The organism is Streptomyces sp. NPDC050564, assembly GCF_044457265.1.
Taxonomy (GTDB): domain Bacteria; phylum Actinomycetota; class Actinomycetes; order Streptomycetales; family Streptomycetaceae; genus Streptomyces.
In genome coordinates this window covers 56,363-114,033 of the sequence record NZ_JBITGS010000004.1, presented here as the reverse complement: position 1 = coordinate 114,033, position 57,671 = coordinate 56,363, and the positions used below count along the sequence as shown (strand labels likewise).

Sequence of the window (57,671 nt, the reverse complement as noted above, 5' to 3'; positions counted from 1 at the left end):
GCGGGAGTGCCTGCGCGCGGTCTGGGAGCTGCCCGACAGCGAGGAGAACCCCTTCCTGCGCAAGCTCAAGGACGGGGGCGTACTGGTCGGGCTCGGCGGCGCCGCGCTCGTCACCGTCGCCGCCTCCACCGTGGCGTCCACGGCGGTGGGGTGGACGACCCGGCAGCTCGACATCGACGAGCACGGCTGGGGGAGCGTGCTGCTGCGGGCCGCCGCGTTCGCCGTCGCCGTACTCGCCGCCTTCCTGCTCCTGCTGTACCTCCTCACGCTGCTGCCCGGCGTCCAGCCGCCGCGGCGTCGGCTGATCGTCGCCGCGCTGATCGGAGCCGCCGGGTTCGAGCTGCTCAAGCTGCTGCTCAGCGGCTATATGCGGGGTGTCGCGTCGAAGAGCATGTACGGCGCGTTCGGGGTGCCGATCGCGCTGCTGCTGTGGATCAACTTCACCGCGAAACTGCTGCTGTTCTGCGCCTCCTGGACGGCGACGCAGAGCGATGAGTCCCCGCTGGACCCGGCGGATCGATCGGACCCGGCGGACCGGGCGGGTCGATCGGACCGGGCGGACCGGGCGGACCGGGCGGACCGGGCGGTCCCGCCGGTCCCGCCGGATCGATCGGTCCCGCCGGTCCCGCCGGTCCCGCCGGACCGCGCGGACCCGGCGGCCCCGGTGGTCAGCGGCGACGGCGCATCAGATCCGGCAGCGGCCAGCGGCGGTTGACGAGGAAGGCACCTGCCGCGAGCAGGACGAGGGAGCCGCCCGTGATGGCCAGCGCCATGCCGATGCCGCTCGAACCGCCCTTCGCGGCGGAGGCGGCCGCCACCGGCTTCGTGGACGCGTCGTCCGCGCCGGGGCTGGAGGCGTTCGCGCCCGGCGGCGCGGTGGTGTCGATGCTCCTCGGCGGCACCAGCTCACCCACCGGCTCGACGTTGCCCGTGGCCTGGAAGCCCCAGTCGAATAGCTTCGCGGTCTCCTTGTAGACCTCGTTGTGCTCGTTCTTCTCCGGGTTCATGACCGTGACGAGCAGCACCTTGCCGCCCCGCTCGGCGACACCGGTGAAGGTGGCGCCCGCGTTGGTGGTGTTGCCGTTCTTCACGCCCGCGATTCCCTGGTACGTGGAGATGTCGCTGTCGCCGGTCAGGAGGCGGTTGGTGTTCTGGATCTCGAAGGTTTCGCGGTCCGTTTTGCCCTTTTCGTTCTTTGTGGTCCCGCCCGGGAACTCGGCCCGCACCGTCGAGCAGTACTCCCGGAAGTCCTTCTTCTGCAGCCCGGAGCGGGCGAACAGCGTCAGGTCGTACGCCGACGACACCTGGCCCTTCGCGTCATAGCCGTCCGGGCTGACCACGTGCGTGTCGAGGGCCTGGAGCTCCTCGGCGTGAGCCTGCATGTCCTTGACCGTCTGGTCGATGCCCTCGTTCATCTGGGACAGCACGTGCACGGCGTCGTTGCCCGAGCGCAGGAAGACGCCGAGCCACAGGTCGTGGACGGTGTAGGTCTCGTTCTCCTTTATCCCCACCATGCTGGAGCCCGCGCCGATGCCCGCGAGGTCGGAGGAGACCACCTTGTGCTTCATCGTCCTGGGGAACTTCGGCAGCACCGTGTCGGCGAAGAGCATCTTCAGGGTGCTCGCCGGGGGCAGCCGCCAGTGCGCGTTGTGGGCGGCCAGGATGTCGCCGGACTCGGCGTCGGCGACGATCCAGGAGCGCGCGGTGAGGTCCTTGGGCAGGACGGGAGCGCCGGTGCCGAGATTCACCTGCGTGCCGGCCTGGCCCAGCCGCTCGCCGCCGACGGTCGACATGTTCGCCGGGGGAGTGGCCGACGGGGTCGTGGTCGGACTCGCTGTCGGACTCGCGTCAGCGAACGCGGGCGCGGCGAGCGAAAGGGACAACAGGGTGGCGGAAGTGACCAGCAAGGATCGCTTGGCGGTCTTTTTGGTGGCGGGCACGGTCGAGAAAGTACAGGGCGTGGGGCGTGAAGTCCTATCACCCTCTCCACCCCGGCGCCGGGCCCCGGCCGGCGGCGGTGATACTGGACCCATGAAGCTCAGCCGCCCCGTCTCCTGGTTCCTGCTCGCCTTCGGGGTGTGGAGCTGGGTCATCTGGATCACTTTCGTCAAGAACCTGTGGAAGGACGGCAGCGGGCTCGCGTTCAACGACGCGGGGGATCCGACGGCGTACTTCTGGGTGCACCTGACGCTCGCCGTCGTCTCCTTTGTCTTGGGGACGGTCGTCGGCGTGATCGGGTTGCGCGGGGTGCGCGCTTTGCGCCAGACGTCATAACGCGGATACGGCAACCGGGGGATACGGCGTCATGGTCATCGTCTTTGTGCTGGTGGGCCTGGTTGCGCTGGCCGTGCTCGGCGCGCTGCACTGGTACGCGTGGCGGCGCCTGGTGCGCGACACCACGTCAGGGCCCGGGGTGGCCCGTCGGGTGGGCGCGGCCGTCTTCGTCGCCGGGCCCCTGCTGATGTTCGGGGCCGTCGCGAGTGAGCGGGCCGGGGCGCCGTTCTGGCTTCAGCGGGTGCTGGCCTGGCCCGGGTTCCTGTGGATGGCGCTGGCGATCTACCTGGTGCTCGCGCTGGTGGTGGGGGAACTCGTACGGCCGGTGGTGCGGCGGGTGGTCGAGCGGCGGGCGGTCGTCTCGTCCGCGCGTGTCGACTCGGCTACGTCTGCCGTCTCGTCCGGCGGTGCCTCTGCGTCTGCCGTCTCGTCCGGCGCTGCGTCTGCGTCTGCCGTCTCGTCCGGCGGTGCCTCTGCGGCAGCCGTCTCGTCTGTCCCTGCCGTCGAGGGTGAGTCGGGGCCGCGCCGGAGCATCCGTCCTCGGCCCGGCGCGGAATCGGCCGGGTTCCAAGAGGCCGGTGTTGATGCGCCGGCCGCTGCGGGCGGACCTTCCGGCGCGTCGCCTTCGGCCGCATCGGCGGGTGCGGGCCGTCCCCCGTCGAGTACCGGTTCCCCCTCGCGTCGGCTCTTCGTCTCCCGGATGGTGGGTGGGGCGGCTGCGGCTGCCGCTGTGGGGACCGTGGGGTACGGGACCTATGGCGTTCTGCGCGGGCCCAGGGTGAAGCGGGTCACGGTGCCGTTGGCCAAGTTGCCGCGGTCGGCTCATGGGTTTCGCATCGCTGTCGTCAGTGACATTCATCTGGGGCCGGTGCTGGGGCGCGGCTTTGCCCAGAAGGTCGTCGACACCATCAACTCCACACAGCCCGATCTCATCGCGGTGGTCGGCGATCTCGTCGACGGCAGCGTGAAGGACCTCGGTCCGGCGGCTGCGCCGCTTGCACGGCTTCGGTCGCGTTTCGGGTCGTACTTCGTCACGGGTAATCATGAGTACTTCTCCGGGGCCGAGCAGTGGGTCCGGGAAGTACGGGGGCTGGGGATCCATCCTCTGGAGAACGCGCGTACCGAGTTGGCCGGATTCGATCTCGCGGGCGTGAATGATGTACAGGGGGAGAGCGAGGGGCAGGCGCCCGACTTCGGCAAGGCGCTCGGGGACCGGGACACATCGCGGGCGTGTGTGCTGCTCGCGCATCAGCCGGTGCAGATTCATGAGGCCGTGCGGCACGGAGTCGATCTTCAGCTGTCCGGGCACACGCACGGCGGGCAGTTGTGGCCGGGGAATTTCATCGCCGGCGCCGCCAATCCGACGCTTGCCGGGCTGGAGCGGTACGGGGACACGCAGTTGTACGTGTCCCGGGGTGCGGGGGCCTGGGGGCCGCCGACCCGGGTGGGTGCTCCCTCGGACATCACGGTCGTGGAGCTGGCCTCGCGGCAGGCCTGAGCCGAGGGCAGACCTCTGCCGGGCCTCTGGTCGGAACGGGGCGCGCGCGGTGTCACGAGCCCATGGGAAGCGGTGTCGGCAGGGCCGAGGTGCCGCGGTACGCGGCTGTGCTCGGCGGCGTCAAGGGGTGGCCAGTTCTCCGCCAGTCGCCTTCTGGCCGCGGCGAAGGTGTCCGTGCGCGGCGCGGAGTGGTGCAGATGGGCATCGTGCGGGGGCAGCCGACGCAACGGTAGCCGGCCGGGGCGCGTGAGCAACGGGATGCGGGGACCCGCCATGTGCGCGAGGCGCTGCTCCGCGATGGCCTGGGTGATGAGGCAGTGAGTCAACTGGCCGACGTACCTGTGAAGTTGACGAAATCGGTCGACGAGGCGAGCGTCGTGCGTGGTGAGTCGCCGAGTCACTGGAGCTCCCGGCGGGAGAGGCCCGGAACCACTTCTGCAGGCAGTGCGACAGGTGGAGACGCCCTGGCGCCGTCCGGAGGTGAAACAGGCCTGAAACGCGCCATCCGAAGACCTTGTTTCATTCTTCAAGTACCTCTTCCCCCGGCTGAAACTCCTGTGGTTAGGTGATCCGCGTCACTAGGGGAGTGACGTGCGGTGGGCCTGGGGAGGGGCACCGATGCGATCGGTTCGCATACGGATTCTCGCGACGCTACTGGTACTGGCGGGCGTGGGCGTGGGTGGCTGGCAGTTGCTGCCCAAGCAGGAGAACAGCAACAGGACGATCAGGGTGGGCACGACGGACGCCGTCACGTCGCTCGACCCGGCGGGCGCCTACGACGCGGGCTCCTGGGCGCTGTTCAGCAATGTGTTCCAGTCGCTGCTGACGTTCGAGCCGGGCGGCGCCGCCCCTGTGCCCGACGCGGCGAAGAGCTGCGACTTCGTGGGTACCGGGCTGCGTACGTACCGTTGTACGTTGCGCGACGACCTGACCTTTCCGAACGGGCGCGGGATGACCGCCGAGGACGTGAAGTTCTCCTTCGAGCGGGTGAAGCGCATCAACTCCCTGGTGGGGCCCGCGTCCCTCTTCTCCACCCTCGGCTCGGTCGACGCGGACGGTCTCACCGTCACCTTCCATCTGTCCTCGCCCGACGCCACGTTCCCGTTCAAGGTGGCCACCGGCGCCGGTTCGATCGTCGACCACACCCGCTACCCGAAGCGCACCCTGCGCACCGGCACCGGCGCCGACGGCACCGGGCTTTATCTGCTGAAGACGTATACGAAGAACAAGCGGGCCGCGCTCGCGGTCAACCCGAAGTACAAGGGTGCCGTCAAGGAGACCGGCCGGCCCATCGTGCTGCGCTACTACGCCGACTCGCAGGCCCTGGAGGCCGGCTGGAAGGCGAAGAAGTTCGACGTCGCCGCCCGCCAGCTGCCCCCCGAGCTGCTGGCCGACCTCTCGCCGAGCGACCCGAACCAGCGCGTCACGGAGGTCGACAGTGCCGAGACCCGCAACCTCGTCCTCAACGTCCGTGCGAACTCGCCGCTGCGCGACCGGCGGGTGCGGCAGGCCATCGCCGCCCTCATCAATCGCGAAGAGCTGGTCAGCCAGACGTACAAAGGCACCACCGATCCGTTGTACGGGCTGATTCCGGCGGGTATCACGGGGCACTCGACGTCGTTCTTCGACGACTATCCCAAGCCTGACCCGAAGAAGGCACGGGTGCTACTGACCGAGGCCGGGGTGCAGTTGCCGGTCCGCTTCACTTATGGGTACGGCCAGGGGCGGGGCGCCGCGGGGCAGGAGGCCGCCGAGCTCAAGCGGCAGCTGGAGGCGAGCGGTCTGTTCAAGGTGGAGACCAAGGGTTATGAGTGGACCGAATTCCAGAAGCGGTACGCCGAGGGGCAGTTGGACGCGTGGGCCGTCGGCTGGGTCGCCGACTACCCCGACCCGGACACCTTCGGCGCCCCGCTCGTCGGCACCGGCAACAGCATGAAGAACGGCTACAGCAGCAAGGCGGTCGACCGGCTGGTTCTGACCACTCAGCAGTACAAGGACCGCAGTCTCGCGAACGGCTCCTTCCGGCAGCTCCAGGAAGTCGTGGCTCAGGACGTTCCGCTGATTCCGCTGTGGCAGCGCAAGGAGTACGTACTCACCAGCGAGGACGTCGGGGGCGGTCAGTATCTGTCCGACGGGACCGGTGTGTTCCGCCTCTGGCGGCTGAGCTGGATATGACAACCGACGTGATCTCGCGGGGTGGAAACCCGCCCCTGTGACATCGCGCTCCTGACCCAACGCAGCACCATGTCGCAGGTGTGTGCGGGGTGAGGAGTGGATGTGGTGCGACGCAACTCCTTGCGGCCGCCCCGGCATCCGGCGTCCGTCGGTCTCGCCCGGCGCAGGGTGCGGGACCATCTCGCCGACTGGGGTCACCGTGGCGACGACCCGGCCCTTGAGGACATCGTGCTTCCCGTCTCCGAGTCGGCGACCAAGGCGGTGCGCCACGGACCGCTTCCTGAAAGGGAGTTCGAGGTCGCCGTGACGGCACTCGCCGACGGGCCCTGCTTCATCGAGGTCTCCGACGAGGGCCTTGCCGAACCCCGTCTGCGGCCGGTCGCCGACTGGGAGGAGACCGGCCGCGGGCTCCATCTCGTGGAGAACATCGCCGCGGCGTGGGGGGTGTGGAGCCGGCGACGCTACGGGAAGACGGTGTGGGCGCTGATGGCCGCGGCCACGTGACTCACGGCCTGGGTGTGGAGCCGTACACCGTCAGGAAGCGGTCGCGGAACGCGCTCATCTTCCAGACCGGCGCGTCGTGCTGGGGCTGCAGGCCGTCCGTCCAGCCCCAGTCGGCGATCTTGTCGAGCACCTTCGGGTCCTTGGCGACGATCGAGACCGGCACGTCACGGCTGGCGTTGTTGCCGCTGACCCGGGCGATGGGCTGGTGGTCGCCGAGGAAGACGAGCACGGTGTCCTTGTTGCCGTACTTCACCAGGTAGTCGATGAGGCTGGTCACCGAGTACTGGATGGACTTGCCGTACTCCTGCTTGGACTTGGTCGAGTCGGTGATGATGTCCGCGGGCTTCTTGCCGGCCTTCTGGATGGCGTCGTAGATCGAGCCGTCGCCGACCTGGTCCTGGGGGACCGTCTTGGGGATCGGCGCCCAGGGCTGGTGGCTGGAGGTCAGGATGATCGTCGACATCAGCGGCTTGTGGTGCTTCTTGCCGTGCACCAGTCGCTCGAACGCGGTCAGGGCGTACTGGTCGGGCATGGTCGACCAGCTGAACTTCGGTCCCTTGTAGCCGAGGTCGCGGGAGTCGTAGAGCTTGTCGATGCCGTAGAACTTCTGTTCCGGCCAGGCCTTCTGGACGCCCGGCATGACCCCGACCGTGTCCCAGTCGCCCGTCTTCTTGAAGGCGCCGGGGAGCGTCAGGTGGTCGCCCGCCGTGACGGTGCGGTAGCGCTGCTGGTTGTTGATCCACAGGCCGGACAGGAAAGTGGAGTGACCCAGCCAGCTGCTTCCGCCGTACGTCGCCGAGGTGAGCCAGCCGCTCTTCGCCGCGAAACCGGCCTTGGTCAGCTTCTCGTTCTCGGCGGTGAGCGTCGCGTCGACGCCCGGCGCCATGACCGGGTCCTCGATCGCGCTGCGGCCGTAGCTCTCGATGAACGTGATCATCATGTCCTTGCCGCGCAGCCCCGTCAGCAGCTGGTCCGGCGGCGTGTCGGCGAAGGCGTCCTTCTTGGCGATCTTCGCGAACGCCGCCTCGTCCCGGATCGTGTTCCGCACCCGCTCGGCACGGTCCTGGACGACCAGCGTGGTGTGTTCGGAGGCGATCGGCACACCGGTGAACTGCACGCCGAGCGCCGCGCAGGTGACCCAGACGATGGCCATCACCAGCGTCGTGCGCGTCGCCCTCTCGGTGTACCGGGCCAGCAGGTTGCCCAGCCGCACGACCGACAGCGTCATGAGGGCGAGCACGGCGAGCACGATCAGTACGACCACGACGACGATGCCGAGGGCGCCCTTCTTGCCCATCGTGTCCTGGAGGTACGCCTGCGCGTCGCCGAACAGCGTCCAGTCGAGGACGACGTTGAATCCTCGTCCGAGGTATTCGTTGAAGCCGATGTCGAGGAAGTTCAGGACGGTCAGCGCGCCGAGACTCAGCCCGGCGAGCGCCGCCACGGCGATCCGCGGCTTGCGCGGCAGGACGATCAGTACGGCCGCGCCGAAGATCGCCTCCACCGGGATGCGGGCGAACTCGGCGGGCCGGAAGTCGTCGATCTTGCTCGGCATGAGCAGCGCGAACAGCACGAGCGCGGCGGCCAGGCCGGTGGTCGTCCACGCCAGGGTGCGGGCCGCGACGGGGTACTTCTCGCGCCAGCCGCGCCAGCGCCGCCGGCCGCGGACGGGGGAGGCGGCGGGGCCAGGGGTGGCAGTGGGAGCGGCTTCGGCCGGGGCTTCAGGGCCGTCCGATGCGGGGGCCGGGGCTGCCCCGTCGCCGGGGGTGGTTTCGGTGTCGTTGGAGGTTGCTTCGGCTGGGGGTCCGGTGTCGCCGGCGGTTGCTTCGGCCGGAGCTTCGGCGTCGCCGGTGGTGGTTTCGGGCGTGGCTTCGGTGTCAGTGGAGGTTGCTTCGGTGGGGGTTTCCGGGAGGCCGGGCGTGGCTTCGACCGGCGCTTCGGGCTCACCGGACGTGGCCTCGGGCACGGCTTCACGCTCACGCGAGGTGGCTTCGGCCGTGGTCTCACCCTCACCCGGAGCGGGCTCCGCGGGCGGCTCCGGCACAGGCCTCGCCTCCGGAGGCATCTCGTCCGTGTTCGGCAGCTGTCGAGAGCTCGTGTTGAACGACAACCCGGCGGTCCTTCCGTGCGAAGCCCGGTGGTGGCGCGGCGGACCAGGCTGGGGACGTCGGGGCCGCCTTCATCTGTACCTGAATCTGTGTACGGTGCCGTGGCGGCCCGTGTTCAATCATCCAGGTCAGCTTCTTCCCAAGTCGGTTTCAGCAGGTCACCGCGCCGGGGGAGTCACCGTCACCACGCCTGAAGCGCGGCGGCACCGTGCCGAAAGCGTGGCAGCACCGCGCGGGGAGTGTCCCCGTCATCGCGCGGGGAGCGCGAGCGTCATCGCGCCGGCAGCGTGAGCCCCCGCGCCGAGGGGGCCAGCCGCACCGCGCCGAACAGCGCGAGCGTCACCGCGTCGGCAGCGTCACCGTCACCGCCAGCCCCTCGCCCGGTGCCGTTCGTACCGCCACCTCGCCCCCGTGTGCCGCCACCACGCCGTGCACGATCGCCATGCCGAGCCCGCTGCCCGCGCCGCCGCCTGCCCGGAAGAACCGGTCGAAGATGCGTGCCGCGTCCTCCTCCGGGAGCCCCGGACCCTCGTCCGTGACACACAGCCGTACGACACCGTCCGCGCGTTCCAGACCGAGCCGCACCGGCACTTCGGCGGGCGTGTGGGTGCGTACGTTGCCCACGAGATTTCCGAGCACCTGGCGCAGCCCCGACTCGTCGGCCTGCACCAGCAGCGTGCCGTCGGCGCCCACGCTCACCGGGCGCCCCGGCTGCTGGGCCCGCAGATCCTCGGCCGCGTCCCGCACCAGGCGGCTCAAGTCGACGTTCTTGAAGCGAAGTTCGGGACGCTGATCGAGGCGGGCCAGGGTGAGCAGCTCGTCCACGAGCCGGCCCATGCGGTCGGCCTCCCCGTTCATCCGGTCCCAGGCCCGCTTGCGCTCGGCCGGATCGGTCAGCATCCCCTTCTCGTAGAGCTGGAGATAGCCGCGTATGGCCGACAGCGGCGTGCGCAGCTCGTGCGAGGCGTCGCCGACGAACCGGCGCAGCTGGGCGGCGCTGCGCTCGCGCGTCCGGTACGCCGACTCGACCTGGTGGAGCATCGAGTTGAGGGCGAGCCGCAACTGCTCGACCTCCTGGGTCGGATGGTGGCTGGAGGGCACACGCCGGGTCAGATCCCCCTCGGCGATCGCCGAGGAGGTCTCCACCATGTCCTCGAGCGGCCGCATCCGACGTCGTACGCTGAACATCGTCAGGCAGGCGAGCAGCGCCAGCAGCAGTGTCCCGATGGTCACATCGAGCTTGAGCGCCTTCGCGATGCCCTTGTGCAGCGCGTCGGTCGAGGTGGCGAGCAGCACGTATGTGCCGTCGGCGAGCCGGGCCCCGGTCGCCCGGTAAGCGGCGCCGTGCACCGTGACGTCGTGCGGTTCGCTGTCGGCGGCGAGGGCGTGCGGGTCGTGCACGGCGGCCGCCAGGGCTCGCTGGGTACCGGTCGGCTTGAAGCCGGCTATGGCGACGGCCTTCCCGGTCCCGTCGACGGCCGTGAAGATCGAGTCCGGTTTCGGTGACTCGTCCGTGGGGGGCAGCATGCGGTCGCGTACGAATGCCAGCGCGCTCAGTGAGTCGATCTGTTGCATGGTGAGCTGCGAACTGCCGAGCGACTCCCGGGTCTTGGCGAGCTCGGTGTCGACCTGGTCGAGCAGATAGTGCCGCATGCCCATCAGGCTCACGGCGGTCGCCACCACTATGCCCAGGGCCAGCAGCCCCACGTTCGCGAGCGTCAGCTGGCCGCGGAGAGAATGGATACCGTGCCGGCAGAGCGGGCGCCGGAGCCTCACGCGCGCCGGGATTTTCAGACGCGCCGGCATCCTCACGTGGCCCGGGATCTTCAGACGAGGCAGGCTTGTCATGCGAGCCCGTATCCGACGCCCCGCCGCGTCTGGATCACCGGCGGCCCCAGCGGTTCGAGCTTGCGCCGCAGATAGCTGATGTACGTCTCCACGACGGTCGACTCGGCCGAGTGCTCGTACTGCCACACGTGGCGCAGGAGTTGCTCCTTGGGCACGATCCGCCCGCCGTTGCGGACCAGGAAGCGCAGCAGGGCGTACTCGGTCGGCGTGAGCTCCACCGTATGGCCCGCGCGATGGACGCTGTACGTCGTCTCGTCCAGCTCCAGGTCGCCGTATCGCAGGGGCGGGCGCTGCGGCAGGACGTCGTCCGCGCGGGTGCGGCGCAGTACGGCCGTGATCCGGGCGACGACCTCGTCGATGTTGAACGGCTTGGTGATGTAGTCGTCGCCGAAGCCGAGCGCTCCCACGATCTCGGCGGGCGCGTCCCGTGCGGTGAGGAAGACGATGGCCAGGTCGGGCTGGCGTACCCGCAGTTCACGGCCGAGCGCCCGGCCGTCGCCGTCCGGCAGCATCACGTCGAGCAGCGCGGCGTCGGGGCGGGTGCGCTCGGCGAGCGTGAGCGCCTGGCGGACGGTGCCCGCCGTCATCACCTCGAAACGGTGATAGCGCAGGGCGATGGCCAGGACGTCCGCGATGCTCGGCTCGTCCTCTACGACGAGCACGGTGGCTCCCTCGTGACCGGTCATGTCCCCAGTATCCGCACCGGCACTGACAGCGAGGGGCGTCCGCCCTTTGGAGTTCCTTGAGAGTCATGGCCACTGCGTGTCCACGCGCGCGTGCCCCCGGAAATCCTGTTGTCCAGGACCTGGGGGACCAACCGACCGACTAAGGAGCGTTGAGCGTGGCGACATTGGCACGGTGGTGCTATCGGCACCGGCTGGTGGTCCTGTTGCTGTGGGTGGCGGCATTGTTCGGACTGGGCTTCGCGGCGTCCACCGCGGGCACGGACTACGCGAATGTCTTCTCCCTTCCGAACACGGACTCCAAGCGCGCGTACGACCTGATGGAGAAGGCGTTCCCGAACAGTGCGGGCGACACCGACACGGTGGTGTGGAAGGTCGACGAGGGAACGGTCCGGGACCAGTCCGTAAGGTCCCGGATCCAGCCCGTACTCGACGAGATCGGGAAGATGAAGGGCGTCGGCGACGTGGCCGGCCCGTACTCGGGCGACCGGGGCGCGGCGCAGATCAGCCAGAACGGCAAGATCGCGTACGCCCAGGTCACCTTCGCGGAGCAGGCGAACGCCGTCCCCAAGGCACTGGTGCAGGACGTCGTCGACACCGCACAGAATGCCGAACGCGGCGGTCTGCAGGTCGAGCTGGGCGGTCAGGCGATCCAGCGGGTGCAGGAACCGCCCACCGGACTCGCCGAAATGGTCGGCATCCTGGCCGCGGCCGTCGTCCTGTTCCTGGCCTTCGGCTCACTGTTCGCGATGCTGCTGCCGATCGCCATCGCCCTGTTCGGCGTCGGCACCGGCCTGTTCTCCACCCAGCTGCTCAGCCACGCCACCGACATCCCCGACCTGGCCCCGCTGCTCGCCACCCTCATCGGGCTCGGTGTGGGCATCGACTACGCGCTCTTCATCGTGACCCGGCACCGACGAGGCATCCTGCGCGGCATGAAACCGGAGGAGTCGGCGGTCACCGCCCTCAACACCTCCGGCCGGGCGGTGCTGTTCGCGGGCGGCACGGTGTGCATCGCGCTCGCCGGGATGCTGGTGACGAACCTGCGGTTCCTGGACGGCGTGGTCATCGGCACCTCGCTCACCGTCGTCTTCAGCGTGCTCGCGGCGGTCACCCTGCTGCCGGCGCTGCTCGGTCTGCTCGGCACCCGGGTGCTCAGCCGCCGCCAGCGGCGCAAGCTGGAGGCTGGGGGCGCCCCCCGGTCGAGCGAAGCCGAGAGTGGGGGAGGGCCTGAGCCGGAGCGGGCGAGCGGTGCCGCGGCGCGCTGGTCGGCGAGCGTCCAGCGGCGCCCTCGTACGATCGCCACCCTGGCCGTGGTCGTCATGGCCGTCCTCGCGCTGCCCGTGCTGTCACTGCGGCTGGGCGCCACCGACCAGGGCAACGACGACGCCTCGACGACGACCAGGAAGGCGTACGACCTGCTCGCCGAGGGCTTCGGGCCCGGTTTCAACGGCCCCTTGCAGGTGGTCGTGTCCAGCGGCGACACGGACAGCCTGGTGAAGGGCATCGGCGACACCGCCGGAGTCGCCCGGGTCGCCGCGCTGCCGCCCGCGCAGGGCGTGACGGTGATCCAGGTGGTGCCGACGACCTCGCCGCAGTCGGAGGAGACCGACCAGCTCATCGACACGCTACGGGACCGAGTGATCCCCGACGCGGGGGCTCAAGCCCACGTCGGTGGCGTGACGGCCGTCTCCAAGGACTTCGCCTCCATCACCGGCGACCGGCTGCCCCTCTTCATCGCCACGATCATCGGTCTCGGCTTCCTGCTCCTGCTGGTCGCCTTCCGCTCCCTCGTGGTGCCGCTGACGGCCGCGCTGATGAACCTGATCGCCGCGGCGGCCTCCTTCGGCGTCCTCACCGCGATCTTCCAGTGGGGATGGGGCCTCGACCTGCTCGGCCTCGGCAAGGAGGGGCCGATCAACGCCTTCCTGCCCGTCATCATGCTGTCCCTCCTCTTCGGCCTCTCGATGGACTACCAGGTGTTCCTGGTGAGCCGGATGCACGAGGAGTGGGTGCACACGAAGGACAACGCGCGCGCGGTGCGGGTCGGGCTGACGGAGACGAGCCGCGTCATCAACAGCGCGGCGCTCATCATGGTCTGCGTCTTCCTTGCCTTCGTCCTGAGCGGCGACTCGGGGGCCGCGATGGCGGGCGTGGGCCTGGCGGCAGCCGTCGCCCTCGACGCCTTCATTCTCCGTACGGCCCTGGTGCCGGCGGCGATGCATCTGCTCGGCAAGTCCAACTGGTGGCTGCCGGCCGGCCTCGAGAAGCGGCTGCCGCATCTGGCGGTGGAGCCGAAGGAGGAGACCCTGGAGGAGCTTCCCGCGGAGGGCGGCGCCTCGGTGGTGCACGGCCTCATCCGCACCGCCGACGGCGATCCGGTCGAGGGGGCGGTGGTGACCCTCCTGTCCAAGGGCGGGCGCCAACTGGACCGCGTCAGCTCGCTGGCGGACGGCTCGTACATCGTGTCGGTGCCCGCGCCGGGTACGTACCTCCTGGCGGCCACGGCGGCGTCGTACGGGGCCCGCGCACGGCACGTGGTCGTGGAGGACGGGCCGCTGGTGTACGACGTGGAGTTGGCGGAGGGGGAAGTCGACGCGGTGAACTGAGTCTCTTGCCCAGGCTCGTCGGCTCCTGGGCCTCATCGCCTACCGAGACTCGTCGGTTCCTGAGGCTCGGCGCTTGCTGAGTCTCCCAGGGGGCCCGTTTTCCGAACGGGCCCCCTGGGACGAGCTCTTCTTGGCCGGATCGGGCAGGGCCTTGGTCATCCCCGGCAAGAAGTCCGTGAACAGCTCGTGCACCTCGTGGACGAGGGGCCGCAGAACGCGGAAGCGGGCCAGCACGACGCCCCGCGCGGTCAGCCGGGCCCCGCGCTCGGCGAGCCGGTAGCTGCGCTCGCGTCCCTCGGTCCGGTCGAAGACCCAGTACAGGACGAGCCCCATCTGGGAGAGCCACATCAATTCGGGCAGCGCGTCCCGCAGTTCCTCCGGCACCTTGGTCTTCGCCCCGGCCAGTACCTCCCGGTGGACGCTGATGGCCTCCACGCGCGCGTGCTCCGACTCGGGGGAGAAGGGACTGAGCGGGCTGTCCGGGTCGGCGGCGTTCTTGAAGAACTGCACCGCGAACTCGTGGTACGGGGTGGCGATGTCCAGCCACGCCTTCAGCACCCCGCCGAGCCGGGCCTCCAGATCCGTCTCGCGATCCAGCACCTCGCGCACCGCCACCTGGTGCTCGGCGGCGATCCGGTCGTAGAAGCCCTGGATCAGGTGCTCCTTGCCGGCGAAGTAGTAGTACGCGTTGCCGACGGAGACCCCGGCCTCCTGGGCGATGGCCCGCATGGTGGTCTTGTCGTACCCCCGCTCCTGGAACAGCCGCATCGCCGTCTCCAGGATCAGGGCACGGGTCTGCTCGCTCTTGGCGGGCGGCTTGTCCGGGCCTTTTTCGGGGGTCACGTCGGAGCCGGAGCTGTCCTGACCGGGGCTGTCTGTTGGTGCTGGCACGGGACGAGCCTAACGAGTGGAACCGGTGGAGCAGTTGCCGCTGTCGCAGGCGGGAGCCTCGTACGTCCATCCCGCGCTCGGGTCGTAACGCCACCCGTCTCCCCACCCATAGGCGTTGCCACTCCACCGGTCGGCGGTGTGGGCCTCCCGCCACTTGGCGGCGGCGAGCGTCGCGCCCTTCGCGAGACGGGCGCCGGCCGGGGTGCTCAGCCGATGGGCGAGAGGCCGGTGCTCGCGCAACGCCCACAGGGTGACGACCCAGGCGGCGGACCCCTGGTAGACCTGCCCGCCGTCCCCCACGACGGTGATCTCGCCGAGGGTGGCCCGGTGATCGAGCCCGGGGAAGCGGCGCCGGGCCTCGTCGGACCCGGCCGGCACGAGCCGGAGCGGCACCAACTGCCGCTGCCTGCCGAGCCAGTCCCTCAAGAAGGTGCACAGCGAGCATTGCGCGTCGTACAGCACGGTGAGCCCGAGAACCGGGACGCGCTCGACGTCCCGGTCCCGTGTGGCCGCGAAGCCGGTCATCGAGGTCACGCTCCGGCCGTCGGCGCGATCCAGTCCGTCGGCGCGACGGGCGGCATCTGCTCCCGCTCCATCACTCCCCGCCGCCGGATCTTGTTGAGTACGTACACGTTCCCCAGGTGCATGACCCCGAGCACGAGCAGCACCACACCGAGCTTGGTCGACAGGGCCTCGAAGATCCCGCGGGCGTTGTCGATCTCGGTGTCCTGGTTCAGATAGAGCGCGACGAAGCCCAGGTTGACCAGGTAGAAGCCCACCACCAGCAGGTGGTTGACGGCCTCGGCGAGCTTCTCGTTGCCGTGCAGCACATCGGCCAGGAAGATCCGCCCGTTGTGGCTCAGCGTGCGCGCCACCCAGATGGTCAGCGCGATGCTGACCAGCAGATAGATGACATACGCGACGACTGTGAGGTCCATGCCCCCACCCCTTCTTGAACGCGTTCAAAACGCTGTCGAGAAAGAATGTAGCCATGCTTTTGAACATGTTCAAGTCGAGTGGGTGGTCACCCCCGACGGCCGAGCTCGGGCCGCTTGCCGTAGTCCGTGAGGCCGATGACGTTGCCCCAGGGGTCGGCGATCTCGACGGTCCATCCGGTGGCCACAGGGAACGGGGCGTCCAGCGGCTGAATACCGGCCGACGTGAGGGCGACCGCCGCGGCCCGGGCGTCCCGCACCTCCAGCCATACTCGCGGCGAGGCCCACGGCGGCGGCCGATGACTCAGCTCCTCGTCCAGCTGCAACAGCACGCCCGGCGTCTCCTTGCCCACCTTCAGCAGCGCGATCCCGGCCTCGTCGAGCCGAAACGCGACCGGGAACCCGGCCCGCTCGTAGAACGCCACGGCCTCGCCGAGGTCCCCGACGGGCAGTACAACGTTGTCGAATCCGAGCAGCTCGTATGACACGTCATCTGACATGCCATCAGATTAGGAGCTGCCGGGGAGAGGGCGAAGCGGGACTGACCGCAGGCCGAACATGTGATCACCCGTTGAGGTGAAGCGCCTGTCATTCCCGCTGGGTACGCTGAAAAAAGAACACGGCGAAGCTGCTCGACAGCGCGCTGGAGACGCGGGCCACCGCGCTAGGACTGAGCCGCGAGGAGATCGAGGAGCTGGCCGTCCCCACGTACGGACTCACCGAGGTCGGCCGGGCCGAACACCGATTCGGGGAGATCACCGCCCTGATCGACGTCCAGGGCCCCCGAGCGGTTCTCAGCTGGCGCACCGCAGCCGGCAAGGCCGTCAAGAGCGTGCCCGCCGCCGTGAAGCGGGACCACGCCGACGAGCTCAAGGAGCTGAAGGCGGCGGTCAAGGACATCGACAAGATGCTGTCGGCGCAGGCGGAGCGGCTCGACCGGCAGTTCCTCGCCAGGCGCACTTGGGCGTACGACGCCTGGCGCGAGCGCTATCTCGACCACCCCCTGGTGGGCACCCTCGCCCGCCGCCTCCTCTGGACCGTCGACGGCAGACCCGCCGGGTACGCGGACGGCGAGCTGCGCACCCTCACCGACGAGCCCGTGACCGGAGGCTCCGAAGTCGGACTCTGGCACCCGGTCGGCCGCGAGCCCGCCGAGGCCGTCGCCTGGCGTCGCTGGCTGGAGCGGCACGCGATCACCCAGCCCTTCAAGCAGGCCCACCGCGAGGTGTACCTGCTCACGGACGCCGAGCGCACCACGGGCACGTACTCGAACCGCTTCGCGGCACACATCCTGCGCCAGCACCAGTTCAACTCGCCGGCAGCGATCAGGGGTTGGCGCAACAAGCTCCGCCTCTGCGTCGATGACGAGGCCCCGCCGGCCACCCGTGAGCTGCCCCAGTGGGGCCTGCGCGCCGAGTACTGGATCGAGGGCGACGGCGAGGAGTACGGCGAGGACACCACCGAGTCCGGCAGCTACCTGCGGCTGCGCACCGACCAGGTCCGCTTCTACCCGATCGACGCACCCGAGAACTCGGCGCACTGCTGCGGCGGCGAGTACCGTATGTGGCTGCGCGACGGAGTGGACCCGGTCGAGCCTCTGCCCCTCACCGACATCCCGCACCTCGTCCTCTCCGAAGTCCTGCGCGACGTCGACCTCTTCGTGGGCGTAGCGAGCGTCGGCAACGACCCCACCTGGCAGGACGGCGGCCCGGGCGGCCGCTTCCAGGAGTACTGGAGGTCGTACGGCTTCGGCGAACTGAACCAGAGTGCGGAGACCCGCCGGGTTCTGCTGGAGCGTTTGATCCCGCGCCTGGCGATAGCCGACCGCTGCACCCTCGAAGGCCGCTTCCTCCAGGTCAAGGGCGACCGCCACACGTACAAGATCCACCTGGGCTCGGGCAACATCCTGATGAGCCCGAACGACCAGTACCTGTGCATCGTCCCCAAGGCGAGCGGCACGGCCTCCGGCACCGGCTATCTGCCCTTCGAGGGCGACCGGACGCTGGCGGTCATTCTCAGCAAGGCGATGATGCTGGCCAAGGACTTGGAGATCACGGATCCGACGATCCTCAACCAACTGGGGACGGGCTGAATTCAGGCCGGAGCCCGAGGCGGCGACCCATACTTGTAGCTCTTCGAGATGCCTTGGGAAGGGCGGGCTTGGTGCGACGGCTGTTGACGGTCAACTTCGTGCCCAGCGCGCTCTTCGTTGCTTGCCTGTGGACGCTGATACGAGCCCGGAGCTACGGCGGCCGGAGCGACTGGAGCGAGGCTCTTCCCCACTCTCTCCTCGACTGGGCCTCGGCCCTTCTCGGGCTAGTGGTGTGTGCCTGCATACTCGCCCTGCTGCTGCACCCGTTCCAAATACGGGCGGTGCGGGTGCTGGAGGGGTACTGGGACAGGTGGTCGGCGACTGCTCGCCTTGCCGGCGTGTTGACGGAGATCCAGCGGCGGAGACGGGCAGCGCTGAGCACACGATCACGACGGGTGTCGTCGGACACGGTTGTCACACGGGTCAACGCGGATGCCCACCGTCGGCTCGCCGCCCGGCCTCCCGCGGATGTTCTTCTGCCCACAGCGCTTGGCAACGCCCTTCGCATGGGTGAGATCACGGCGGGAGAGCGCTACGGCCTCACCACCCTCACGTCGTGGCCTCGCATCTACATGCAGCTGCCCCCGCGCATGACACAGAGCCTGCGGTCAACCCGCGATGCCCTGGACGCCGCGGTCAACCTCTGTTGGAGCTTCCTCGCGATGGGGCTGGCGTCAGCGGTCGCCTTGTACGACGAGCCTGGGTCACGCTGGCTCCCGGCTGGAATGCTGATCACTGCGGCCCTGGCCTACAAGGGGGCGGTGATTGCCGCGCAGGCCTACTCCGGTCTGATGCATGTCGTGTACGACCTTCACCGCTTCGATCTGCTGGAGGCACTCCATCACGGGCTGCCCACCAAGGAGTTGGAACGGGAGATGTTCGAGCAGGTCTCGGACACGCTGGCGGGCGAGTGGGTGGCGGACTTGCCGTACGAGCACCGCAGAGGGCGTGGGTCACACGTGCGCGATACTGACGGCGGCGCAGATGCCCAGTAGATGGAAGGCCACTTCGTCTTGAGCCCCGGATTTCGGACCAAGGCCGGAGCCGTAGCGTGGTGACGTATCCAGGTCTCCGGTGAGTCCCCTGTCCTGTCGACCGGTCTCGCTGACCCGGGTAAGCAGTGCGCCGGAGGCATGAACCTTCACTTGCCATGAGCGTGGCACGATCAGATGTACGTGCCCTGCGACAGCGGTGACATGAACTGTTGTGAGGCCGCTGGCATGAGTGGCTCTCAGGTCGGCGCGGAGTTCGCCGCACACCGCGCGGAAGACAAGCAACTCACCGCCTTCCGCAGGCACATGGACCCGTCTGGTGGATAGGAGGCCGGTCCACCTGGTACGCCCATCGCTCGACCCGGAAGTCATCAGCAACACGGCGCCGGAACCGGCCAATGCCAGCGGGACTGCCAGATTTTGAACGGCCCTCACATCGAGGCCACGTGACACGATCAGGCCGCACACAGCAACAACAGCCAGAACAGCCGGACCAATCAGCGAATCCACTGGGACTACGGCACGCAGCAGATTGAGCAGGGCCAGAGCCAGCAACGTCCACGGCCACCATTCGGCTGCGGCGTCCAGAGCGGCCCTGGCCCGATGAAGCGTGTCGCCTACCAGGAAGCAGCCGACGGCCAGTGCGATCAACCCTGCCCAGATCCGGGAGCGTGTCGTCGTACGTCCTCTGCCCCCGCCGTCCATCATTGCGACCTGTCCCCGGCGTAGCCCTCCTGTCAGGTCGCCATGCTACTCAGGTAACTTCCGGCCCCGCAGCGCCGGTACTGTTGAAGAACCGCCAGAAGACCTCCGCTGCCAGTACTTCGGCCCTGCCCCTGTCGTTCTCTTTCGCCAGCACGCATCCGGGCAGGTACCGGCCCGGACAGTCCTGGGGTTCGTGGGTGATTCCGTCAGCCCCCTGGAGGAGCTCGGTGACGGCATCGGTGCCCTTCTGCTGAGCCTCCGCCCAACGCTTCTTGGCGGACCCGCCGTAGCGCCCCGTGAACACCACTCCGCAGATGGCACATTGATGCAATGTGCCTTCGCCGGGCAGAACCACGTCATGCATCATGCCGACCACTCCTCTCCGCCGTGATCTTGGAGCCTGAGTCGCCCCCAGGGTCATCGGTGAGTTCTTGCAGTGGAAGTGAGTCGCTGCGGGGAGGTGCGGGCCTCGGCGCCCGAACCATGGTCAGCTTCCAGCCCCACACGACTTCGACCAAGGTGGCTACGAGAGCGAGTGCGGCGGCTGCCCACCGATAGTTGGGCTGTTCCGATACGGACGTCGGCATCAGGGCAGAGGAGAGGCCCAGGCCGAGCAGCACAGTCCCGAGATTGTAGGCGTGGACCGCCGGCTGTATTTTTTCGCGCCAGGTGTTGCGGGCCGTTCCGATCGCCCAGTCGCGGTTGGAGTCATCACGGTAGTAGGCGGCCGTTCTTGTGTCGGCGAACCAGATGCCGAGTTCGTCCGATGTGAAGTGGTATCGCCGAGCACGGAAGCCGAGTTGAATGCTCGCTATCAGGCTGACTATGGCCAGCATCAGACAGAGGACGGCGGCACCGGGCCAGCGGAACTTTTCTTCGTCGGCCACTATTACACCCGTGATCGCCACGGCACCACCGGCCAGTAGCGGGGCCGCGACATTGACCGCCGCGTGCACGGAATTCGGATAGCCCGCCTCGGGCAGTGTGGGCCGTTCCTTGGGCGGACTCACGTTGAGTCCGACACCATCCGGGGACTTGCGCTCTCCCATGCATCCGCCTTCCGTATCCCACGTTGTCGGATGTGCCTGGAACGCACTGGTTCGCAGTGTGGCAGGCGGAACGTGACATTCGGTAGACGGCAGGCACGAAGAGACTCGCTGGGGTCCGCTACATGCACGTCGGCCCCGCCTCCGGTGTGCGAAACCGGAAACGGGGCCCACAGGGACGTGCGCGAAAGGTGTCAGAACCGCCGAGTGATCAGCGCCCTCTTCACTTCCTGGATGGCCTTCGTGACCTCGATGCCGCGCGGGCAGGCGTCCGTGCAGTTGAAGGTCGTGCGGCAGCGCCACACGCCGTCCTTGTCGTTGAGGATCTCGAGGCGCTGCTCGCCCGCTTCGTCACGCGAGTCGAAGATGAAGCGGTGGGCGTTCACGATGGCGGCCGGGCCGAAGTACTGGCCGTCGTTCCAGAAGACCGGGCACGAGGACGTGCAGGCCGCGCAGAGGATGCACTTCGTCGTGTCGTCGAAGCGTTCGCGGTCCTCGGCCGACTGAAGGCGTTCCCGCGTGGGCTCGTTCGTGTCCTTCGTGATGAGGAAGGGCATCACATCGCGGTACGCCTGGAAGAACGGCTCCATGTCGACCACGAGGTCCTTCAGGACCGTCAGGCCCTTTATGGGCTCGACCGTGATCGGCTTCTCGGGGCTGAGGTCCTTGATCAGCGTCTTGCACGCCAGACGGTTCTTGCCGTTGATCCGCATGGCGTCCGAGCCGCAGATGCCGTGCGCGCAGGAGCGGCGGAAGGTCAGGGTGCCGTCCTGGTCCCACTTGATCTTGTGGAGGGCGTCGAGGACACGCTCCTTGGGGTCGATCTCCAGCTGGAAGTCTTCCCAGGCCGCCTCCGCCGAGACTTCGGAGTTGAAGCGGCGGATGCGGAAGGTGACCGTGATGTAGGGGGAGTCGGCGAAACCGGGCTCGGGCTGGCCGGCCGCCTCCGCCTTGTCCATAACAGGGGTAGCCATCAGTACTTACGCTCCATCGGCTGGTAGCGGGTCTGGACGACCGGCTTGTAGTCGAGACGGATGGACTCGGTGCCGTCGTCGCCGACCTCGCGGTACGCCATGGTGTGGCGCATGAAGTTGACGTCGTCGCGGTTCGGGTAGTCCTCGCGGTAGTGACCGCCGCGGGACTCCTTGCGGGCGAGCGCCGAGACCGCCATGACCTCGGCCAGGTCGAGCAGGTTGCCCAGCTCGATGGCCTCGAGGAGGTCGGTGTTGAACCGCTTGCCCTTGTCCTGGATCGAGACGTTCCGGTAGCGCTCGCGGAGTTCCGCGATCTTCTCCACGGCCGTCTTGATCGTCTGCTCCGTGCGGAACACCATCACGTTGGCGTCCATGCACTCCTGCAGTTCCCGACGGATGTCGGCGACCCGCTCGGTGCCCGTGGAGCTGCGCAGGCGCTCGACCTGCGACACGACCTGGGAGGCCGGGTCCTCGGGCAGCTCGACGTAGTCGGCCTTCGCCGAGTACTCGGCGGCCGCGATGCCCGCACGACGTCCGAAGACGTTGATGTCCAGGAGGGAGTTCGTGCCCAGGCGGTTGGCGCCGTGCACCGACACGCACGCGACCTCACCGGCGGCGTACAGGCCCGGGACGACGGTGGTGTTGTCCGACAGGACCTCACCCTCGACGTTCGTCGGGATGCCGCCCATCGCGTAGTGCGCGGTGGGCTGGATCGGGATCGGGTCCGTGTAGGGCTCGATGCCGAGGTACGTACGGGCGAACTCCGTGATGTCGGGCAGCTTGGCGTCCAGCTGCTCCGGCGGGAGGTGGGTGAGGTCCAGGTAGACGTGGTCGCCCTCGGGACCGCAGCCGCGGCCCTCGCGGATCTCGGTGTAGATGGAGCGCGAGACGACGTCACGGGACGCGAGGTCCTTCATGACCGGCGCGTACTTCTCCATGAAGCGCTCGCCGTCCTTGTTGCGGAGGATGCCGCCCTCACCACGGGCGCCCTCCGTCAGCAGGATGCCCATGCGCCAGATGCCGGTCGGGTGGAACTGGAAGAACTCCATGTCCTCCAGCGGCAGCCCGCGACGGTAGACCGCCGCCTGGCCGTCACCCGTCAGCGTGTGCGCGTTGGAGGTCACCTTGAAGAACTTGCCGGTGCCGCCGGACGCGTAGATCACGGCCTTCGCCTGGAAGACGTGGATCTCGCCGGTCGCGAGCTCGTAGGCGACGACGCCCGCCGAGCGCTTGACGCCGTCGACCTCGGTGATCAGCTGGTCGAGGACGTAGAACTCGTTGAAGAACTCCACACCCTCCTTGACGCAGTTCTGGTACAGCGTCTGGAGGATCATGTGGCCGGTGCGGTCCGCGGCGTAGCAGGACCGGCGGACCGGGGCCTCACCGTGGTTGCGGGAGTGACCGCCGAAGCGGCGCTGGTCGATCGTCCCGTCGGGCGTCCGGTTGAAGGGCAGGCCCATCTTCTCCAGGTCGAGGACCGAGTCGATGGCCTCCTTCGCGAGGATCTCGGCGGCGTCCTGGTCGACCAGGTAGTCACCGCCCTTGACGGTGTCGAAGGTGTGCCACTCCCAGTTGTCCTCTTCCACGTTGGCCAGCGCGGCGGCCATGCCGCCCTGCGCGGCGCCCGTGTGGGAGCGGGTGGGGTAGAGCTTCGTCAGCACGGCGGTGCGGCTGCGCTTCGTCGCCTCGATGGCGGCGCGCATGCCGGCGCCGCCGGCGCCGACGATGACGGTGTCGTACTTGTGGATCTTCATGGTGGTTGCCTCAGCCCCGTGCCTAGCGGATGTTCGGGTCGAAGGTGAAGATCACCAGCGTGCCCAGCAGAATCGTGAACACCGTGGCGGTGTACAGCAGGCCCTTCAGCCACAGGCGCGTGTTCGCACGCTCCGCGTAGTCGTTGATGACGGTACGCAGGCCGTTGGCGCCATGCAGCATGGCGAGCCACAGCATGGCCAGGTCCCAGACCTGCCACCAGGGGTTCGCCCAGCGGCCGGCCACGAAGGCGAAGCCGATCTTGGAGACGCCGCCGTCGAGGACGAGCTGGATGAGCAGGTGGCCGATGACCAGGACGACCAGGACGATGCCGGACAGGCGCATGAACAGCCAGCCGTACATCTCGAAGTTGCCGCGGGTCGACTTCGGGGTCTTCTTGGTGCGCTTGCGCGGGGCCTCGATGAGCGGCGCCGGGTTGTCGACGCTGTACGCCGAGAACGCGTCCGCGCCCTCGACGGGGCCGATGCCGGATGCGGCGGTTTCAGTGGTGGACATCTGCGTCAGCTCCCGAAGACTTCGCGGAATGCGTGACCGAGGACGGGGTACAGGGCCCCGGCCATCAGCACGACCCAGATACCGACGACGGACCAGAGCATCTGCTTCTGGTAGCGCGGGCCCTTCGACCAGAAGTCGACGGCGATGACTCGCAGGCCGTTGAGCGCGTGGAAGAGGATGGCGGCCACGAGGCCGTACTCCAGCAGCGCGACGATCGGCGTCTTGTACGTGGACACGACCTTGTCGTAGTCCTCGGGGGAGACACGGACGAGAGCGGTGTCCAGCACGTGTACGAACAGGAAGAAGAAGATGAGGACGCCGGTGACTCGGTGAGCCACCCAGGACCACATTCCTTCCCGGCCGCGGTACAGCGTTCCAGCCGGCACGGAAGAACCCTCCGGGAGCGGGGATTGGGGCCTGCCGGCTTCTGTGTCGGTCGGCCCGGCCGGGTACGGTCCACCGGCCCTGGCCATCGTAGCGACGTGTTGTCGGAACGCTTACAGCGGCCCTATCTATGTGATCAAACTGGCAATCAAACAGGCACGTTCGGGCTATTAACGGGTGAGGTGGGGGAGCTTCGGGCTGTCTGCCCGGTGCGTGTTGTGCGTGGTCGCTCCCGGCCAGCCGCACGTGTCACAGCCCCCTAGCCCTAAAGGGGGCGCTCCGGCACGGATGACCCGAAAGAGTGGCGCACCAGGCGGCTCAGACGGCCCTTCGCCAGGCGGCGCAGCTCGTCCGCCGTGGTGACCCGTTCCTCCTCCGGATCGCTGGTCAACCGTGATCGGATGGCGACGAGTACCTGGTCGAGGGCCTCCTCGGGGGTCGCGTCATCCAGACAGATCACGAACACATGCCCGAAGCGGCTCTCGTACGCGGCGTGCGCGGCGCTGAGTGCAGTGTGGGCGGCGGAGTACATGGCGTCCGGGAGCAGCGTGAGCGACTCGCCGGCCAGCGCCTCGGCGAGGTCGGCGGGCGTCAGGTCGTACGCCGCCTCGTCGGCCGCGGCGAGCAGGGCGTCCAGGTCCGGGTAGGGCCGGTGGTCGGCCAGGCGATGGGCCCAGCGCAGGCTGCGGCAACAGGTCAGGAGGGCGCGCACGACCGCGTCGGCGGGTGCGGAGTTGAACCCCTCCAGGCCGGCCGGGGACGGCGCCGCGTTCTTCTGCTCGGGGAGGGCGACCTGGCCGGGGAGGCGTGGGAGACGGTGCGAAGGCAGCGTGGGTCCTCGGCGGTGGGAGGGAGGCGGGGTGACGCTGGATCCGGAGATCCGGATCCTGTGACGCCCGTGGACGTGTGGACGTCACGTGTGTGTCGGCAGGGGAAGAAGTGAGAGTTGTGCTGCTCACGCTATCGAGAAGTGTCAGCAGCTGTCCGATCGATGCCCGAAATTTCACCCGTACGGGAGAGTTTCGAAACGTGCGGTGGACTGCGGCTGCGAGGGCGAGGGTGGGGGCTTAGGTTCATTTACGAGGTGTACGACGTCTACGACGGGATGTGGACCTTGACGGCCGAGGCGAAGGGCGTGATGCGGTGAGCACGGGCAGGCGGCGGGCGCCGGCGCGGAGCAGAAAGCGGCCGACGCTGATCGCGACGGGCGTGGTGGCGGCCGGTGCCGTCGCCGCGAGCGTCGCGCTGTGGCCCTCCGGCGGCGACGGTGAGCCCACCGGAGCGAGCGTGCCGTCGGCCGCCAGGTCCGCCGCTTCGCCCACGACGCCGGCCAGGGCCACGCCCTCTCCCTCGCCGACCCGGACGTACCCGCTGTCCCAGACCCCGCGCACCATCCCGGCCGTACGCGAGCACACGCCGGCCCGCGGCCCCGGCTGGCGCCCCGCCACCGGGGCCCGCGTCGTGGTGGACGACGCCGGCCTCTCCGACGAGGGGCGGCTGCTCGCGGGGGAGCTCAAGCTGACGTACGCGGGGGAGACGAAGGCCAGGGACGGCGATGTCGAGCTGGGCCTGGACAAAGGATCAGCGGGCCCGGAGTCGTACACCCTGACCGTCAAGGACCGGCGGGTCACGATCACCGCCCCCACCGACACCGGCGTCTTCTACGGCACGCGCACCCTCAAGCAGGAGGTGCACGGCGGCGGTACGGCGTCCGAGGGCGTCGTGCGCGACCGGCCCGCGAAGCCGCAGCGCGGTTTCATGCTCGACATCGCGCGCAAGCACTTCACGGCGGCCTGGATCGAGGACCGGGTCCGGGAGCTGGGCGACCTGAAGTTCAACCAGCTCGGGCTGCACTTCTCCGACGACCAGGGCTTCCGCGTCCAGTCGGACACGCATCCCGAGATCGTGTCGAAGGAACACCTCAGCAAGGCGGAGGTGCGCAGCATCATCGACCTGGCGGCGAGCCGGCACATCACCGTCGTCCCCGAGATCGACTCACCCGGCCATCTGGGTGCCGTCCTCGCCGCGCATCCCGACCTCCAACTGCGCAACGTCAACGGGGTCCCCACACGGGGTGCCGTCGACATCTCCAAGCCCGCCGCGGCGACCCTCGTCGACCAACTGCTGAACGAGTACGCGGGTCTCTTCCCCGGCGCGTACTGGCATATCGGCGGCGACGAGTACCAGGCGCTGACGGTGGCGAACCCGGCGGCGTCGTATCCGCAGCTGGCCGCCGCGGCCACGAAGACGTACGGCTCCGGGGCGAGCGTCGCCGACCTGGCGACCGGCTGGCTGAACGACCGTGCCGCGGTGGTGCGCGGGCACGACCGGACCCCGCGGGCCTGGAACGACGGGTTCTTCCGCGGGGGCACGGTCCAGGTGGACGATGACGTGCAGGTGGCGTACTGGACGGGCAAGGAGATCGGGGCCCGGCCGCCGGTCGAATACCTGAGCGCGGGGCGCAAGCTCATCAACTACAACGACGAGTTCCTCTACTACGTGCTCGGGCAGCCGCAGACCTTCGTCTACCCGACCGGGCAGCGCATCTACGAGCAGTGGACCCCGCTCGTGGTGCGGGGCACGACGGCGGTCCCCGCCAAGTACGACGCACAGATCCTCGGCGGTGTCTTCGCGGTGTGGTGCGATCGCTCGGCCGCGCAGACCCAGGACCAGGTGGCGGCGGGGATCAGGATGCCGCTGCGCGCGATGATCCAGAAACTGTGGGATCCGCGCACACCGACGCTGCCCTGGGCCGATTTCAAGACGCTGGCGGACCGGCTGGGCTGACTGCGGGGCGTCGGCGGGACCGCCTGGGCCGACTGCAGGAGGCCGACGGATCGACTGGACGGCTTCGACAGGCCGGCGGACCGGCTGCGCCGACTCGGGAAGCCGGCGAACCGTCCGGGCTCGGGCGGCTACGTCGCGGCCGTGATCTTCGCGATCCTCGTGGTGCTGCTGACCCGCATGCAGAACGAGAAGGCACCAGGGGCCGCTTCCCGGCGGAGTCCGAGGCGCTCAGGGCGCGGCCCGGACCCGACCGGCACGGACGTGGGACCCCGGCGTGGCTCCGACGTGCATCCGACGGGGCCGACGGGGACCCGACCGAATCGTCCGTTTCGCTGGCCAACTCCCGTGACCTGTGGTGTATTCGGCCCGAGCTGAACTGCCAGCCGAACCGTGAGCCGACGAGACACCGGGGGGAACCGGCATGGGCTACTGGGGCTACTACGTCGTGGGCAGAAGCGAGCGCCCGCTCGCGGAGCTGGAGGCGCTCTCCGGGGCGCGGGGCATGGTGCTGCGGACCGCGGCGCCCGATGGCTGGCAGGTGTGGGAGTACCCGAGCGGTGACGGTGACATCGGGAACATGAACACGCTCGCCCGGGAGACCGGCGCGCCCGCGCTCTTCGGATACGTCATGGACAGCGACTGCGTGGCCGTCGAGGCGGCCGCGCCGGACACTGGCGTGTGGACGGCCTGTCTGGCACGGCAGGCGATGGCCGGCTACGTCGGCGGCGAGGGCGAACTCGGCGTCGACGACTACTTCCTGGAGCCGGCCGACGCCGCCGCCCGAGCCGTCTCCTGGGCCGCCGAGGCCGGGCACGCCATCGCCGCCGAGCCCCTCCTCGAGGTGCTGACCGCCGACCCCGACCCGTTGGCCGAAAACCTCTTCTTCCAGTTCCTCGACCGGCTCGGTGTGGTGCCCCTGTGACACTCCTGGACCGTCGCACGCAGTAAGGGGAGGTGCGGGCTCCGTTAGAAACAGGCGCCCTGTCGAGGGATTTCGAGGGAGGCGTGATGAGCCTGGTGGAACTGATCGCTCAGGCTGACGAGCGAGGCCTGGCGGCGAGCGGTCTGGCTTGTTTGGATCGGTGCGTACCTCTGCTGGGCGGCGATGACGACATCCTGCGGCCCCTGTGGGCGAGCCTGGCGGAGCCGGACGCGTGGGGCGCGTGGGGTGAACGCCTGGAGCAGGTGCGCGCCAAGCTCGACGCGGACGCCCCCGAGCCGGCCGTCACCGACGAGGACGAGGCCGCCGTACTCGCCCGCCGCATGCTCGGCGCCGTTCCCGCGGAGCCGTCGGCGACCGCACTGCGCTCCTGGGCCGACGCCTGTTCCGTGGCGGCCCTGCAGATCCACCGGCTCCTCGACGCCGCCGACGACGGCGAGTCCTGTGTGACGGCCCGCCGCGAGGGGCGTACGGACGGCATGTCGCCCCTCGTCGCTGCCGAACTGCGCCGCCAGGTCGCCATCCTGGAACTGCTCGCAGGCCGCGGCACGGGCGGACTCCGGCCGGCGCTGGACGTGTCGACGGAGGGGCGGCGGGTGCTGCGGGCGGTGGTGTCGCGCCGGGCGCGGGGAAGGACATGACGCGGCTCGCCGCGTGCAGGCGTAAACCTGTTTCCCTGCGAGATTCCTGTGACCGTCCTGCGGTGGAGATGGCGGTCCTGAGCCGGTGTCGCGAACACCGCCGGGACGGGTGACGAATTCCGTCCCGAGGGCGCTCTTCCCGATGTGAACGCAACTCAGGAAACCAGGCCCTCAGCTGCGGCGAAGCCGATGCGCTGGGCGGCGGACGCGGTCGCGACGATGCGCGAGGGTGCCCGGCTGCGCCTCGACTATTCGGCGCAGAGCCTGTGGCGCGTCGACCGGCTGATCGAGGAGATACGCCGGGACGGGGCGCCGTATGCCGCCGTGGAGACCGTGTTGCGCGGTTTCGGCGCGTACGCCGGCGAGGTCATCGCCCGGTACACGGGCGCGGAGTGGTGGGAGACGGGCGGCGACCACTGGCTGCGTACCCCGGACGGGCGGCTGTGGGACCCGATCGAGGAGGCCCGGCGCTGCTACGCGGGCGACGGTTCGCTGCGGCTGCTGTGCCGGGAGGCCACGCGGTAAGCGAGCGCCCGGGCCGGGCCCGCCGAGATTGCCTGCTCTTAAGGTACGCGACCGTTCCCAAACGGTTGGCTCCGGAGTGAACATGGGGGCAATCGCCGGACTCGGGAGGCCTCATGGCCGACAACCGCCGTTGGTGGGCGCTGGTCGTCATCGCACTCGCGCAGTTGATGGTCATCCTCGACATGACCATCGTGAACATCGCTCTGCCGTCCGCCCAGATCGATCTGCACATGTCGGACGGGAACCGGCAGTGGGTGATCACCGCGTACACGCTCGCCTTCGGCGGGCTGCTGCTGCTCGGCGGCCGGGTCGCCGATCTCGCCGGGCGCAAACTCGCCTTCATGACCGGCCTGTTGGGCTTCGCGGCGGCGTCCGCGCTGGGCGGTGCGGCGACGGGTTCCGGGATGCTCTTCGGGGCGCGCGCCCTGCAGGGCGTGTTCGCCGCGCTGCTCGCCCCTTCCGCGCTGTCGCTGCTCACCACGACGTTCACCGACCCCAAGGAACGCGGCAAGGCCTTCGGCGTGTTCGGCGCGATCGTCGGCGCGGGTGCGGCGATCGGGCTGCTGGCCGGCGGCCTGCTCACCCAGTACCTGGACTGGCGCTGGTGCCTGTACGTCAATGTCCCCATCGCGTTCGTAGCGTTCGCCGGCGCGTGGGTGCTGCTCGACAGCGGCGGCCGGCACGAGGACGCCCACCTCGACGTGCCGGGCGCGCTGCTCGGCTCCGCCGGAATGCTCTCGGTGGTGTATGGCTTCTCCGAGGCGGAGTCGCGGAGTTGGGGTGACGGGCTGGTGCTCGGGCTGCTCGCCGCCGGGGTCGTGCTCCTCGGCCTGTTCGCCCTCTGGCAGACCCGTGCCCGCGTGCCGCTGCTGCCGGTGTCGGTGGTGAGGGACCGACAGCGCGTCGGGGCGTTCCTGACCATCCTCTTCGTCACCATCGGGATGTTCGGGGTCTTCCTCTTCCTCACGTACTACTTCCAGCGCGTCCTCGGGTACTCACCGCTGAAGACCGGGCTCGCCTATCTCCCCATCACCGTCGGCATGATCACCGGCTCCACGCAGGTCGCGGCCCGGCTGCTGAACAGGGTCCCGCCGCGCGCCCTGATCGTCCCCGGGCTGCTGCTCGCCGCGGGCGCTCTGGCGCTCATCGCGCAGGTCGGCGTGGAACCGGCATACGCCTCCCACGTCCTGCCCGGCATGCTGATGCTCGGCCTCGGCATGGGTACGGCCATGATGACCTGCGTCTCGCTGGCCACGGCAGGCGTCGCCCCGCGCGACTCGGGCGCGGCCTCCGCCACCTTCAACACCGCCCAGCAGGTGGGCGGTTCGATCGGCACGGCGCTGCTCAACACGATCGCCGCGAGCGTGACGACGCGGTACGCGACCGCGCACGCCGGGCCCGGGGTGGATCGCCGAGCCCTCGCCTCCCACGCCGCTGTGCACGGCTTCAACGTCGCCACGTGGTGGGCCATGGCGTCTCTGCTGCTGGCGGCGCTGATCGCCGGGATCGTGGTTGACGCGCACCGGGTGCCGACGCCCGAGGGGCGCCCGGCACCCGTGCCGGAGCCGGTGGACAGCAAGCGCTGACCACCGGCCCCGTGCGGGTCAGGGGGTGAGTGTCTGCCCCAGGTGCGCACCGGTCGGCGTACCGAGCTGGCTCTTGCTGTAGATCACGGCCTGCGTCAGGCCGAGACCCGTGCTGTTGCTGGGCACGTACAGCAGGATGCCGTCGCCTCCGTCCTCGCCCTCGGTGCCGAGGGTCAGGTCGGTGCGCCCGTACCCGGACAGGTCGGTGAGCGAAACGGCCGAGCCCAACTTGTCGTCGGTCTCGGTGGAGCCGGGGACGCCGGAGGTGTCCTGGGAGATGGCGACCGCACCGGAGCCGGTGAGGCCCGTCGACGTGCCCTTCAGGAGGATCGCGGTGCCCGCGTTGGAGCGGTTGACCGAGTCCCGGGTGATGTCCTCGTTCGGGGCGCCGGCGAGGACGTCCGCGTAGCCGTCGAGGTTGTAGTCGCCGACGGACACCGAGGTGCCGAGCGCGTCGCCCGACTCGTTGGCTCCCGGGACGCCCGTGGTGTCCTGCTGGATCGTCGTCATGCCGGTGGTGGTGAAGCCGGTGCTGGTACCGGGGACCATGGTGACCTGGCCGCCGGAGACCGCGCCGGACTCGGAGGTGTACGGCTGACCGATGACGATGTCGTCGTAGCCGTTGCCGTTCACGTCGCCCGCCGCGATGGAGCGGCCGCCCTTGACGCTGAGCGTGGACACCTTCGTCAGGCCCGACGCGCCGCCCTTGAACCAGGTGACCCGGCCGATGCCGCCCGCGTCCCGGTAGTTGAGGGCCACGTCCGCGTAGCCGTCCCGGTTGAAGTCGCCGGTCGTCGCATCGGGGTACGCGATCGCGCCGGTCGACGTGGTGAGAGTGCCGGTCTGGGTGGCGCCGCCGGTCAGGCGGGCGTTCCAGTTGCCGCCCTTGCCGGTGCCCGCGGCGAACACGTCCGCCTTGCCGTCCGCGTTGAAGTCCCCGACGGTGACGGCGGAGCCGAGCTTCGCGCCGGCCGAGGTGACGCCCGAAGTGGCGTACGAGAGACCGGTGTTGAGGGCGGGGCCGTACAGCACGGTGACCGAGCCGCGGTCGGCGTTGCCGCTCGTGTCGTCCTCGCCGGGCGCGCCGACCGCGAGGTCCGCGTAGCCGTCGCCGTTGATGTCGCCCCACGCGGTGGCGGCGCCCCAGTTGTCGCCCGCCTCGGAGGAGCCGGGGACGCCCGGGCTGCTCTGGGTGAGGGTCACCTTCGACGCGGGGACCGGGCCATTGAGGCCGCCCGGCACGAGGGTGACGCTGCCGACGCCGCCCGAGACCTTGGGCGTACCGGCGGCGAGGTCGCTGATGCCGTCGCGGTTGTAGTCGGCGGTCGGGATGGCGGAGTTCTTGCCGGCGCTCGCCGCGTACCGACGGATCTCGGCGAGCTTCGGGTAGAGGTTGGCGCCGGGGCAGGCCGTCGCGTTGGTGTCGCGGTGGCCGAAGACCGTCGGCAGCGTGATCGACGTGCCCTGGTCGACGAGGTTGCCGTCCTGTCCCTTGGGGCTGCCGGACACCAGCGTCACCTTGCCGTTCGGGTCGACGCCGTACATGCCGAACTTCCAGGCGACGATCCGGGCGATGGCCTCCAGGCCCGCGCGGCTCGGCTTGGCCGTCTCGTAGTTGCCTATGTACGAGATGCCGACCGTGTTGGTGTTGAAGCCGACGTCGTGTGCCCCGACCACCGGCAGGTCCATGCCGCCGCTGCGGCCTTCGAAGATCTGGCCGCACTTGTCGACGACGAAGTTGTAGCCGATGTCGAAGTAGCCGCGGGAGAAGTGCTCCTGCTGGATGGTGCGCAGCCGCGCCCGGGACTCGCCGCAGGAGAGCTTGTTGTCACTGTCGACGCCCGTGTGGTGGACCACCGCGGCCTTGATCTCGGTGCCGTACGCGGGGGTGCCGTCGTAGTCGGTGGAGGCGCCCCATTCCGCCTGCGTGATGACCGGTGGCTTGACGACCGTGGAGGGGCGCGGCGCGGGGACGGTGTCGGAGGGGGAGGGGGTCGGGCTCGGCGGCTCCGTGGTGGGTGCCGGGTCGGTCGGCGACCCGGTGTCCGTCGGCGACGCGGTGTCGGTCGGGGCCAGCGGGTCGGTCGGGCTCGCCGAGTCGGTGGGGGTCGCGGAGTCGGTGGGTACCGACGGGTCCGTCGGCGCGGGCGTGGTCTCCTCCGCCGGGTAGGCGTACGCGGCGGGTTCCGCGCCGCCCTTGGCGGCCGGATCGGTGCCCGGGTCGAGCAGCCTGACGTCCATCCCGGACGGCTGGCCCTTGGCCGCGGTGCCGTCCGCGCCGACCACGCGCACCTCGACGCCGTCCGCGTCGCCGGTCCACAGGGACGCGGTGCCGCCGCGGGTTCCGGCCCGCTTCGCCTCCGTACCGTCGGCGGAGAACGGGTCGTCGGGCAGCTTCTGCCAGCCCGACCACTTGCCCGTCTCCAGCTCCCGGTAGCGGACCTCCGGCGTGCCCTTCGGCTTCGCGTCCGGGTCGCTCCAGGTCAGCAGGACGGCGCTGAACCGGTCGGTGCCCTGCTTGTCCAGGCCCTTGCGACCCGCGCCCTTGTCCTTGAGCTTGACGGTGTGCACGGCGGCCTTGCGGCCCTTGGCGCCCTGGTCCGGCTGATCGGTCGGATTCGCGACGGCGTAGGTGACCGCTCCCGCCCCGCCCAACACGACCGCACCGATGGTCAGCCACGCTCTCCGCTTCAGACTCAGCGGCTTGTACGCATGGGTCGTCCTGCGACTCAAATGTCCCACCCCTAGAGAACCTTCACAACTGACCCACCCGCATCAGGGGTGGCTTCTTATGCAGCGCACAGGAAACGCCAAACATCACGGCATTAGATGTGCCGTACATCACTTCGGAACCGCCGCGGCGCCGGTGCTCGCTTCGCCCGTGCGCCGCCCGGCCGACCCCATCAGCTGTCCTCCTGGCCGGTCGCGCCGGCGTCCGACGGCTCCGGCGAGGGCAGCTCGCCCTGGCAGGTGGCCCGCCCGAACTTCCCGAAGGCGGTGGCGGTCTGGACGTGCTTGCCGCGAATGGCGAGTTGGCAGCTGGCCCGCCCGCCCTTCTCGCCGAGGGTGATGGTCACCACGGGCGCCTTGCCGAGCGGCACGCTCACGGTCTTCTTCCAGGGCAGCGTGACTCCGTGGGCCACCACGGCCTCCCCGGACTCGCTGCGCGCCTGGTACGTGATGTCGGCCGTGCCCTCGCCCTCGATCTCGTACGTCACCGAGGCGGTCGGCACGTGGTGCTGCTTCGGCTTCTCGGCGGTGTTGAGCACGCCGTAGACGACGAGTCCGGCGCAGGCGGCGAGGAGGGCGCCGCCCACCACGATTCCGCGGTGGTCCGCGCCCTTCGAGGACTTCTCCCGTGATGTTTCCGGCGAATTGTCCTCGGCGCCTTCGGCTGTTTCGGCGTCGTCCGGCTTCGATGTCGATGGCATGGCGCTCCCGCTTTCGGATCGGCGCGCATTCCGGGAACGAATGCGGGCGGCTGAAGAACCGGGCGGTTATACCTCACGGGGAGCGGCCTGATCCAACGGCAGGAAATATCCGGCCAATCGACCACGCAATTCGCCGCAGTCCAGGGAGAGTTACGTCCTGCTGTGGCTCAACTGCCCCGATTGTGAACTTGGTTGACATGTCCTCATCCACCTGATTAGAACTCGGGCTTCCGCAAAGGGGGGTTCACAGGAAGGGCCGTTCCATCATGACCAGTCGGGAATCCCCGGCTGGTGGTTCGGCGTGCCCGCATTCGGCACGCGCGTCACGCGCGCGATAGGGCTGGAAAGCGGGGGCGCCGTATGAGAAAGGGCATTGGACGTGAAAGTCCGATACGGGAGAGTGATCTCCTGCCTTGTGGTGTCCGCGGTCGTGAGTGCCGCGCTGCCACAATTCGCCTATGCCGCCTCGACTGCGAAGGACGACGGCGACAAGGGCGTTGTCGACACGGTCAAGGGATGGTTTTCGGACGACGGCAAGAAGCTCGACAAGCCGCCGTCCCACGATGAGCTGGGGATTGCCGACCGGCAGAAGCTGCCGAGGGGCAAGAACACGCCAAGAGCGAGACGCGTCAAGGAGCTGACGGCCAAGCGCACACCGAACGCCCGTTTCTGGCGCATGTCGGACGGCCGGATCCAGGCGGAAGTGTCCGCCGTCCCGACGTCGTACAAGGACGCGAAGGCGAAGTCCTGGAAGGTCATCGACACCCAGGTCCGCGGGACCGACGCCAAGGGCTTCGACTACGCCAACACCACCAACTCCGGCAGCAGTTACTTCGGATCCGACCCCGACCGGCTGGTGTCCTTCCGGACGGCGGGCGGCGGCCAGTCGGTCACCTTCGGCCTGGAGGACGCGGGCAGCAGCGGCCTGAAACCCTCGGCCGACGGCAACACCGTCACGTACAGGGACGCCGTCTCCGGCGCCGATCTGTCGTACGAGGTCGGTCCGGGCCGGGTGAAGGAGAACATCGTCCTGGCCGAGCGGCCCACCGGGCCGCTGACGTTCACGTTCGCGCTCGATGCCAAGGGGCTGACTCCGAAGGCGGGCAAGGACGGTTCGATCGGCTTCTACGGCGAGACCGGGCACCCCGTGCTGGTGATCCCGCCGGCGTTCATGACGGACGCGAAGAAGCTCACGGGCGCGAAGAAGTCCACGGCCTCCCCGTACGGCGTCGCGCACAGCTCCGCCGTACGGCAGAAGCTGACCCGGGACGGCAGGGGCTGGCGACTCACGGTCACGCCCGACGCCAAGTGGCTGGCGGCGAAGGACCGGCAGTATCCGGTCACCGTCGATCCGACGCTGACCCTCGCGCCGACCCCGTCCCAGTCGCAGGACACGATGGTGCTGTCCTCGTCCGCCGCTTCCAACTTCGACGGCAACTGGCGGCTGTCGGCGGGCCTGGACTCCACGGGCGCCGCGGCCCGCGCGTTGCTGAAGTTCGGACTGTCGAGCGTGCCCGCCGGGACCCAGCTCGACGATGCGAAGCTCCAGCTCTACTACGACCAGACGCACACCGGCGTGACCAACGGCTCCCCGGTGACGCTCGGCGCCTACCGGGCCACCGGAGACTGGACGGCGTCCCAGGCGACCTGGAACAACACCAACTCGCTGGTGGGCGAGCTGTCCGGCTCGACCACTCAGGTGGACGACGGCGACGCCGGCAAGACGGCCGCGGTGGGCACCTGGCCCGCCTCGTCCAACACGGCGTTCACGCAGTACGCGGTCAACCAGGACTACCTCTACAACAAGGACACGGTCGCCGGTGACACGTACACCTGGCAGCCGAAGATCCCGGAGGACGGCACCTATCAGGTCGACACGCATGTGATCCCGGCCTCCGACCGGTCCACCGCGGCGCCCTACACCGTGACCTACGACGGCGGAACGCGGTCGTACACGGTGGACCAGCAGTCCGGCACCGGCGGGATCTGGAAGCCGCTGGGCGCGCTGCCGTTCAAGGCGGGCACCGCGGGCAAGGTCGTGCTCGGTGACGGACCCGCCTCGGCGTCGACCTCGGTGATCGCGGACGCCGTACGGTTCTCCAAGGCGGGCACCGCCCAGCTGCCGTACGCCACGTACAACAAGTGGCACTCCTTCTCGGTGAAGGACACGGTGCAGTCCTGGCTGGACGGCACGAACGCCAACAACGGCTTCGTCATCAAGGCGACCGACGAGAGCGCCGGTGCCCCGCGTGGCGGCCCCCGCTACGAGGCCTCCGAGTTCGGCTATGGCGGCGAGAGCACCAACTACCCGCGTCTCGTGCTCACTTACGGGCGCCCGGGCGTCGACCTCGACGTGCCGACGACGATCCACGACACGGGCGCGGAGCTGCACTGGTCGGCGTACACCGATCCGTCCACGGCGAGCGGCGACGACATCGTCGAGTACCAGGTGCACCGCAGCGTCTTCCAGACGTTCACGCCGTCGGCCTCCACGCTGGTGGCGCCGGTGGCGTCGGGCACCACCGCGTACACGGACACGTCCGCGGCGCCGACCCCGGCCGACAGCGCGGACCCGTTCGGCCGCGCCTACTACTACATGGTCGCCGTCAAGACCCGGGACGGAAAGGTGACCCCGGCCCCGACCCAGCTGGTACGACTGCCGAAGGCGGGCCGCACCACCAAGGTCTTCGAGGCGTCCCAGGACACCACCCTCTCCTCCACGGAGTCGACGACCGCCCACGACACCGTCACCGACGGCCTGCCGCAGAACTGGCTGACCGTCGGCAACAACTCGCCGTCGTACGGCAAGACCAGGGCCCTGCTGAAGTTCCCCACCCTGGACATCCCCACCACGGCACGCGTCCTCGACGCCAACGTGCGGCTGTGGGGCACCCAGACCACCACGGGCAACACGGGAGCGGTCTACGAACTCCGCCCACTGACCCGGGACTTCGACGAGTCGACGGCCACCTGGACCAAGGCGAACTCCACCACCAACTGGACCACGGCGGGCGGTGACTACGGCGCCACCGTCGCGGACACCGTCCCGGCGATGAGCAACGACCCGTCCCGGCACGACTGGAACGCGACCTCACTCGCGCAGAGCTGGGTGAGCACCCCCGGCAGCACCCAGTCCGTGCTGATCAAGATGCAGGACGAGACGGCCCAGCAGGAGCGCACCGTCTTCCTGTCCTCGGAGGCGGCCGAGCAGCGGCTGCACCCGCGGATGACCGTCACTTACATCGACTCCACCACGGACTCGACGTACTACGCGCCGAAGACTCCTGCGCGGATGACGCCGAACTCCACGTACACGGTCGAGTTCACGCTCACCAACACCACCAACAGCACCTGGACCAAGGCCGACCAGGTCCTGTCGTACAAGTGGGCGCTGCCCGACGGCACCGACAAGACCACCGGCGGCAACCAGGTCCAGACGGCGCTGCCCAAGGACGTCGTTCCGGGCGACACCGTCACGCTCCAGGCTCAGGTCAACACGCCCATCAACTCCGATGAGGGCAACAAGCGCACGGACTACGCGCTGAGCTGGGACCTCTACAACAAGACGGCCGGCACCTGGCTGTCCGCCGGTACCGGCGGCATCCCGGCCCTGAAGCAGAACGTGGCGGTGGAGGACCCGAGCTCCGACTCCCTCGGCCTGGAGAAGTTCTACTCGTACACCGGGAAGAACACGGGCGCGGGCTCGACGGTCATGAACAACCTGGCCTCGGGGAACTCGGTCTGGTCGTACAACGCCTTCACGAACCCGGGCCGGGGCCTGAACACGTTCGCGCGCTTCGCGTACAACTCGCTGGACACGTCCGACACCGTGCTCGGCGCGGGCTGGTCCGGCCAGGCAGCCGGTCCGATCCGTCTCGGCGCGCCGCTGGACTTCCACCCCAACCCGAACCCGACGGAGATCCGCCTCCCCGACGGTGACGGCACGACCCACGTCTTCACCAAGCAGGCGGACGGGTCGTGGAACGCCCCGGCAGGCGTCCACTACAAGGTCTCGATGAAGACGGGCCTGGACTGCACGCCGGACAAGGACCCGGTCCCGGACGCCTGGACCCTCCTGCGCCCGGACGGCACCCGCTTCCTCTTCGGCTGCGACGGCTACATGACGTCCACGGTCGACAAGAACGGCAACACGCAGACGTTCACGTACGAGGAGCGCAAGTCCAACAACAAGCCGACCAAGTTCCTCACGTACATCACCGACCCGGCGGGCCGTCAGTCCCTGAGGGTCGACTACTACAAGAAGGGCGACGCGTCGTACGACTACATCGACGACACGGGCGCCAAGGTCACCGGGTCGAATCTGACCAACTCCAAGATTTACGACCACGTCAAGTCGATCACGGACATCTCGGGGTCCGTCACGGGTCTCCCAACCCGCAAGATCTCCTTCAACTACACGACGAAGGGCCTGCTCGGGCAGTTCGTGGACGGTGACGGCTCGTCGCAGCCGAAGACCTTCAAGTTCACGTACGACGCCACCCAAGGCAACAAGAACGTCAAGCTGGTCAAGGCGACCGATCCGCGCGGGCACGGGACTTCGCTGGCGTACTACGCCCCGCAGACCGGTGACGACCCGAAGTACCACTGGTGGACGAAGACGATCACGGACCGTCTCGGCTACGACGCGGGCTTCGCGTATGCGGCGGACACCGCGAACACGAAGTTCACCGACACGACGGTGACGGATCCCGAGTCGCACGCCACGAAGTACGTGACGGACGACTTCGGCCGCCCGGTCCAGACGACCAACGCCAAGTCGCAGACCACGAAGATGAGCTGGGACGCGGACAACAACGTCACGTACCTGGAGGAGGACAACGGCGCGAAGACCGCGTACTGCTACGACCAGAAGACGGGCTACCCGCTCTGGCAGCGCGACGCGGAGAACAACAAGTCGGGCGTGCCGGACCAGACGGCCACCTGTGTGTCGGACACGTCCAAGTGGCCGGCCAACGCGGCGAAGTACGAGTACCAGACGCGCGCGGACGGCTTCTCGGCCGACCTGTTCCGCAAGACCTCTCCGGAGGGGCGGGCTTCGAAGTTCGGCTACGACTGCTTCGGCAACCTGAAGACGGTCACCGACCCCAAGGGCACCGCGACCTGGACCACAGGGGTCTGCGAGCCGACCACCAGCGGCTACACCACGAAGTACGAGTACGACTCCTACGGTGAGCTGACCAAGGTGACGGACGCCAACGGCAACCCGACGTCGTACAGCGGCTTCGGGCCCACCGGTTACCCGGCGACGATCACGGACGCGAACTCCAACTCGTCGACGTACGACTACGACGAGCGGGGTCAGGTCACCAAGGTCACCGACGCCAACCTCAAGGTGACCACGCAGACCTACGACGTCTACGGGCGCCCGCTGGTCAGCACCGTGCCCAAGGACCAGAACGCAGGGGTCCTGATCACGACTCCCGCCCCGGTGTACGACGAGAACGACAACGTCACCAAGACGACGGCGCCCAACGGTGCGGTGTCGACGGCGGTGTACGACAGCGGTGACCAGGTCACGTCGGCCACGGCGCCGGCGAACAACCAGACCAGCCCGCGTACCACGACGTACACCTACGACAAGGCCGGTGACCTCAAGACGACGACGGAGCCCAAGGGCACGGCGACGACCACGGACACCACCGACTTCGTCACGACGAACAACTACGACGAGATCTACCAGCTCACCTCCGTGGTCAACACGAAGGGCGACAAGGTCTCGTACGAGTACGACAACGTCGGCAACGCCACCAAGGTCATCGACCCCAAGAAGAACGCGACGACCGACACGACCGACTACACGACCAAGACCGACTACGACCTGGACCACCGGGTCACGGTCGTCACGGACGCGGCCGGCAAGACCAGCAAGAAGTCCTACGACAAGGACTCCCTGGTCGTCTCCGCGACGGACGCGGAGAACAACACCACGCTCATCACCTATGACGAGCGCGGCAAGCAGACCGAGGTCAAGGCCCCGCACGACGGCACGTCGACCATCACGTACCGCACGACCAAGTATGAGTACGACCAGGTCGGCAACCCCACCAAGGCGATCAGCCCGCGTGCTGTCGCGGCCGGTACGACCACCGCCTTCACCAGCCGTACCGAGTACGACGCGCTGAACCGGCCGGTCAAGCAGTACCAGCCGTACGACCCGGCGGACAGCCGCTACAACAACCCGAACGTCTACACGGAGACCACCTTCGACAAGGTGGGCCGGGTGGCGAAGACCTCGCTGCCACCGTCGGACGGCGAGACGGTCCGCAACGACACCGACTACGCCTACTTCGACAACGGCTGGGTCAAGTCGTCCACGGACCAGTGGGACATCGCCACGACCTACGACTACAACGAGATGGGCCAGCAGACCAAGCGGACCCTGACCTCGGCGGGCGGCTCCTCGGACCGCACGATGTCCTGGTCGTTCTACCCCGACGGCTCACAGAAGTCGCGGTCGGATGACGGCGTGCCGGTGGGCAAGTCGGTCGTCCTGGTGGACAACTCCGACACCCAGAACACCTCGAAGACCGGTACCTGGACGAAGGGAGACATCGCCGGTCAGCAGGGCTACAACCACGAGACCCACGCGGCGGGCACGGGCACGGACGCCTTCAGCTGGACGCTCAACATCCCCAAGGACGGCACGTACACGGCGTATGTGAAGTTCCCGAAGGTGACGGGCGCCGCGACGACGGCGAAGTACACGCTCACCCATGCGACCGGGACGGTCGACAAGACGATCGACCAGAACGCGACCGCGAACCAGGGCACCTGGGTCTCGCTGGGTTCGTACTCCTTGGCGCAGGGCAACGCCGCCAAGCTGCAGCTGTTCCAGAACAGCGGCGGCGTGGTCGTCGCGGACGGCGTGAAGCTCGTCCGTGACACCAGCGGCGACCCGGCCGACACGGAGAAGAGCAACTTCACCTACTCCTACGACCTCAACGGCAACCTGACTCAGATCGACGACACGTCGTCGACCGCGAAGGTCGACGCGTACGCGATTGCCTACACGGACCTCAACCAGGTCCAGAAGGCGACCGAGTCGCTGTCCGGTACGGAGAAGAAGTCCACGTCGTACACGTATGACGCGGATGGCAAGCCGGACACGATCACACATCCGGATCAGTTCTCCAAGTACACGTACGACCTGCGTGAGTTGGCGAAGACGGTCTCGGTCGGCAAGTCCGCCACGGACGCCTCACCGAAGGTGACGTCGTACACGTACACCGACCGCGGTCTCCAGCTCCAGGAGACCAAGGCCAACGGCAACACCGTCGACTACACGTACTACTTGGACGCCGCGCTGAAGTCGACGAGCGAGAAGAAGCCGAACGGCACCCTCGTCTCCTCGCACGACTACACCTACGACGCCAACGGCAACAAGTCGCAGGACGTGGCGAAGAAGATGAACGCCGACAGTCACTCGGCCTACCTGTCCTCGACGACCGACTACACCTACGACCCGGCCAACCGCCTGGCGCAGTCGGTGAAGACGGGCAACGGCGCGGCGACGGAGAAGTACGTCCACGACGACAACTCCAACGTCATCAGCCAGACGGTCAACAACGTCACCACCAACTACAACTACGACCGCAACCGCCTGTTGACCGCTACCACCGGCAGCTCCACGGGCAACTACAACTACGACCCGTTCGGCCGCCAGGAGTCGGTCACTTCGAACGGCAAGGTCGTCGAGCGGAGCGTGTACGACGGCTTCGACCACGTCGTGGAGTCCCAGAAGGCGGACGACACGGGTGCGATGAAGTCGACCACCTACACCTTCGACCCGCTGGACCGCACCGCGTCCAAGACGGCGGACGGCAAGACGACGGACTTCGAGTACCTGGGCCTCTCCTCCGAGGTCCTGGACGAGAAGGTCGCCGGCGCGCTGACCAAGTCGTACCAGTACAGCCCGTGGGGCGAGCGCCTGTCGCAGGTCACGCACAACAGCGACGGCACGACCGAGGACGGCTACTACGGCTACAACGGCCACACCGACGTCGAGACCCTCACGGACAAGAACGGCGACACGAAGGCGACGTACGGCTACACCGCCTACGGCAAGGACGACGAGTCCGAGTTCACGGGCATCGACAAGCCGAACGCGGCCGATCCGACGAAGGAGGCGTACAACCCGTACCGCTACAACGCCAAGCGCTGGGACGCCCAGTCCGGCACGTACGACATGGGCTTCCGCAACTACAACCCGGGTCTGAACCGCTTCACCACCCGGGACATGTACAACGGCGCCCTGTCCGACATGGGCCTCGGAGCCGACCCCTTCACCGGCAACCGGTACGCGTTCGGCAGCGGCAACCCCATCAGCAACGTCGAAATCGACGGTCACTTCGACGTCGGCGGATTCATCGACTCAGCCGTCGACACCCTTGAGGGTGCTGTCGAAGGGGCAGCAGAAGGGATCGCCGAGGGAGCCGAGACCGTTGCCGGCGGTGGTTCCAGCCTGCTCAGCAAGGCGGGTGGATACGGGCTGGCGGCCTGGGTGTTCCTGGAGGAACTGGGCTGGGACACTCCGACCGCGGCCAACGGATACGAGTCGGACCCCGGTGAGAAGCCGGACTACAGCAAGGGGCTCCTCCTCAAGCCGGACTCCGTCAAGGAGTGGCAACCCGGCGACGCCCGGGTGCCGTTCACCCGGGAGGACTGCGCGAAGAGCCGGTCGAGCATGATCTATTACATGCCGCTCGACTCCCAGGGGCGTGCTCAGGGCGCGATTGCGTGCCTCAACAAGGCGGACATCAACTACACCGATAAAGATGGAAACCTCAAAGACCCGAACAATTCGACCAAGATGGTGGGAAGCACAACCATCTGGCCGATGAGCACTCCGGGGGCTTGGGCTGCGTCTCCTAAGGGGTGGCGTCCGGGTATGGGCCTCGATCGATCGCACCTGGTGGCCCGTCGATTCGGCGGAAGCGGCACTGACCGGAGAAATCTGGTGCCCTTGCCGAGCGATGTGAACCAGGACAGCATGGGCGATTGGGAGGAAGCGATATCCGACCAGTTGGAGCAGGGGAATACCGTCTACTATGAAATCTCGGCGGGCTATCAGGGGGACAGCACCATCCCCTCGCTGCAAGGGTTGGCGGCCTCGTCGGGCGGGGCTGTTTACCCTTGGGGCTATGTGGCCGGGCAGTAGGTGAAGGAAACAAGAAGAGGCGCCATGGACAGGGTTGACGAGATCATCTCCGCCACTCGCTGGGACGCTGAACGGCGGGATGTGGACTGGGATGACATCGAGGAGCAGTTCGGGACGCAATTTCCGGCGGACTACAAGGAGCTCTGTGAGGCGTTTCGGCACGGCGCTTTCAGTGGGTATCTGGAGTTGCTGCCACCGAATGCCATCGACTCGTACGGTCTGCTGGGGCGATGGAAGTCGCAGCGGCGGCGCTGGGAGAGCGGTCAACTGAGCGCGCTCTTCGACCCCTATGAGGTGTTCGACAGCGGCGGTAGGGGACTCATCCTCTGGGGGAACTCCCTCACGGAGGACCAGTACTTCTGGCTGGCCGATGCCGCAACACCACCCGAGCAATGGCCGGTTGTGGCCCGAACCGATCCATTGGAGGACTGGCACCGTTTCGACATCTCGACCACGGAATTCATCTATCGCGTGCTGACAGATCGCGACTTCCGTCCGTTCTCCGTTGCGGGAAAGGTGGAGCGTCCGTTCTTCGAGGCGTACGAATGATGTAGCAGGCGGCGGAATCTCTGCCGTCGTCCGATGAGTGAGGCTCCGCTCCGGTGCGTCCGGGGCGGAGCCTCACCCTCCGTGCAGGAGGGGTGCGCATGGAATGGGCTGATCGTCTGGGGGGCGGAGATCGATGACCGAAGTGCCCGAATGGGAGAGGATTCAGCGGATCATGCTGTCCGCGACCTGATATATCGGTTGACTGGACGCGTATGAGCGAGTCGTGGGGCAAGGAATTCTCGCGCGACTACCGCAAGTTCATTGCGGTGTACGGGTCCGGGACAATCCAGGACTACCTGGCGATCCAGGAGCCCGAACCCAAAGGAGGTCCGCCGAAGTCCGCATTCGGCGGCATACTCCACGAGATGGCGAACGCCGAGCACGCATGGGCGACGAATCGGAAATCGCCCGAGCTGGTCGGGACGAACCCGGAGCTGATCGCTTGGGGGGGTGGACTCCAGCGCGGCCATGCCTTCCATTGGATGGCGGCGGAGCGAGCAATGGATGTCGGCTTCGAGGATTTCACCGTCTCCGAGTCAGCCGACCCATCCTGTCCCCGAGGTCATGGGGCCGTTCCTCCATGGGGTGTAGTTACGTTGATTCATCAGCGACCCCACCCTTACGGGCGAGAGCGAGGCAGGCAGTGACGGAACCAGGCACGGTGGACCTCATCCACCTGGAGGACGCGGACGGCAACCGCTGCATCGTGCGCGTCACCGGGCGTTCCAGGCCTGGTGTGCTGCCCGGTCACGACACCCTCCGGGCCGACGTGTTCGCATCGGCGGACTTCGTCGACGCCCGCCTGGATGTGTATGTCTTCCATCGGGATCTCGATGCCTGGCAGGACGCCTTGACCGGTATCGCGCCCGGGAAGGACGCGAGGATCGGCAGGGACCGCGGACTGGAACTCATTCTCCACATGCTCGACGACCGCTCCCTGGCAGTAACCCTCCACGATCCCGACCGCCTCACCACGATGCTGCGGATCCGACCGGAAGAGAACTGGGTCGCCGAGCACCTTCAGCGACTTGAGCAGGTCCGGCGGACCTGGCCCAGCGAGGTGGTGGAGACGGGGTCCATGACCTACGCGTGGAGCCCCGACCGGCAGTCCTGACTCGCCGCCCTGCCGACCTGTTCAAGCGCGGGGCAGGGCACTGCTCTTGAAAGCGTCGACGACGGACGCGTGACAACGGCCGTTCAAGCCTGAGGGCGATCGGGTGATTAGTCCGGAAGGTTCCCGTGCTCGTATCCCGTCGCGAAACTGCTGTATAACCGGGCCGCCATCGCACTCCCCGTCCCTGTCGAACCTCCCGAAGGGTTGCTTCGTGCCGTCCGGAATACGTTTCAGCGCGCGTGGGCGCCGTACCGTCGTCGTCGCGCTGGTCGCGGCTGCCGTGGCTGTAGCCGGGTGTTCCCCGAAGAACGGCAGCCGGAAGTCGTCGGGGAATCACGGGTCCCCGCGGACAGCGCAGGCCCAGCCAGAGCCGAAGAGGACATCGCGGCCCCCGTCCGCGCCCAAGCCGAGAACGGCCGCCCAGTTCGTGGCACGGGCCCGGCAGGCCATGAGCGCCGAGAAGGGGTGGACGTTCGTCCTGCACGGCAGCGAGTCCCTCGTCATGGCGGGGCAGGCGCCGTCCACCGCCACGTACACCGCGACCGCGCACCGCACCACCGCCCCTGAGGCGCTCCAGCAGACCGGCACGATCACCACCGGCAAGGGGGTCCGCAAGTCCGAGGCGGTGTACGTCGCCGGTGGCACCGGTTACGTCAAGGAGGGCGGCGAGGCCTGGAAGAAGGGGCCGCTGTCCGATCGCGACATCGCCAATGATGTCGAGGATCCCGTGGCCGACCTGGAGGCGTTCGGGGCGTACGCCAAGAGCGCGAAGGTGAGTCGTGCCGGGGCGGGCGGGGCTGACGTACGGCTTCAGGTCGCCGCTTCCGGCTGGCAGTTGTCGGCTGCCCGTAGCCGTCCCGCGCTGAAGCGGGCGGTGCGGGAGATGGAGCCCGCGCTGGTTCAGCTGCGGGGTGCCGGAGTGACGGCGACCGACAGCCGGATCACGCTCAAGAGCCTCACCGAGACCTGGGACCTGGACGCGGCGCAGGGCTACCGGCTCACCTCGCACCGCTACGCGTACACGTTCCTCATCCCGTACCAGGGTGGTGACATCACGGTGAGCCAGGAGGTGCGCGCCGACAACCGTGGCGTGTTCGCCGGAAGCGTGGTCCTGCCCTCCGGCGCCGCAGCAGCAAGGGAAGCAGCCTGATGAGTGAGAACGGCAGCGACACCGAGATCGTCGCCGTCGCCTACGGCGAAGGGTGGGACTCCGGGCGCGGGGCCGTGCTCGGGCCGATCAGCAGCGAGGCCGCGGCCGCGCGGGACGCCGCAGGAGAGCCGTACGCGGTGGTGCTGCGGCAGGCGGACCACCCCGCCGTGGTCGTCGCGCATGTGGCCTGGGCGCGCCACTACCTCGGACTATGGGTGTACGACGCACAGGGGCGGCGCTTCCTCGAACTGGACCTGCGACGCCTTGAGGCGGAGCGGCTCTTCCTCACCTACAGGCGCGCCTGGGCGTACGCGAGTGACCAGAGCCCGGAGTTCGCGGCGGACGCCGGGCGGCTGACGACCCAGCTGCGGCCGGGCGGGCGCGGCTCGCAGATCGTCGAACCGCAGGGCGACAAGGGCGGTTCGCGGCACACGGTAGCGGACGTGCCCGAGGAGCAACGATGGTTCCCCGCACCGGCGTTCGGGCGGTGGAAAGGGCTGTTCGCGCCGCTCGGCATCGACGTCGCCGACCGGTGCGAGCTGCGCGAGGACACGGACGCGGCCGTGGGCGGCGAAGGCGCCGAGCCCAACTGGCGGCCGCCGGAAGGGCTGCGCCCCCGGTACCTGGACGAGCTGTTCACTCCGGGCGCCCGCTTCTCGACGCCCGAGGCGGAGTACGCCGTGTGGGATCCGATCGCGGCGGGGACGTTGCGGCTGTCGAGCGGGCGGCTGGTGGCGCGCGACCCCACGTACGGGCAGTGCGAGCAGGACGCCGGGTTCACGGTGACCATGGCGCCCGGGAGTTACCCCGTGCAGCTCGCCTCCGCGGGGTACACGGTCGAGGGGCGGGGCCGGACGCTGATCTACGAGGAGTACACCGCGGCCCGCGTACTCGTCTCCGAACAGTCGGCAGTGCAGTGGGAGTTGGCGCTGCTCGAAGGTCAGGACGAACGCGTCCTGCGGGACGGGCAGTTCTACGGCTTCGGTGTGGACGCGGGCACCGGCGCCTTCGTCGACGCGACCATGGCCGAGGAGCTCGGCCGGCGGTTCCGGGACGGCCAGGTCGCGGGCGCGCAGGACGAGGACGACCACGGCATCGCGACCGTGGACGACCCGGCCACCGGCACCAACCTGATCGCCTACCCGAGCGGCCGGGGCGACGGCTCCTACCCCGTGTGGATCGGCCGGGACGCGGACGGCGACGTCACGTGCTTCGTGGCGGACATGCTGATCCTCGGCCAGGCGGAGCTACTGCCACAGCAACCTTAAGGTGAACGAATGTTCGAGAATGAAGTGAGCGAGATGCGGGCGGTACTGCCCGGCTACGCGATCGACATCGGAGCCGAGCCCCTGGACCGGCCCGCGCGGAACTCGGTGGGGGGCTGGCCCTTTCTCGACGACGGCGAGGAGTGGCCCGAGTGTTTCTGCGGCGAGCGGCTGGCGCTGTTCTTCCAGTTCGACATACCGCTGAACGTGGAGTCGTTCGGTGGAGACCACCTGTTGGTCTTCCACTGCCGCGCTCACAACGACGCGTCCAACCCTGAGCTGACCGGCGACGGCCGGCTCGTGCCGGCCTACTGGGACGCTCCGCAGCCGCCCTACCCGCGTCCATTCTGGCGTGTGCTGCTCCAGCGCCACGCGACGCGGCCGACGCCGGATCGCGAACCGTCCGTGCGCGCCCTGCCGTTGACGCTGCGGCCTCTGGCGGACACCCTCGACAGGCATGGGCGAGGAGCTCCCGGGTTCAAGGTGGGCGGTACGCCGTCCTGGGCGCAGGATCCCGAGTACTACCGGTGCGCGTGCGGCGCCGATCTGGTGTACCTCTGCCAGGTGCCGGAGGACTGGTCTTTCGACGTCCACCCCGGCTTGCCGGAGCAGCCCTACACCATCCACGCCGACACCTACCTCCTGTTCCTCGGCAATGAGGTCTATCTGCAGGCCTGCCCGGCCCACTGCGACCCGGCGGCAGTCTGGCCCGTGAACCAGAACTGACGACTGGAGCAATCCCGCATGTGCTCGGGAACGATGTACATCAACGGCCGACGACTGTGACGGTACTTGTGGACGCCGTGGTTCTCGCGTCGGTCGTAGCGGCTCTCGCGCTGACCCCGCGTGCCCTGGCCCGCCTCCCCGGTCCTGTCAGGGTGGCGGGCCGCTCCGTCTCCCCGCTCGTGGCACTGGCACTGGTGACCGGCCTGATCTACGTCAACCAGGCGCTGTTCACGGTGTACGTGCTCCGCGTGCACGACGGGGACGTGTCGTTCATCGCGCCCTATCTGCCCGTCGGCTGGTTCGACCTGGCCACGCACAACCCGGTGCTGCGCTCGCTCGCCCGCGGCTTCCCCGCACCGGAACTCCTCGCCCCCTCGGTGTTGCGGGTGCAGGCGTTCCTCGAACTCCCCTTCGTTCTGCTGGCCTTCGCCACGGTGGCGCGGTGGCTGGACCCGGGCCTGTACCGGCGGATCGCCCGGTCCTCGCTGCTGCCGCTCGCCTCGGCGTCGTACACGATCGTGTTCTGCGTCGTCGAATGGGACCTGCGCAACCCCTACACGGCCGACGACATCACGATCCGAGCCGTCTCCGCCGTGCTCACACCGCTGCTCATCGCCCGCATGGCGGCGCATGATTCCGCCGGCGCCCGGCCACTGACCGCCACGCGCCTCTTGCTCCACATCGCCTCACTGGGCGCTCTGGGGGTGCTGGTCCTCGTCGTGTACGACACGGCGTTGCTCTACAACCTGGGCAGGCTGCTCGAGCGAACTCCGTTGGCCCTTAAGGGCGTTGGCGCCCTCGGCGTACTCCGGTTGACGGTTGCCCGACTTCCGGCCCGCCCTCCCGAGCCGGGTCCCGCGGTCAGCCTGGTGGGGCAGGCCGTGCGCCGCTGGCTGGCCCTCTTCTTCGTTCCCGCTCTCGCGATCCGGTACGGCGTCACCTTCGGTACGCCGGCATTGGCCGCGGGCGCAGGCTTGTCGACCATGGCAGTGGCCGGCCTGTACGCCCTGCGGGACGTCTCGACGGTCCAGGATCCTCCCCCGTACCGGCATGTGTTCGGACTGGTGGCGCAACTCGTCGTCGCGTCGCTGGTCGGTGCCGGTGCGGCGTACATGGTCGCTCGTTGGGCCGCGGGCTCGTACTACGAGGCGACGCTGCTCCTGGCGAGCGCCGCGTTCCTGGTCGTGGCGATCACGGCGTGCGGGCTCCTCGACGCGGTGACCAAGCGCCGGGCGTCCATTTCCTCTCGCCCACTCGGCGACAGCCACGCCCCCGGCAGCTCGACCGACCGCAGTTGCACGCCGTTTCAAGGGAGGATTCCAGGTGGGTTCGGTTCATCGGATTCGATGGGGGACGGACCGGTTGGCGGACATCTCCCACGCGGGGAGTCGTGAGTTCCTACGGGGCGTTCTGGTCGTCGTTCGTCCACGACGTCTCCATCGGTGACTTCTCGACCGAGGACGTCGACTGGTGGCCCCCGGATTTCGAGAGGCAGTGAGGGCCCGACGGGGTGCTGATCCGGCTGTTCGAGCCGTTTCCAGGACCAGCCGCTCCGCCGCCGACATCACCTACAGCCGGGACGTGAAGGAGGAGACCTGGGCCCCCGTGCTCGTCGCTCACGTGTATGACAGCGATGTGGTCGCGGTGGAAGCGGAGAGCCCGAGGGGGCAGGTGGGAGTGCGAGCTGTCGCCGGAGATGGCGATGGATTCCTATGGAGCCACGGAGCAGGTGATCGAATGGAACGAGGCGGCACTCGAACCCGCCTTGGCCTGGGTGAGGGAGGCCGGTCGCGAACCGGACGCCGAGGCCGTGACTCCCACGCATGGTCACTTCGCACGGCGTGCCCCGGGCACTCGCACGACCGGCACGCTGCGGGTCTCGCGCGACTGTGGTCGGGCCTGGGGCCGCGGGCGATGTACCGGCACGGGCGCGAGGCTCCGCCGGTCGAATCGGCCGGCCGTTCCGGCCGAGGGAAGCGCCGATGTACCTCCCCGGTCCGGGTCTGACCCAGGGGAACGAGGAACTCGCGCCGCTCAGCCCATGGTGCCGGTCAGTCGCGCGGTACCTCCTCGTCGCCGAGGATCAGCATGTCGGCGACGAAGCAGGTGACCTCGCCGTCGGCGTCGCGCCCGATCCACACCGGGTAGGTGCCGTCGCCCATGCCGCTCGGGTAGGCGATGAGGCTGCCGCCGGACTCCGGGTCGTCGCGGACGAGGATGCCGTCGGGACCGGGGTTCTGGGCGAGCGTGTTCTCGCGGCCGGTGAGCCGGGGGGCCGCAGCGGCGTCCACGAAGCAGCCGGTGCCGCTGTCCACGCCGAAGCCGTAGAACTCGCCGTCCCTCAGGGTGCGCGGGTCCTCGCCGGGACGCAGGGCCAACTCCCATGCCACCGTGGACTTTTCGGAGACGAGGACACGTGCCGCGGTGTAGTCCTCGATGTGGACGGGCGTGTCCTCGTACGCGCTCGTGTAGGCGGCGGTCGCGATCTCTGCACGGTAGTCGCCGGGGGGTACGGCGACCGTGAAGGGCTTGCCGGGAGTGATCCAGTTCGGGTCGCAGGCGATCACCTGGCCTGTCGGGAGGCGCAACACCCCGGCGTCGATGACACGTTGGACGACGTACGGGCCCGCTTCGCCGTCGTACGGCGGGGAGAAGCGCGTGCCGAGCGTGAACATACCGTCGAGGTGGCGAGGGCGGAGGGGAGCGGGCGGCTGCCAGTTCGCGACGGCGAAGGCGGTGGCGAGGGGCGTCGGATTCGTCTCCGGTGCCTCGCGGAGGGCGTCCGGGAACTGCCCGTCGGTCACGAGGGCCACTGTCCACTCCCAGGCACCGAATTCGGGTGCCGGTACCCAGCGCTGTTCGTCCGGCATGCCGGCCATGGTGTGCAGTGAGCCGCCTCCGCTTCCCCGCGGTTCGGACACCTTGCGGCCGCGACCGTCCGGGTAGAGATCGACCCGGACCCGTCCCGCCTGCTCCGCGAACTCCGGCATGTCCTCGCTGTCGTAGCGCCATTGCCCGAGGTGGCGCAGGAAGAGACGTTCGGGCTCCAGGCGGCGCATGTCCACTTCACGGGTGCGCCGGCCCTGGTCGTCGTACGCCCAGATGCCGAAGTAGCCCTGTGCCCAGACGATGTGCAGCACGGCGACCGGCTGCGGGTGTCCCTCCTCGCGCAGCACCACGGCGTACCGCTCGCCGGCCGTGTCCCGGGCCTCGGCCCGCTGTCTGCTCATCGGGCCGAGAACCGTGCGGGACGCGGCGTCCCAGTCCTCCCCGTACGTCACGTCGATGATCACGTATGGTCCAGCGCGCCGCTGTCCGAAACAGTCACAGGGCGGGTGGGCGCGCCCCCTGCGCCGAGCCCGAAGGTGGCGCGCCCGAGTGTCAGAGAACCTCGACCGAGGGCTTGCCGTTCGTCCCCACCGTGATGCGGTGCGCGGTCCACGTGCCGTCCGTCGCCTGGCCGACGGCGATGGCGTCGCCGCCCGGGGTCTGAGCGATCTGGGGCTCCGCGGCGGGGAGGAGGGTGCGCGGGTCGCCGCCTGCCAGCGGGGTGGCCTGGAGGGGGCCGCCGGGGCCCGGAGTGGTGCCGTACGGCGGGCGGTAGGAGGTGAGGAGCCACTCGCCGGCCAGGCCCACGAAGGCGGTGCCGGTCGAGTACTGCGATACGGGTACCACGCTCTGCGCGCCGGCCGGGTCGTCGCGCCGTACGACCCGGGCCTGGGCCGCGCCCTCGTGGTACACCGCGATATGCGTCGGGGAGATCGCCGCCTGGAGGTAGAGCGAGTCGTCGTCCGTCGCGTGCGTCGCGATGGTGGTGATCGTGCCGGTGGCGAAGTCGAGCAGTCCGATGTCGGTCGCGTGGCGGAACCGGATGAGTGCCGAGGTGCCGTCACCCGCCAGCACCGTCTGCTCCTTGGTGAGGGGCTCGGGCGGGTCCACGGGGAGGTCGCTGGTGATGGTTCCGTCGTCCGACACGTGCAGGACGTGGAGGCGGAACGCCTGCCACACCTCGTTGTACTCCTGCGTGATCAGCGTGGACCCGAAGGCGGCGGCGACGTACTGCCCGTCGGGCACGGTGACGTTGATGGTCGTGCCGGTCGCCGGGTTCGTCAGCTGGGCCTGGCCGCCGGCGTACTGCTGCGAGGTGAGGACGGTGTCGCTGCCGGTGCCGTAGTACCCGTACTGGCCAGGCAGTGCGCCGCTGTAGGTGTCGAGCGTCCGCTCGGTTCCGTCGAAGCCGCGCCAGGTGTAGGGCCCGGCCGAACCGTCGGCGTTCGCGCGGCGGTGCAGATAGCCGGTGTCACCGGCGGCGTAGAGGGAGTCCTGTACGTACTGGACCGGAGCCGGATCCGTGGTCTTCGAAGCGGTCGAGGCGGCGATGGTCTGGGCACTGAGGGCGACGCCCGACGCGCTCGCGCTCGGCGCTACGGCGACCACCGTCGCGGCGGCGAGGGTGAGCGCCGTCAGCAAGGCTGCGGTGGGCGGGAGCGGGTGCCTTCGCGGCATACGGACCTCCAAGTGGTGGACAGGGGACGGCGGTTGATGCCGGTGCCCACTCGTCGCGGGCGGCCGTCCGTCGAAAGCGCGCGAAGTTAACACGTGCCGCGGTCGCACTTCCATTCGAATCTCATATGCCGATAATTCAGGGCAAATAGCCCCGTAGACGCTTGAGGGAAGCGAATGGTTGTACGAGACCGTACGGCTCACCGCATGACCTTTGTCACTTCCGTCACACGTGATGTTCCTCGTCGTCGACCCGCTGGGTCTGGTGGACCCATGGGGACGACAGGGGACGACAAGGGGGGCGGAGTCATGGAGGAGCGGACGCCGGTCGAATGGCGGATGCGGCGGTACGCGGAGCAGTTCGTGCAGCAGATCACGGCGCGGAACCGGCTGCCACTGGACTACTCCGTGAACAGCCTCCGCGTGGTCGACTTCATCGTCGACGGGCTGCGCAAGGGGACGCCCGACCGCGGCAGCGTCCAGTCGGTGCTGTTCGGACTCGGCGCCTACGCCGGTGAGGTGCTCGTGCGGCGCGCCGGGGCCGAGTGGGTCGAATTCGACGCCGATCAACGAGAGTTGTTCGGTCAGCCCGTCGGCGTACGGATGCCCGACGGACGCGTGTGGAACCCGCTCGGCAAGGTCGTGAAGCGCTTCGAGGCGGGTGAGCGGGAGTCCTTACGGATGCTGTACCTGCAGCTGCACGGGCGGGCGCCCCGGCCCCTCGCCTGCGAGCAGCGGTCGGCCTGAGAGGCCTGGGAGGCCTGGGAGGCCTGAGAGGTCTGAGATGCGTGAGGTGCCCGGGACGAGTTGCCTGAGGCGCCGGGGACCGAGATACCTGACACGTCCGGGACCGAGATACCTGATACGTCCGGGACGTCTGACGCGCTGTGACATTTCTGTGCGGCCTGGCGCTGATGACCATGGGGGTGTCGACGCGACCGGTCGTGTCGGCAGTGGGAATTCGGGCGAACTCGGTACGAACGAGGACAGTGTTGGGCCAGGGAGGGGAATCCCGCCGCGTGCAGGCGTACGACCGGGAACTGGGCGTGGCCGTCGCGCGGGCGCAGGAAGGCGACGAGGCCGCCTTCGCGGTCGCGTACCGGATCGTGCAGCCGGGACTGCTCGGGTATCTGCGGGGAATCGTCGGCGACGACGCGGAGGACGTGGCGTCCGACGCATGGCTGGAGATCGCGCGGGATCTGGGACGGTTCCGCGGGGACGGCGCAGGGTTCCGCGGCTGGACCGCGACCATCGCCCGGCACCGGGCGCTGGACCACCTGCGGCGGCTGAAGGTACGGCCCCGGGGAACCGCGATCGAACAGGACCTGCTGGAGCTGCCCGGCAGGCACAGCACGCACGACGAGGCGATGGAGACCCTCTCCACGGAGTACGCGCTGGAGCTGGTCTCGCGGCTGCCGCGAGACCAGGCCGAGGCCGTGCTGCTGCGGGTCGTGGTCGGTCTCGACGGGCCCGCGGCGGCACGGGTGCTGGGCAAGCGGCCGGGCGCGGTGCGCACCGCCGCCCACCGTGGCCTGAAGCGGCTCGCGCGGCAGCTCGGCGCCCAAGGTGTGACGGATGAGCGACCCCGGACGCTGGGGGAATCGGGATGAACGGCAAGAAGTCACCGAACGGCAGGACGCCGTCGGGCGGAGAGGGAAATGGGACCGGACATGGGTGAACGACACAGCGACGGCGGATCCTCCGACCGTCGGGTCGCGCATCCGACGCGTCACTTGAGTGAAGCCGGCCCGAGGGTTCCGCGGACGCCGGATTCACAGACCTCGGCTCCTCAGGCGCCCGCTTCGGACGTACCCGCGCTGGAAGCGCTGCTCGCCGCCGCCATGCGCGGCCGTGCGAACGACGCCGAGGCGGAGGCGCAGGCCGTCGCCGCCTTCCGCGCCGCGCGGGACGAGGGTGCGCACGCCGCGCGTACCCGGCGGCGGGACGACTGGCGGCCGCGCGAGCAGCGACGGGTGAGTCGCTCCCTGAAGGCCACGTTCGCCGTGCTGCTGGCGAGTCTGACGCTGGGCGGGGTCGCCGTTGCGGCCATCGGTTCGTCATCGGACGACGACGCGGACGATCGGAGCAGGACCGAGCCGTCGAGCAGCGCCCCGGACCGGTCCGCCCCCGAGTCCACCGGGCCCGACTTTTCCGGTTCCCCAGCCCCCGGCGCCTCTGCGCAGGCCGACCCTTCCGCCCACCCCTCCCAGGCTCAGGACACCGAGGCCCACTGCCGCGCGTACGAATCGGTCAAGGGCCGGGGCAATGCCCTGAACTCGACGGCCTGGCAGCGGCTGATCACCGCCGCGGGCGGCGAGGAGAACGTCGCGGCGTACTGCGCCGAGCAGTTGGGTGAGGACACCGAGCTCCCGAACGGGAAAACGAAGAAGGCGGACAGCACGCCGAGCCCGGCCACCCCGGCGTCGTCCCCGATACCGAAGCCGACGAAGTCCAAGGGCAGGCCGTAGAGCCAAGCGCAGGCCGTAGAGCCAAGGGCAGGCCGTAGAGCCAAGGGCAGGCCGTAGAGCCAAGGGCAGGCCGTAGAGCCAAGGGCAGCACGTAGAGCCAAGGACAGGCCGTAGAGCCACAGGCCGGATTCGGGAAAGTCGCGCCGGAGGGCTCCTTCGGCGCGTCCACGCGCGCCCTCCGCCCTCGCCGATGGCAACGGCCGGGGCCGCCACCCCCCACAGGAGAGGCCCCGGCCGTCGCGCGGCACGGGCCGCGCGGCGGCCCGTACTCTCTACAGCGCCGCGGCTGCGTTTTGTGTCACACCTCGCTCCGTCACGAGATAGTTGCATGCTGTACGAACATGGACGGGGAGCGGTTTCACGCCGTAACGTGCCAATCGCGCCGCGGCGCGGACCAGGGACGGACCGACGAAGGACCCACGACCGCAACCATCGATTGAGCAACCACGATGGCGATCCACCACGTCCGCGAGAGCGGCGCCGGTTGGGGCGCAAAGAGGTGCGGACACGGTCCGCGAGAGCGGCGCCGGTCGAGGCGCAAAGAGGGGCGCGGTGCTGGGGGACGACGCGGAGCTGACCGCCGCGGTGCTTGCGGCACAGGACGGGAACGAGACCGCGTTCCGGACTGTGTACCGCGCGGTGCACCCGCGGCTGCTCGGATACGTACGGACGCTGGTCGGTGACCCGGACGCGGAGGACGTCACGTCCGAGGCCTGGCTGCAGATCGCCCGGGACCTGGAGCGGTTCAGCGGGGACGCGGACCGGTTCCGCGGCTGGGCGGCCCGGATCGCCCGCAACCGCGCCCTGGACCACATACGGATGCGCGGGCGGCGCCCCGCGATCGGCGGCGACGAGACCGAACTGACCGGGAAGGCCGCCGAGTCGGACACCGCGGGCGAGGCCATCGAGGCGCTCGCCACCGACAGCACCCTGTCGCTCATCGCCCAGCTCCCGCAGGACCAGGCGGAGGCCGTCGTGCTGCGCGTCGTGGTCGGCCTCGACGCCAAGACCGCCGCCGAGACCCTCGGTAAGCGCCCCGGCGCCGTCCGCACGGCGGCGCACCGCGGTCTGAAGCGGCTCGCGGAGCTGCTCGGCGGGGATCCGGAATCCGCCGGCGCGCTCGACGCCGTTCCCCCACAAAGAGGCTCGCGCACACGCGCGGTAACGTCGGCGGGTGTGACGCATCTGCGTTCGCGGACGCAGAAGGACATGTGATGGCCGACGAGCAGTACAGATGGCTGGACCGCGATGCCGCGGAGCGTTTGTTGCGCGGAGAGCCGCTGGAAGCCGTCGACGCCGACACCCGCGAGCAGGCGGACCGACTCGCCGACGCGCTCGGCGCGCTCGCCGCCGGACCCGCGCTGAACAGCGCCGAACTCCCGGGCGAGGCCGCCGCGTTGGCCGCGTTCCGCAAGGCGCGCACGGGCCGGGAGAACGAGCCCGCCCAGCTCGGCCGCCGTGGCCTCGCGCACCCCGCGGCCCATGCTTCCGACGCCGGTCTGGTACGTCTCGGACGCGCCGCCGGGAGCGGGCGCCGGGCCCGTTGGGGACGCCCCACCCGCTTCGGACTCGCCGCGGCGCTGGCCGCCGGGATGCTCAGCGGGGTCGCCGTCGCGGCCGGAACCGGAGTGCTGCCGACTCCGTTCAGTAATGAGCGACCCAGCCCTGCCGCCTCGGTCACGGCCGCCGTGACACCGGATCGGCCGCTCGTCTCGCCGTCCCCCGGGGCTTCGGGGAACGGCGACTCCCAGGCGCCGACGCCCGACGGCACCACGCGTGGCCCGTCCGGCGAGGATTCCCCGAACGACGAGGCGGCCGGTGGCGCCGCCAGCGGGCAGCCGCGCTCGGAGAGCACCGGTAAGTCCGGCCGCACCCACGATTGGTGGCGCCGTACCCGCTCGTCCTGCCGTGATGTCCTCGACGGCAAGGATCTGGACGCGGGCCGCAGGCGCGCCCTGGAGGACGTCGCGGGCGGCAGCGGCCGGGTGTGGACGTACTGCCGCGGCCTTCTGGACCGGTTGGACGGCAGCTCCGCGGGCCAGTACGGCGACGGCGGCGACGACAAGGGCACGGACCATGGCGACCACGGGGATCAGGGCGACCAGGGCGGTGACGACGACGGCAACCACATACTGCCGGGCGGCACCGACCATCAAGACAACGGCGGCATCCTCACCCCGTCGCCCTCGGCCCCGGCCCTGAGCCCGCTGCTGCCGAGGAAGACCATCACGACTCCGGCGCCGTCCCCGACGTACAGCCTGCTGGGTCCTCTCGCCGGCAACTGAGTCGCGAGCTCTCACCGACCGCCGAACTGCGGGCTTTCGTCGGCTGCCGAACTGTGACCTCGCGCAGGTGACCGAGCCGCGAGCCTTCACCGGTGACTTGACTGGCGAGCTCTCGCCGGCTGCCGAACCGCGAGCTCTCACCGGCAACTGAGTCGCGAGCTCTCACCGGCCGCCGACCCGCGAGCTCTCACCGCCGCCGACCCGCGGGCCTCATCAACTGCCGAACCACACGGCACCTCGCTGACCTGCGGTTTCGTAATTCTCTGAAGTTTCTCCGGCTCGGGTGTGACGTTTTCGGCCGCCGTGGCGCAGTAATGGGTGAGCCGACTGGTCATCGGCCGTAGCACGGAGCCGGGGTTCCCCCCGTACCCATGGCTCTGTGCAACTGGCGCGGGCGGGACACGTTCCCCCGGTCCCGCCCGCGCCCCACTCTCCTTCTCCGCTCTCCCCGCCGGGCCGGTCGGTCACCAGTAGACGACGACCTTGTCCCCGTTGCGGACCTGCGCGAACAGCGCGGCGATCTTCCCCTCGTCCCGG

45 protein-coding genes and 1 pseudogene (2 of these 46 running past the window's edge) are annotated in these 57,671 nt (G+C 69.1%); 25 read left to right on the top strand and 21 right to left on the bottom strand.

Annotated features, from left to right (window positions below; all coding sequences use genetic code 11):
* A protein-coding gene (locus ACIBK0_RS08205; RefSeq protein WP_399076925.1) for a YihY/virulence factor BrkB family protein crosses the window boundary here: on the top strand, positions 1 to 715 show its 3' portion. The gene continues 353 nt to the left of window position 1, outside the view; 715 of the gene's 1,068 nt are visible here — the last part of the coding sequence; its start codon lies off the left edge, out of view; its stop codon occupies positions 713 to 715.
* On the opposite strand, the gene ACIBK0_RS08200 is transcribed toward ACIBK0_RS08205, so the two are convergent.
* Complete coding sequence (locus ACIBK0_RS08200) at positions 669 to 1,940, bottom strand: D-alanyl-D-alanine carboxypeptidase family protein (protein ID WP_399076923.1); 1,272 nt, start codon at positions 1,938 to 1,940, stop codon at positions 669 to 671. The two genes, ACIBK0_RS08205 and ACIBK0_RS08200, sit on opposite strands and share 47 nt — an antisense overlap.
* 91 nt (positions 1,941 to 2,031) lie before the next feature.
* On the opposite strand from ACIBK0_RS08200, the gene ACIBK0_RS08195 reads away from it, so the two are divergent.
* The 4 genes from ACIBK0_RS08195 (at position 2,032) to ACIBK0_RS08180 (ending at position 6,451) form a co-directional block, all read left to right on the top strand.
* Complete coding sequence (locus ACIBK0_RS08195) at positions 2,032 to 2,274, top strand: SCO4848 family membrane protein (RefSeq protein WP_399076921.1); 243 nt, start codon at positions 2,032 to 2,034, stop codon at positions 2,272 to 2,274.
* A gap of 31 nt (positions 2,275 to 2,305) precedes the next feature.
* Positions 2,306 to 3,772: a metallophosphoesterase gene (locus ACIBK0_RS08190; protein WP_399076919.1), complete on the top strand. Its 1,467-nt coding sequence runs from the start codon at positions 2,306 to 2,308 to the stop codon at positions 3,770 to 3,772.
* A gap of 618 nt (positions 3,773 to 4,390) precedes the next feature.
* The gene (locus tag ACIBK0_RS08185) at positions 4,391 to 5,947 is read left to right on the top strand and encodes an ABC transporter substrate-binding protein (RefSeq protein ID WP_399076917.1); all 1,557 of its coding nucleotides are present in this window, start codon (positions 4,391 to 4,393) and stop codon (positions 5,945 to 5,947) included.
* A gap of 102 nt (positions 5,948 to 6,049) precedes the next feature.
* Positions 6,050 to 6,451: an ATP-binding protein gene (locus ACIBK0_RS08180; RefSeq protein ID WP_399076915.1), complete on the top strand. Its 402-nt coding sequence runs from the start codon at positions 6,050 to 6,052 to the stop codon at positions 6,449 to 6,451.
* Position 6,452: 1 nt separating this feature from the next.
* Here ACIBK0_RS08180 and ACIBK0_RS08175 read toward each other — a convergent pair whose 3' ends face one another.
* The 3 genes from ACIBK0_RS08175 to ACIBK0_RS08165 all read right to left on the bottom strand — a co-directional run bounded on the left by ACIBK0_RS08175 (position 6,453) and on the right by ACIBK0_RS08165 (position 11,093).
* Positions 6,453 to 8,495: a sulfatase-like hydrolase/transferase gene (locus tag ACIBK0_RS08175; protein WP_399076913.1), complete on the bottom strand. Its 2,043-nt coding sequence runs from the start codon at positions 8,493 to 8,495 to the stop codon at positions 6,453 to 6,455.
* A gap of 403 nt (positions 8,496 to 8,898) precedes the next feature.
* Positions 8,899 to 10,365 (bottom strand): ATP-binding protein, encoded by a 1,467-nt coding sequence (locus ACIBK0_RS08170; protein ID WP_399077356.1) that lies wholly within the window; start codon positions 10,363 to 10,365, stop codon positions 8,899 to 8,901.
* Between the two features lie 38 nt (positions 10,366 to 10,403).
* Entirely contained in the window at positions 10,404 to 11,093 is a 690-nt protein-coding gene (locus ACIBK0_RS08165) for a response regulator transcription factor (RefSeq protein WP_399076911.1), read from the bottom strand.
* A 164-nt stretch (positions 11,094 to 11,257) separates the two neighbouring features.
* On the opposite strand from ACIBK0_RS08165, the gene ACIBK0_RS08160 reads away from it, so the two are divergent.
* Entirely contained in the window at positions 11,258 to 13,699 is a 2,442-nt protein-coding gene (locus ACIBK0_RS08160) for an MMPL family transporter (protein WP_399077353.1), read from the top strand.
* A 39-nt stretch (positions 13,700 to 13,738) separates the two neighbouring features.
* Here the strand turns inward: ACIBK0_RS08160 and ACIBK0_RS08155 are convergent, their stop codons facing one another.
* The 4 genes from ACIBK0_RS08155 to ACIBK0_RS08140 form a co-directional block, all read right to left on the bottom strand.
* Positions 13,739 to 14,542, bottom strand: a complete 804-nt coding sequence (locus ACIBK0_RS08155) for a TetR/AcrR family transcriptional regulator (RefSeq protein ID WP_399077351.1) — start codon at positions 14,540 to 14,542, stop codon at positions 13,739 to 13,741.
* A gap of 57 nt (positions 14,543 to 14,599) precedes the next feature.
* The gene (locus tag ACIBK0_RS08150) at positions 14,600 to 15,115 is read right to left on the bottom strand and encodes a thiol-disulfide oxidoreductase DCC family protein (protein WP_399077348.1); all 516 of its coding nucleotides are present in this window, start codon (positions 15,113 to 15,115) and stop codon (positions 14,600 to 14,602) included.
* Between the two features lie 5 nt (positions 15,116 to 15,120).
* Positions 15,121 to 15,528: a hypothetical protein gene (locus ACIBK0_RS08145; protein WP_399076909.1), complete on the bottom strand. Its 408-nt coding sequence runs from the start codon at positions 15,526 to 15,528 to the stop codon at positions 15,121 to 15,123.
* Positions 15,529 to 15,614: 86 nt separating this feature from the next.
* The gene (locus tag ACIBK0_RS08140; RefSeq protein WP_399076907.1) at positions 15,615 to 16,025 is read right to left on the bottom strand and encodes a VOC family protein; all 411 of its coding nucleotides are present in this window, start codon (positions 16,023 to 16,025) and stop codon (positions 15,615 to 15,617) included.
* A gap of 113 nt (positions 16,026 to 16,138) precedes the next feature.
* Between ACIBK0_RS08140 and ACIBK0_RS08135 the strand changes: the two are divergent.
* Together ACIBK0_RS08135 and ACIBK0_RS08130 are read left to right on the top strand one after the other, a co-directional pair.
* Positions 16,139 to 17,617: pseudogene (locus tag ACIBK0_RS08135) on the top strand (DUF4132 domain-containing protein); the annotation flags it as partial.
* A gap of 506 nt (positions 17,618 to 18,123) precedes the next feature.
* Entirely contained in the window at positions 18,124 to 18,612 is a 489-nt protein-coding gene (locus tag ACIBK0_RS08130; RefSeq protein WP_399076904.1) for a hypothetical protein, read from the top strand.
* On the opposite strand, the gene ACIBK0_RS08125 is transcribed toward ACIBK0_RS08130, so the two are convergent.
* The 8 genes from ACIBK0_RS08125 to ACIBK0_RS08090 all read right to left on the bottom strand — a co-directional run bounded on the left by ACIBK0_RS08125 (position 18,571) and on the right by ACIBK0_RS08090 (position 24,815).
* The gene (locus ACIBK0_RS08125; RefSeq protein WP_399076903.1) at positions 18,571 to 19,260 is read right to left on the bottom strand and encodes a hypothetical protein; all 690 of its coding nucleotides are present in this window, start codon (positions 19,258 to 19,260) and stop codon (positions 18,571 to 18,573) included. The two genes, ACIBK0_RS08130 and ACIBK0_RS08125, sit on opposite strands and share 42 nt — an antisense overlap.
* Positions 19,261 to 19,363: 103 nt before the next feature.
* On the bottom strand, positions 19,364 to 19,681 hold the full coding sequence (locus ACIBK0_RS08120; protein ID WP_399076901.1) for a hypothetical protein: 318 nt from the start codon (positions 19,679 to 19,681) through the stop codon (positions 19,364 to 19,366).
* Positions 19,671 to 20,363, bottom strand: a complete 693-nt coding sequence (locus ACIBK0_RS08115) for a hypothetical protein (protein ID WP_399076899.1) — start codon at positions 20,361 to 20,363, stop codon at positions 19,671 to 19,673. Before ACIBK0_RS08115 ends, ACIBK0_RS08120 begins: the two co-directional genes overlap by 11 nt.
* 191 nt (positions 20,364 to 20,554) lie before the next feature.
* Positions 20,555 to 21,334, bottom strand: a complete 780-nt coding sequence (locus tag ACIBK0_RS08110; protein WP_189191609.1) for a succinate dehydrogenase iron-sulfur subunit — start codon at positions 21,332 to 21,334, stop codon at positions 20,555 to 20,557.
* Positions 21,334 to 23,088 carry a succinate dehydrogenase flavoprotein subunit gene (gene sdhA / locus ACIBK0_RS08105; protein ID WP_399076896.1) on the bottom strand — a complete coding sequence of 585 codons (1,755 nt, stop codon included), beginning with the start codon at positions 23,086 to 23,088 and terminating at the stop codon, positions 21,334 to 21,336. The genes ACIBK0_RS08110 and sdhA overlap by 1 nt, the downstream gene beginning before the upstream one ends.
* A gap of 22 nt (positions 23,089 to 23,110) precedes the next feature.
* Positions 23,111 to 23,602, bottom strand: a complete 492-nt coding sequence (locus ACIBK0_RS08100; RefSeq protein ID WP_399076894.1) for a succinate dehydrogenase hydrophobic membrane anchor subunit — start codon at positions 23,600 to 23,602, stop codon at positions 23,111 to 23,113.
* A 5-nt stretch (positions 23,603 to 23,607) separates the two neighbouring features.
* Positions 23,608 to 23,988, bottom strand: a complete 381-nt coding sequence (sdhC, locus tag ACIBK0_RS08095; RefSeq protein ID WP_121405616.1) for a succinate dehydrogenase, cytochrome b556 subunit — start codon at positions 23,986 to 23,988, stop codon at positions 23,608 to 23,610.
* 263 nt (positions 23,989 to 24,251) lie between these two features.
* Complete coding sequence (locus ACIBK0_RS08090; RefSeq protein WP_399077346.1) at positions 24,252 to 24,815, bottom strand: 2-oxo-4-hydroxy-4-carboxy-5-ureidoimidazoline decarboxylase; 564 nt, start codon at positions 24,813 to 24,815, stop codon at positions 24,252 to 24,254.
* 380 nt (positions 24,816 to 25,195) lie between these two features.
* Between ACIBK0_RS08090 and ACIBK0_RS08085 the strand changes: the two genes are divergently transcribed.
* The 5 genes from ACIBK0_RS08085 (at position 25,196) to ACIBK0_RS08065 (ending at position 30,465) form a co-directional block, all read left to right on the top strand.
* The gene (locus ACIBK0_RS08085) at positions 25,196 to 26,773 is read left to right on the top strand and encodes a glycoside hydrolase family 20 protein (RefSeq protein WP_399077344.1); all 1,578 of its coding nucleotides are present in this window, start codon (positions 25,196 to 25,198) and stop codon (positions 26,771 to 26,773) included.
* A gap of 421 nt (positions 26,774 to 27,194) precedes the next feature.
* A complete protein-coding gene (locus ACIBK0_RS08080) occupies positions 27,195 to 27,695 on the top strand; it encodes a hypothetical protein (RefSeq protein ID WP_399076892.1) in 501 nt (166 codons plus the stop codon).
* 86 nt (positions 27,696 to 27,781) lie between these two features.
* Positions 27,782 to 28,354, top strand: a complete 573-nt coding sequence (locus ACIBK0_RS08075) for a hypothetical protein (protein ID WP_399076890.1) — start codon at positions 27,782 to 27,784, stop codon at positions 28,352 to 28,354.
* A 189-nt stretch (positions 28,355 to 28,543) separates the two neighbouring features.
* Positions 28,544 to 28,879, top strand: a complete 336-nt coding sequence (locus ACIBK0_RS08070) for a hypothetical protein (RefSeq protein ID WP_399076888.1) — start codon at positions 28,544 to 28,546, stop codon at positions 28,877 to 28,879.
* 113 nt (positions 28,880 to 28,992) lie between these two features.
* Positions 28,993 to 30,465 (top strand): MFS transporter, encoded by a 1,473-nt coding sequence (locus tag ACIBK0_RS08065; RefSeq protein WP_399076886.1) that lies wholly within the window; start codon positions 28,993 to 28,995, stop codon positions 30,463 to 30,465.
* 18 nt (positions 30,466 to 30,483) lie between these two features.
* Here the strand turns inward: ACIBK0_RS08065 and ACIBK0_RS08060 are convergent, their stop codons facing one another.
* Together ACIBK0_RS08060 and ACIBK0_RS08055 are read right to left on the bottom strand one after the other, a co-directional pair.
* Complete coding sequence (locus tag ACIBK0_RS08060; RefSeq protein ID WP_399076884.1) at positions 30,484 to 33,198, bottom strand: FG-GAP-like repeat-containing protein; 2,715 nt, start codon at positions 33,196 to 33,198, stop codon at positions 30,484 to 30,486.
* Positions 33,199 to 33,368: 170 nt separating this feature from the next.
* Entirely contained in the window at positions 33,369 to 33,896 is a 528-nt protein-coding gene (locus tag ACIBK0_RS08055; protein WP_399076882.1) for a hypothetical protein, read from the bottom strand.
* 430 nt (positions 33,897 to 34,326) lie between these two features.
* Here ACIBK0_RS08055 and ACIBK0_RS08050 point away from each other — a divergent pair, with 430 nt between their 5' ends.
* The 7 genes from ACIBK0_RS08050 (at position 34,327) to ACIBK0_RS08020 (ending at position 49,272) form a co-directional block, all read left to right on the top strand.
* The gene (locus ACIBK0_RS08050; RefSeq protein WP_399076880.1) at positions 34,327 to 43,074 is read left to right on the top strand and encodes a DNRLRE domain-containing protein; all 8,748 of its coding nucleotides are present in this window, start codon (positions 34,327 to 34,329) and stop codon (positions 43,072 to 43,074) included.
* 24 nt (positions 43,075 to 43,098) lie between these two features.
* Positions 43,099 to 43,623 (top strand): hypothetical protein, encoded by a 525-nt coding sequence (locus tag ACIBK0_RS08045; protein WP_399076878.1) that lies wholly within the window; start codon positions 43,099 to 43,101, stop codon positions 43,621 to 43,623.
* 643 nt (positions 43,624 to 44,266) lie between these two features.
* The gene (locus ACIBK0_RS08040; RefSeq protein WP_399076875.1) at positions 44,267 to 44,737 is read left to right on the top strand and encodes a DUF5959 family protein; all 471 of its coding nucleotides are present in this window, start codon (positions 44,267 to 44,269) and stop codon (positions 44,735 to 44,737) included.
* Positions 44,738 to 45,185: 448 nt separating this feature from the next.
* Positions 45,186 to 45,887, top strand: a complete 702-nt coding sequence (locus ACIBK0_RS08035; protein ID WP_399076873.1) for a hypothetical protein — start codon at positions 45,186 to 45,188, stop codon at positions 45,885 to 45,887.
* On the top strand, positions 45,887 to 47,155 hold the full coding sequence (locus tag ACIBK0_RS08030) for a DUF4241 domain-containing protein (RefSeq protein ID WP_399076871.1): 1,269 nt from the start codon (positions 45,887 to 45,889) through the stop codon (positions 47,153 to 47,155). Before ACIBK0_RS08035 ends, ACIBK0_RS08030 begins: the two co-directional genes overlap by 1 nt.
* Before the next feature lie 9 nt (positions 47,156 to 47,164).
* The gene (locus ACIBK0_RS08025; protein ID WP_399076868.1) at positions 47,165 to 47,878 is read left to right on the top strand and encodes a hypothetical protein; all 714 of its coding nucleotides are present in this window, start codon (positions 47,165 to 47,167) and stop codon (positions 47,876 to 47,878) included.
* Positions 47,879 to 47,934: 56 nt separating this feature from the next.
* Complete coding sequence (locus ACIBK0_RS08020; RefSeq protein ID WP_399076866.1) at positions 47,935 to 49,272, top strand: hypothetical protein; 1,338 nt, start codon at positions 47,935 to 47,937, stop codon at positions 49,270 to 49,272.
* A 657-nt stretch (positions 49,273 to 49,929) separates the two neighbouring features.
* Here ACIBK0_RS08020 and ACIBK0_RS08015 read toward each other — a convergent pair.
* Both ACIBK0_RS08015 and ACIBK0_RS08010 read right to left on the bottom strand, forming a co-directional pair.
* Entirely contained in the window at positions 49,930 to 51,171 is a 1,242-nt protein-coding gene (locus ACIBK0_RS08015; RefSeq protein WP_399076864.1) for a DUF4241 domain-containing protein, read from the bottom strand.
* Between the two features lie 88 nt (positions 51,172 to 51,259).
* Positions 51,260 to 52,384 carry a hypothetical protein gene (locus ACIBK0_RS08010; protein ID WP_399076862.1) on the bottom strand — a complete coding sequence of 375 codons (1,125 nt, stop codon included), beginning with the start codon at positions 52,382 to 52,384 and terminating at the stop codon, positions 51,260 to 51,262.
* 270 nt (positions 52,385 to 52,654) lie between these two features.
* On the opposite strand from ACIBK0_RS08010, the gene ACIBK0_RS08005 reads away from it, so the two are divergent.
* The 5 genes from ACIBK0_RS08005 (at position 52,655) to ACIBK0_RS07985 (ending at position 57,134) form a co-directional block, all read left to right on the top strand.
* Positions 52,655 to 53,128, top strand: coding sequence for a hypothetical protein (locus ACIBK0_RS08005; protein WP_399076860.1), 474 nt, complete (start codon positions 52,655 to 52,657; stop codon positions 53,126 to 53,128).
* Positions 53,129 to 53,373: 245 nt separating this feature from the next.
* Positions 53,374 to 53,991 (top strand): RNA polymerase sigma factor, encoded by a 618-nt coding sequence (locus tag ACIBK0_RS08000; RefSeq protein WP_399076858.1) that lies wholly within the window; start codon positions 53,374 to 53,376, stop codon positions 53,989 to 53,991.
* Between the two features lie 60 nt (positions 53,992 to 54,051).
* Positions 54,052 to 54,849: a hypothetical protein gene (locus ACIBK0_RS07995; protein ID WP_399076856.1), complete on the top strand. Its 798-nt coding sequence runs from the start codon at positions 54,052 to 54,054 to the stop codon at positions 54,847 to 54,849.
* 552 nt (positions 54,850 to 55,401) lie between these two features.
* Entirely contained in the window at positions 55,402 to 56,064 is a 663-nt protein-coding gene (locus ACIBK0_RS07990) for an RNA polymerase sigma factor (RefSeq protein ID WP_399076854.1), read from the top strand.
* Positions 56,064 to 57,134 (top strand): hypothetical protein, encoded by a 1,071-nt coding sequence (locus tag ACIBK0_RS07985; protein ID WP_399076852.1) that lies wholly within the window; start codon positions 56,064 to 56,066, stop codon positions 57,132 to 57,134. The genes ACIBK0_RS07990 and ACIBK0_RS07985 overlap by 1 nt, the downstream gene beginning before the upstream one ends.
* 464 nt (positions 57,135 to 57,598) lie before the next feature.
* On the opposite strand, the gene ACIBK0_RS07980 is transcribed toward ACIBK0_RS07985, so the two are convergent.
* Positions 57,599 to 57,671, bottom strand: partial view of a L,D-transpeptidase family protein gene (locus tag ACIBK0_RS07980; RefSeq protein WP_399076850.1) — the end only. Its footprint extends 743 nt past the window's final position; only the last 73 of its 816 coding nucleotides appear in the window; its start codon lies beyond the right edge, outside the window; it ends in the stop codon at positions 57,599 to 57,601.

Excerpts from the sequence above, each read along its gene's own strand:
- ACIBK0_RS08195 (WP_399076921.1), top strand. The coding sequence starts at position 2,032 with ATGAAGCTCAGCCGCCCCGTCTCCTGGTTCCTGCTCGCCTTCGGGGTG.
- ACIBK0_RS08190 (WP_399076919.1), top strand. The coding sequence starts at position 2,306 with ATGGTCATCGTCTTTGTGCTGGTGGGCCTGGTTGCGCTGGCCGTGCTC.
- ACIBK0_RS08185 (WP_399076917.1), top strand. The coding sequence starts at position 4,391 with ATGCGATCGGTTCGCATACGGATTCTCGCGACGCTACTGGTACTGGCG.
- ACIBK0_RS08170 (WP_399077356.1), bottom strand. The coding sequence starts at position 10,365 with ATGCCGGCGCGTCTGAAAATCCCGGCGCGCGTGAGGCTCCGGCGCCCG.
- ACIBK0_RS08165 (WP_399076911.1), bottom strand. The coding sequence starts at position 11,093 with ATGACCGGTCACGAGGGAGCCACCGTGCTCGTCGTAGAGGACGAGCCG.
- ACIBK0_RS08150 (WP_399077348.1), bottom strand. The coding sequence starts at position 15,115 with ATGACCGGCTTCGCGGCCACACGGGACCGGGACGTCGAGCGCGTCCCG.
- ACIBK0_RS08145 (WP_399076909.1), bottom strand. The coding sequence starts at position 15,528 with ATGGACCTCACAGTCGTCGCGTATGTCATCTATCTGCTGGTCAGCATC.
- ACIBK0_RS08140 (WP_399076907.1), bottom strand. The coding sequence starts at position 16,025 with ATGTCAGATGACGTGTCATACGAGCTGCTCGGATTCGACAACGTTGTA.
- ACIBK0_RS08130 (WP_399076904.1), top strand. The coding sequence starts at position 18,124 with ATGGGTGAGATCACGGCGGGAGAGCGCTACGGCCTCACCACCCTCACG.
- ACIBK0_RS08120 (WP_399076901.1), bottom strand. The coding sequence starts at position 19,681 with ATGATGCATGACGTGGTTCTGCCCGGCGAAGGCACATTGCATCAATGT.
- ACIBK0_RS08115 (WP_399076899.1), bottom strand. The coding sequence starts at position 20,363 with ATGGGAGAGCGCAAGTCCCCGGATGGTGTCGGACTCAACGTGAGTCCG.
- ACIBK0_RS08110 (WP_189191609.1), bottom strand. The coding sequence starts at position 21,334 with ATGGCTACCCCTGTTATGGACAAGGCGGAGGCGGCCGGCCAGCCCGAG.
- sdhA (WP_399076896.1), bottom strand. The coding sequence starts at position 23,088 with ATGAAGATCCACAAGTACGACACCGTCATCGTCGGCGCCGGCGGCGCC.
- ACIBK0_RS08100 (WP_399076894.1), bottom strand. The coding sequence starts at position 23,602 with ATGTCCACCACTGAAACCGCCGCATCCGGCATCGGCCCCGTCGAGGGC.
- ACIBK0_RS08080 (WP_399076892.1), top strand. The coding sequence starts at position 27,195 with ATGGGCTACTGGGGCTACTACGTCGTGGGCAGAAGCGAGCGCCCGCTC.
- ACIBK0_RS08075 (WP_399076890.1), top strand. The coding sequence starts at position 27,782 with ATGAGCCTGGTGGAACTGATCGCTCAGGCTGACGAGCGAGGCCTGGCG.
- ACIBK0_RS08070 (WP_399076888.1), top strand. The coding sequence starts at position 28,544 with ATGCGCTGGGCGGCGGACGCGGTCGCGACGATGCGCGAGGGTGCCCGG.
- ACIBK0_RS08065 (WP_399076886.1), top strand. The coding sequence starts at position 28,993 with ATGGCCGACAACCGCCGTTGGTGGGCGCTGGTCGTCATCGCACTCGCG.
- ACIBK0_RS08055 (WP_399076882.1), bottom strand. The coding sequence starts at position 33,896 with ATGCCATCGACATCGAAGCCGGACGACGCCGAAACAGCCGAAGGCGCC.
- ACIBK0_RS08045 (WP_399076878.1), top strand. The coding sequence starts at position 43,099 with ATGGACAGGGTTGACGAGATCATCTCCGCCACTCGCTGGGACGCTGAA.
- ACIBK0_RS08035 (WP_399076873.1), top strand. The coding sequence starts at position 45,186 with ATGAGCGCCGAGAAGGGGTGGACGTTCGTCCTGCACGGCAGCGAGTCC.
- ACIBK0_RS08030 (WP_399076871.1), top strand. The coding sequence starts at position 45,887 with ATGAGTGAGAACGGCAGCGACACCGAGATCGTCGCCGTCGCCTACGGC.
- ACIBK0_RS08025 (WP_399076868.1), top strand. The coding sequence starts at position 47,165 with ATGTTCGAGAATGAAGTGAGCGAGATGCGGGCGGTACTGCCCGGCTAC.
- ACIBK0_RS08010 (WP_399076862.1), bottom strand. The coding sequence starts at position 52,384 with ATGCCGCGAAGGCACCCGCTCCCGCCCACCGCAGCCTTGCTGACGGCG.
- ACIBK0_RS08005 (WP_399076860.1), top strand. The coding sequence starts at position 52,655 with ATGGGGACGACAGGGGACGACAAGGGGGGCGGAGTCATGGAGGAGCGG.
- ACIBK0_RS07995 (WP_399076856.1), top strand. The coding sequence starts at position 54,052 with ATGGGTGAACGACACAGCGACGGCGGATCCTCCGACCGTCGGGTCGCG.
- ACIBK0_RS07985 (WP_399076852.1), top strand. The coding sequence starts at position 56,064 with ATGGCCGACGAGCAGTACAGATGGCTGGACCGCGATGCCGCGGAGCGT.